This is a genomic window from Methanoregula sp., from assembly GCF_003170075.1.
GTDB lineage: Archaea > Halobacteriota > Methanomicrobia > Methanomicrobiales > Methanospirillaceae > Methanoregula.
The window spans coordinates 1-48,059 of sequence record NZ_PMZU01000013.1 but is presented as its reverse complement, the minus strand read 5'-3'; the positions used below and the strand labels follow the sequence as shown (position 1 = coordinate 48,059).

Here is a 48,059-nt window from a genome sequence, read left to right as displayed (position 1 = left end):
GTATACCGGTCAGGCCCTCGATCGGACCGGAAAAAAAGTCACGTTCACTTATTCGGCCCGGTTCGGGCTAGTTTTTACATAACGCAGATTGATTTATTTTTTTTTAATAAATTAAAATCAACAGATTAATGGTGGAATCCGCACTACGGGCATATCGTAAGGTGTATGGTAAATGTTGAACTTACTACGGGATCGTTGGATTCCCGTACGATGCCTGGATGGTTCCCGGAAAGTCATCACTCCCGCGGAGATCACCTTAGATTATGGCTCAAATCCTGTTATTTGTCTGGATGAACCCCGCCCGGACTTTAATGGAGCGATGATCCAGTTTCTTATCGGAATTATCCAGACGACTGCCCCTCCAAAATCAGAACGGGAGTGGCTGAGTATGGTGAAGGATCCCCCGACAGTTTCTATTCTTGCAGAAGCCCTCAAGTCGTTTATCCCTGCCTTTGATCTTGATGGGCGCGGACCGCGCTTCATGCAGGATCTCGAATTGCAGGATGGAAACGCAACTTCCATCGACAAACTGTTACTTGAGACGCCGGGGGAGAATACCGTCAAACTGAACCGTGATCTGTTCATCAAACGGGATACGGTCAAAGCGATGTGTCCATCCTGCGCTGCGACGGCGCTGTATACCCTGCAGACCTATGCTCCGGGTAAGGGATCGGGCCACCGAAAGTGTCTCCGTGGTGGCGGGCCGATTACAACCATCGTAACCGGGCGTACTCTCTGGGAACAGGTCTGGTTCAACGTGTTGTCAGAACGTGAGTTTTTAAGGCCAGGTTACCTCGCGAGTTCGAACAATGCCGATAAATTTCCGTGGCTTGCTCCGACACATACGAGCGAGGGGGACACCCCAATCGGTCCTAACGACGTCCATGCATCCCAGGTGTATTTTGGAATGCCGGAAAGGATCCGCCTCGACCCCGATACGATAAAAACCACATCGTGCGATATCTGTGCAGCGCAGAATGTTTCTTGCTACACTTCGTTTTTCCTCAAAAAGCATGGCGTGAATTACCAAGGGGATGTTCCCTGGGGGCATCCCCTTACTCCCTATCGTACAAACGAGAAGGAGCACAAGACCTTTGCAGTCCACACGGACTCTGACGGGATTCTCTATCGCCACTGGCTGGGGATAATGCAGGGCATTTCCTCTAACGATATGCACGTAGAACCCGCCAGAGTTGTCCAAGTCTTCCGTGACCGCAAGATGCTTCACGAATCTGATCTCCCTGAGGGTGATGTGCGTATCTGGTCGTTCGGGTACAAAGTAGATAATTCAAAGGCTGAGTGCTGGTATGAAGCTGAAATGCCGTTTATTCTGGTTTCCGCGGCTATACGGGAACTATATGAGATGCAGATCGCCCAGCTGATCCAGACTGCTGACTATGCTCAAATCCAACTGAAAAAATTTGGTAAAATGGGGATGTACCGCAGACCTGAAAATGTTAAGGGGGATTTCGGATTCTTCGGGACACTGTTCTGGCAGGAGACCGAGGCTGCTTTCTATACGGCGCTCTCCGAACTGGCAAAAAACCTATCAGAATCAGCTGACACACAGGCCGTCAAATTATCTTGGCTTAGAAGTCTGACCCGAGCGTCTCTTGCTATTTATGACCAGTATGCCCAATCGGACACTATTGCAGAGGGCGATCCTAAACGGATCGTAGTAAACCGCAGGAAACTGGAGTATGCGTTGTCCCCGAGAAAGGATGCAGTGCGGAAACTCCTCCAACTCCCCGAGATTAACGAGGACGATATGGCGGTTGTTGCACAACCCGGAGTGATTTCTCCCAGATGAGGTGACACATAATGGATCCACAAAAGACAGTTCCAAATTTTGGCAAGAAAGAAACCAGTATTATCACGGCGTGGTGGGAATCCCTTGCTGCGATCCCGGGTGATCGCGCACGTTTGAGACGGTGCAGGACTCCGGCCCAGGTATGTTTTGAACCGGCGTTCCACCGCCTTATCACGGCTCTTGGACCCGTGGGGGAGAAATCCCCCGACCGGATTGCAGTGATCGCCGGAGTATTGTCGCATGTGAGGACGGATATTCCCTCAAAGAAATTTGCTGCGTTGATGGGATCGACAACCGAGAAGTTGAAAAAAGCCCGTGTCAGTGGACTCCGGTTCCGAAGACTCATCCAGTACCCAGATCGCGAGGGCCTTTATCTGCCCCTGATACGGATGGTTCATCTTGTCGATGACAGTGCCAATGTGGCAGACCTTGCCGGTAGTATTTACTGGTGGAACGAACGGACGAAGAAGGACTGGGCATTTGCCTATTATTCGACTGCACCGAATGACGAAGTGTGACCTGTATTGAAAGAATGAGGAAGTGAAAGAAATGACCGATTTTATCCAACTACATATGCTTGTATCGTATCCCCCGTCGAACCTGAACCGTGACGACTTAGGAAGGCCAAAGACCGCGGTTATGGGCGGTAAGAACCGGCTCCGAATCTCGTCACAGAGCCTGAAACGGGCATGGCGTACATCGGATCTCTTCGAATCCGCTCTTAAAGGGAATCTCGGAGTGAGAACAAAAAGACTGGGAACGGAGATCTTCGAAGCGCTGAAGAAGGGAACCCTCCTCTCAGACAGACTTGCCGGAAAAGATGCCCCGGATGCCCGGATGAAACCCGTTGCAGAAAAGAACGCTCTGAAGATTGCGCAATCGATTGCAGCGGTCTTTGGTAAGGTGAAAAAGGGCGACGAAAGCCTTGAGATCGAGCAGCTCATGCATTTCAGCCCCGATGAGATCAAAGCAATTGACGACCTCCTCGTTAAACTCAGCCAGACGGGCAAGGAACCATCGGAAGACGAGAAAGAACTCCTGATGAAAAAACATTCTGCCGTCGATATTGCCATGTTTGGCAGAATGCTGGCTGACAAGCCCATGTATAATGTGGAAGCGGCTGCCCAGGTGGCGCATGCAATTACGGTCCATGAAGTCGCTGTCGAGGATGATTACTTCACCGCGGTGGATGATCTCAATCGCGGCGATGTAGACCAGGGTGCGGGTCATATCGGAGAGACGGAATTTGCGGCCGGGCTGTTTTACATGTATCTCTGTATCAACCGCGACTTGTGCGTCGAGAATCTTAAGGGAGACGCAGCGCTCACCAAACGGGGCATCCAGGCACTTATTGAAACTGCGGCAAAGGTAGGTCCTGCCGGCAAACAGGCAACATTTGCATCCCGGGCTTATGCTTCTTACATTCTTGCCGAACGGGGAAGCCAGCAGCCCCGTTCCCTATCGGTTGCATTCCTCAAGCCAGCAGGTAATGGAGATATGCTTGATGGGGCAATCACAGCCATCAACGACACCCGCACCAAGATGGATGCTGTCTATGGGAAGACGTCAGACGGGATCTATGAAGTCAATGCTCTGGCTGGCAAGGGAACGCTTACCGATCTGATCAAATTTGCTACGAAAGACCATGTCTAATTTCCTTGTTATTCCCCTCTACACCGGGCTTGCAGCATGGGGGGACATAGCGGTGGGAGAGGTCCGCCCCTCTTATGACCGCCCGTCAAAATCCGCGATCATGGGTCTTGTTGCGGCTGCTCTGGGTATCCGCCGTGACGAGGAGGAGCGACTGCTGGAACTGGCAAAGGGCTATGACATCGCGGTTGTAGTTGAATCCGCCGGGGAACCATTACGGGATTTCCATACCGTGCAGGTACCGAAAACCACGAGCGGGCGTGAACGATTTCTCACCCGCAGGGAAGAACTTGGGGATGATCTATCGAGTCTCAATACCATCGTCACTACCCGGGATTACCGCTGCGATGCGTATTATTTTGTTCTTCTGTCCCCGAGATCGCCCACTCCTCCCTATCCCCTCACCGAGATTGCCGAACGGCTCAGGCAGCCCACGTTTGTTCTCTATCTTGGAAGAAAGTCGTGTCCGATCTGCCACCCCCTTGGATCTATTATTATCACCGCAGACTCGGTCTCTTCAGCAGTCCGTCAGGCACTTACTGCCCTGCGACCCCCGTTCTTCCCCCCTTTGAAGAAAGGTTCTCGTGTGCGGGTGTATTCTGAACGTGCACCTTCACCCGGAGAGAGAGTCGACCAGCGTATTTCCCGCCGCGATGATCTCTCAAGTCGTAAAAGATGGCAGTACTCTGTCCGGCCTGAATATCTCATGAACCTGGAGGTCTGACGGATGTACTTTTCAAGGCTCACCCTGCAGGAGGAGGCGACGAAAAACCCCAAATTCTGGCAGTCCTTTGGAACCAGCTATGCTGTCCACCAGTCTATCTGGAGGGTATTTGATAGTCCTGAAGCGGGCAAGCGGGATTTTATCTATCGTATTGACTCCGTGAAAGGGACACCTGCCATTTACACAATATCCACACGCCAGCCTGTAAATACGGATGGGATTTGGTCAATTGGGTCAAAGCCATACTCCCCGAAACTCTCCAAGGGTCAACGTCTTGGGTTTACTGCACGTATCAACCCGGTTGTCACAAAACAGGATCCAGACGGAAAACGACACCGGCATGATGTAGTCATGGAAGCAAAAACCCTGTTGAAACGCGAGGGGAAAGATTACCGGGAAACCGAACGGCTCTATGATCTCATCCGCCAGGAAGGAACCCGGTGGATGAAAAACCGGGCGGAAAAATACGGGTTTGTTGTTGACGAACCGACGTTGTTCATTGACGCATATCAGCAACACCGGTTCACCAAGGAAAAAGGCAAGCACGACATCAGCATCAGCACGCTTGACTATTCGGGCGTCCTTACCGTTACCGATCCTGACCTCATGCTCAATACCCTCTTCACAGGGATAGGGCACGCCAAAGGGTTTGGATACGGCCTTGTTATGGTCCGACCGTTGTAATTTATGCTACCCCCACTCAAGCCAATTACATTGAAAGAACGATTATCTCTCCTTTTTTTGGAAAAAGGCGAACTGGATGTAATTGATGGGGCATTCGTTCTTGTTGATAAAAACGGGATTAGGACCCAGATCCCAGTGGGCGGTGTCGCATGTTTGATGCTGGAACCTGGAACAAGAGTATCGCATGCTGCAGTTGTTCTTGCTGCACGGGTTGGATGCCTACTGGTTTGGGTTGGTGAGGCCGGAGTCCGGTTTTATTCAAGTGGTCATCCGGGAGGGGCTCGCTCGGATCGTCTTTTGTATCAGGCACAACTGGCACTTGATAACAATGCCAGACTAAAAGTTGCCAGAAAAATGTTTGAGTTCAGATTCCGTGAACCTTTAAAAGAGGATTTATCGGTAGAACAACTTCGTGGCATGGAGGGGGTTCGAGTCAGACAATTATACGAGCAATTCGCTGAAAAGTATCAGGTCCCTTGGACCGGTAGAAGATATAACCCAAAAGAGTGGGGTGGTGGCGATGTTGCCAACCGATGCCTCTCATCTGCGACGGCATGTCTCTATGGAGTAACCGAATCAGCCATTCTTGCTGCAGGATATGCCCCAGCCATTGGATTTGTTCATAGTGGAAGCCCCTTATCGTTCGTCTACGATATTGCCGACCTGTTTAAGACTGATACCATAATTCCTATCGCTTTCGATACTGCATCGAAAAATCCATTACAGCCAGAACGGGAGGTCAGATTATCCTGCAGGGATATGTTCCGGCAGACAAAGATCCTTGAGCGACTCATTCCAACCATTGAGGTGATGCTTTCTGCTGGAGGTCTCTCTCAACCAGAAGACCCCGACTGGACCGTCCCCCCTGCGATTCCAGTCGAGAAGGATGCCGAATGATGGTTATTGTTATTGAAAATGCTCCACCTGCGTTATATGGGCGGCTTTCACTCTGGCTTCTTGAAATTCGCAGGGGTGTTTTCATCGGAGATTATTCAGTAAAAGTCCGAACTATGATATGGGAGACGGTAACCACCGGAATCAATGCTGGTAATGCAATAATGGCCTGGCACGAACCAAACGAGGCCGGATATGACTTCATTACACTTGGCCGCCAGAGAAGAATCCCCTGTAACCTTGACGGTGCGAAACTCATATCTTTTTACCCGGAGAATGACAATTATCGGAACGAGGTCTCCGATGATGCCCCAAGCCCTTATCGTAATTATCCTAATCGCAAAAAAAAACGAAGCGCCTCTAAACTGATGCAGTATGGTGGAGAGTAGATTCTTTCTGCCGTAAATAATTTGAAGAGTGTTCCCCGCGTTTGCGGGGATGGACCGAGAAACCACCGGTAACAACACCCGCAGCAGCAGTGTTCCCCGCGTTTGCGGGGATGGACCGTCCCTTGCCAGGATCCTCCAGGGCCCGGTACTGTGTTCCCCGCGTTTGCGGGGATGGACCGATTGCAGACGGGGTTGCAAAATTCGCGATTAGGTGTTCCCCGCGTTTGCGGGGATGGACCGAGACAGGGAAAATGTCGTACATTTGCACTCAAGTGTTCCCCGCGTTTGCGGGGATGGACCGAAGACCACCTCGCCTGCCGCCAGCGCATGGTCGTGTTCCCCGCGTTTGCGGGGATGGACCGCAGCCGGCCCGCATCTGAAAACCAGTTCTGCAGTGTTCCCCGCGTTTGCGGGGATGGACCGAACGGACCCCTTTATACCCATGCGAATCTTGTGTGTTCCCCGCGTTTGCGGGGATGGACCGAACCCGAGAGATGGCCCGCATACGACCTCTACGTGTTCCCCGCGTTTGCGGGGATGGACCGGAAAAGCTGCTGAAGAGTATGTCAGGATCGTTGTGTTCCCCGCGTTTGCGGGGATGGACCGTAAATGCGTTGAGACTGAGATCAACGTGTGTTGTGTTCCCCGCGTTTGCGGGGATGGACCGAACCATGCATAACTCGCTGGCAGGCCGGTTGAGTGTTCCCCGCGTTTGCGGGGATGGACCGGGCACGATTTCCCTTCAGGGGATATCTGGCAAGTGTTCCCCGCGTTTGCGGGGATGGACCGGTCGTGAAAGACGGGGCAGATGTTCCCCTCAGGTGTTCCCCGCGTTTGCGGGGATGGACCGATTGCGCGGAGCACCGATTACGGCGCCACGTGGTGTTCCCCGCGTTTGCGGGGATGGACCGTACCCGACCCCGCCGAGGCCGACGGCTGTTCCGTGTTCCCCGCGTTTGCGGGGATGGACCGCCGCAGCGGAGGCACGGGAACAGGTGCTGGATGTGTTCCCCGCGTTTGCGGGGATGACCCGATGGTGATCCTCCAAAACTGGTATTCCCATCTGTGTTCCCCGCGTTTGCGGGGATGGACCTGGTACAGTTTCTACGATATACAACAGCTAACCAGTGTTCCCCGCGTTGGTGGGGATAAACCGTATGCGTTTCAGTTCGTTACGGATTTCCCCGCGTGTTCCCCGCGTTTGCGGGGATGACCCGGACTTTCCCTGTGCGGCTGCAACTGGCGTTGTGCGTTCCCCGCGTTTGCGGGGATGGACCGGCATGGGGCGGCGCTCGCGGCTTTGGCGGTCAGTGTTCCCCGCGATTGTGGGGATGAACCGCTCGCGATCTCAAGAGTTTGCCGGGATTGTCAGTGTTCCCCGCGTTTGCGGGGATGGACCGTATCCTTATCTCATCTCATACATGAACAAAAAGTGTTCCCCGCGTTTGCGGGGATGAACCGCATCAGAACTGGACAAGCCTCTGGCATGTGAACGTGTTCCCAGTGCATACGGGGATGAACCGGTGCAGTAGGTTACCATCGTGTCGGCAGCGGACCCACAGCAAATGATAATCAACCACCAGATCAGCCGGCGCACGTACGCCCAATGGTGCATCGAAGGCGCGGCGGTGCAGGCGTACCGTGATCATGGGATCGGAATTGCGCTCGGTATGAAGATCCTGTACGTCGTGACCGATGCTCGGCAGTACCGGGTGGAACCGGCGTGGTGTGCGGTATCGTTTGATCATGGGTATTACCGAGGGCTGATCGATAAGGCATACGATGAGATCACGTTTGCATTCACTTGAGACAGGCTCCATGTCAATTGAGTGCCATTAATAGCGAGACCCGCCATGCGGTTCTATGGGCGTTTCTCATGCCCGATAGGTATTCGTATGGGTCAAATGATAAGAAGACCCGTCTAAAGGGTTCTTGACGTGAGACCAACCCTTTTAAATTTTCCCCGTTAACTAATGATCAGAATGTTAGCACGATCCCGAATAGATGGGTGGAAAATTAACAAAGAATCAGAGGTCATGCCCTGATGCACGAATACAGTATTGCCTATGATCTGTACGCAACTGCAAAAAAAGCAGCGCTTGATCACCGTGCAACGCGGGTAAAAAAGATCAGTGTCGATGTGGGGAAGATGGCAATGGTGAATCCCGAGCAGGTCATCTTTTTGTTTGATACGATAAAAGAGGACGACCCTCTCTTTACAGCGGCCGTCCTTAATTGCACTGAGGTGGAACCCGAGACGAAATGCCCCTGCGGGTATGCGGGAAATGAGATCTATGTATGTCCCCGCTGCGGCGCGCTGCCGGAAGTGGTCCGGGGCCGGGAGATTGTCGTAACCAATGTCGAGATCGAGGTGGCGGATTAGATGAAAGTCAATATGATGCATGGCGCCGGGGGTGAAGTGATGGGCGAACTGCTCCAGACGCTCACGAAATTTACCCACAACAATGCCGGCGGGATCGGCCTTGAATCGCTCGATGACGGGGCCGTAATCCCCATCAACGGCACCAATATTGTTTTTACCACGGATTCCCACGTGGTGCGCCCGATCTTTTTCCCGGGGGGGGATATCGGCAGAATCGCGGTAAGCGGAACGGTCAACGATCTGACGATGATGGGCGGGCGCCCGGTCGCTCTTTCGTGCGGGATGATCCTCGAAGAGGGATTCGATGTCGCAGATCTCGAAAAAATTGTCCGCTCAATGGACGAGGCGCTCGGGGAGGCCGGAGCATGCCTTGTCACGGGGGACACGAAAGTTGTTGAGAAAGGGGCGCTTGACGGGATCGCGATCAATACGGCTGGGATCGGTATCGCAAAGACCATCGTTCGGGACAATGGCCTTGTGCCTGGTGATGTGATAATCGTCTCGGGAACCCTTGGCGATCACGGCATTGCGATCATGGCCCACCGCGAGGGCTTCGATCTCGGTGAGCAGATCCTGTCTGATGTCGCCCCACTCTGGGGGATGATGGAGCATGTCCTTGACGTGGGTACCATCCATGCGATGAAAGATCCGACCCGAGGTGGGTTTGCGAGCGCAATAAACGAGATGGCAAAGAAGAGCGGCGTTCAGGTCAGGATCGAGGAGGAACGCATCCCGGTCCGCAGGAACGTAAAAAGTGCAGCCGGGATGCTCGGCATCGACCCGCTCGAAGTGGCAAATGAGGGCAAAGTGGTGATGGGCGTGCCGGCCGCGGATGCTGATGCAATCCTTGCGGCGCTCCGCTCGCACAATTACGGCAGGGATGCTGCGATCGTCGGAAGAGTTGTTGCCGGTTCCCATGTGATCATGGAGACGGCGATCGGCGGCGAACGGTTCATCGAGCCGCCTATGGGCGACCCGGTGCCCCGGGTGTGCTGACGGTTTTTGTTTTTATTCACGGGAAAAACCCTGTTTTCCTGAATTGTTATCTTTTGTAACTGCGGTTTACCTTCCCCGAATAGTATGCCATTTGCAATTCTCGTTTTTTTATGTTTAAAAAAAGTTCCCTGGGGCCCGGATTTCCTTATCCGCTCACTCCCCGACATATCTCATCAGCAGCTCAAGTGCCTCAATCTCCTTTTTCCCGCCGCATTTCTGCACGATATCCGCGTGGTAATCGATCAGGTGCCGGAGTTTTGTCTCATGGTTCACCCGGTACCGGGTCGCGTGCACGGTTGCATCGATAATGCTGTTGAACCCCCGGTTCACCGGATGCACTGCCACCTCTTCGATGATTTCTTTTTCCTGCGTGAGCCGGACCATCATTGCTTCATGTGTCTTACGCTCCACTGCTGCGGTAAATGCGACCCAGGCCTCGGCACCGGCAAGCCGGTACATCATCCGTCCCGATACCGGCTCTTCTGCAAACGCATCTCGAGGGAGATCCTCAAACGCGGTCCGCACGTACAGCACGGGATCGTGGATGATGTTTGCAACCACCCATCTGTCCCGCTCAATGTTTTCTGCGGTGTGGCTGCCGGAGAAAAGTATCATGCTTGCCTTTTTGTCCCGAAAATGGATACCGATCGGCGCCGCGTTGAATGCAGTAGTGGCGATCACTTCGTTGATGCCACCTTTTATGAGTCCCATTCCCATCCCTCTCCAAGAGCGATAAAGATCGCCGCAATCGTGATATCTGCGATCGAGCCCGGGTTGATGCCGGCCTCAATGCATTCCGTATCGAAGGTTTCCAGCACCCGCCGGCCGTCAAGCACCTCACGGGCTTTGGCCAAGGTCTGTTCAGCGACCGCCCGGCCGTGCTTTTTGATGATGAACGTGTCGGGCTCGGTCGCAAGCAGCGTTAGAAACATCTCCACGATCGCCTCCCGGCCCGGCCCGATCTGGTGGAGGATATCGGCACCGCGCCTAGTCAGCACAAAACCGTTGTTCCATTCACGGGCGACCATGTCGTTTGCGGAAGAGTGATGCATCACATCAAGCAGGGTCATATTACGCTCGCGGAGTTCGTCTAGTACCTTTGGATCGTTTACGTCCAGCTCGTCCTTTGCGTTCATCCGGACGCAGGTGAGACGAAACGCCTTGTAGAATGCGACCGCATCGGAGACATCGGTTGTTGCGATCGCCTTTACGGCACCCTCGATACCGCCGCCATACACAAGCGGGATAAGGAGGATAAATGCACCAAAATGTGTGTTACCCCCGGTGTGCACGTTTGTCTGCCGGACTGCGTGCCCGATAATCTCGCCGATCCTCCCTTTACCGGATGCAGCCTCTTCCAGTGCCGGCCGGGCAAAGATCGTGGATGCAAGGAAATGTTCGAGTCTCGTGTCAGGGTAATCGTGGCACCGGTCCACGTTCCCTGGCTTGGGGAAGGCACAGACCTCAAGCATCATCGCAAGCTGTGCCCGTTCAGCAGCACTCATCAGGTGGGACGTCATGGAACACACGGCTCATTACGATATCTGAGAGCTCGTGTTTCCGGCGCATATACTCTTTCTTTGGGATGCCGGCCTGTGCAAGCGTCATATCCCGGAACATACAGGGAGAGGAGGTCTTGCAGCACCACGCAAGGCTGCCAAAGCATGTGTGGGGGCCTCCTTCAAGTGGCGTTCCTTTCACTGCACCCAGTTTTAACCGGACATACTCTTCCTTAGAAAGCCCGATCCGCGAGAGCGCCGGAATGAGCGGGCACTCCTTAATCGGCATACAGCAGAACGTGAGCGCCCTGAGATCGCCGCCCCGGCAGAGCTGCTTTGGGGAGTTATACCATCCCTCCTCATCGGCGTACCGCGTGATTGCTGCGTCAAGGCCGGCGAGCGTGTGCTCATCGGACTGCCGCGCGAGCGAGACGATATCGGCGCCGTGGGAGAGCATATCCCGCATTTTATCGAATGTCGTAATGGAGTTGTTTGCGATGATAAGGAGTGGACAGCTGTTCCGGATCTGCCGGAGTTTTGCAATGCCGGTATCCATGAGATCGACATGCAGGATATCGGCACCGGCCCCCCATAGCATCCGTACGAGCGCCCGGTCGTTTGCGGCGACCCCGGCGCGCATCTTCACCGAAACCGTGACTTCCTTTGCCTTGAGGGCCTTTACGACAGCGACAAGGGCCCCGGGATTTTTAAGATAATATTCCCCGGCGCCTGCAGCGACCATGGGCGCCTGCCGGCAGTGGGCATCAATCTCGTAGACTACGTCATCCCCAAGTGAATCCGCGATGGCAGCAAAAGAGGTCGGGGAACTGCCCCGGAGGTTGATGCCGGTGACCACATCGCAGGTTTTGAGCTGATCGATCTCTGCACGGAGCGCGGCCACCGGATTGTCATAGAGAAATTCTTTGCGCTCCCCGTCGGCCGCTATCGCCCGCGCCGCATCCATGGTGGGTACATCGATCGCGTATCCGCCAATGAACGCAACTCCTGTATGTGCTTTCCGGTCGAGCACGTACCTGGCATCCACGATACCCGCCATGGATGCAATCGCTACTGGTGTCCTGACCACGTGGTCATTGATTATAAGGCCGAACCGTTCGAATGCATCCATCATAAGTTCATATCTGTTGCAGGTCGCACCAGAAATGTCTTTGGATCCGACCTGCCTGGATCCTCGTAGGAACTCTCCTATTTCATGAAGAATTGTGATTTTTTAGGTGAAATACGGCAGGGAGTCACGTAAATACTCAGCCCATCCCAGACAAAAAACAACATACAATACGATTTTTTTGATTGTTCTAACTGTGGGGGGGTATAAAACGATGTTGGAACTAAAAAAAAAGGTTATTTTCGTTTGGCAGATACGATTGCCAGCACCGCAATGACAGAAGCAACGACGGAGACTGCCGCTGGCATGGGTGCCTGGGTAGTCATCGGAATCGTGGTGGCCACAACAGTTGCCGCTGTTGTCGGAGCAGCGGTAACGCTTACTGTTGTCGGGGCAGCGGTAATCGTGGGCGCGGAAATGCCGGATTTGTATGACGTGTCACTGCCATACTGGTTTGTTACTGTCAGGCTGACGTTATACGAACCTTCGGCTTGGTAGATGTGGCGGGGATTCTGTTCAGTGGATGTAGCCGAGTCGCCAAAGTTCCATTTCCATGAGGTCGGGTTGTTGCTTGACATATCCGTGAACTGGACGAGGAATGGTGCATTGCCAATACGCCGGTCCGCCGAGAAAGCGGCAACCGGTGCAAGTGTGGTTATGATGTAATTGACTTTGGTTGTTGAATCCTGTCCGTTCACATTTGAGGCAGTCAGGGTCACGGTGTACGAGCCAAGGGTGGTATAAGTATGGCTGGGGTTCTGGTCAGTAGAAGTTGCACCGTCACCGAAATCCCATTTCCAGGAGGTTGGTCCATTGGAGGACTTGTCCGTGAACGTCACATTCATTGGTGCACCGCCACGGATCTTGTCTGCAACAAAGTCTGCACGTGGGATATTGAGGACCGTAATATATTGCTTTTTAGTAACGCTGTCGGTGAAATAGGGGCTTGATGCAGTCAGAGAGACGTCATAGACCCCAATAGTATGATAGACGTGATCAGGTTTCGGGCCGAGACCTGTGGTCCCATCTCCGAAGTCCCAGCTCCATTGCGTGGGCGCGAAGGTGGAGAGATCCGTGAATGACACGATCCAGCCAACCCCGACCGTAGTCGCGCTGGCAGAAAAGTCAGCACCTCCGCCGTTACCAACAGAGATGAGGCCTTTTTTGACCATGGTGTCAGAACCAAAGGTATTCTTAACTGTCAGGGTGACCGTGTAGATCCCCTTAGTCTGGTAGACGTGTGACGGATTCTGGTCAGCAGATGTTGATCCGTCGCCGAAGTTCCAGTTCCAGGAAGAAGGGAGACCGGTAGACTTATCGATGAAGTTAACCGACATCGGTACCTTCCCTATCACGTACGGGGCGATAACCGGAATGAAATCCGCTGTGGGTGGAATTCCGACATTGATGTAACCTTTCTTTGTCTCCGTACCTATCCCATTGGTATTCTGTGCTGAGAGGGTAACCGTATAAATACCCTTTACCTGGTATGAGTGGCTGGGATTCTGGTTGGTGGATGTTGCCGTGTCGCCAAAGTTCCAGGCCCAGCTGGCGGGCGAGTTCAATGAGGTATCCGTGAACTGGACCATGTCACCGGTACTAACTGATCTGGGATTGCCTGCGAAATCCACCTGGGGTACGCCGCCAACATTCAGGGTTTGGATCGAAGAATCTGTGTCAGTACCGCGGGTAACTGTCAGCGTAACCTTGTACAATCCAGCAGTGTTAAACGTATGGCTTGGGTTCTGCACGGTGGATGTCGTATTGTCGGCAAAATCCCAGTTCCATGTGGTCGGGGTACCGAGAGATAGATCAGTAAACGTGACAGTCAGCGGAGCTTTGCCGGTTGCCGGGTTGGCGGAAAATTTCGATACTAGGTTACCGACAATCGTGATATACTGGTTTTTCGTGCTATACGAACTGCCGTAATCATTGGAGACTGTCAGGGTTACGGTGTAGACACCTGCAGTCCAGTAGGTGTGGGACGGGTTCTGTTCTGTTGAACCTGTTCCATCACCGAAATTCCAATTCCAGGTGGTTGCAATGCCCGTGGACTTGTCGGTGAATGCGATGTTCATTGGAACATTGCCACTTGTCGGGTTTGCAACGAAATCAGCTTTTGGGGCCATGCCAATAGAGATGCAATCTTTCTTGATCGCGGTGTCGGTCCCATATGCGTTCTTCACGGTAAGGGTCACAGTATAGGTTCCACGCTGGATGTAGGAGTGCGTGGGATTCTGGTTTGTGGATGTAGACCCGTCGCCGAAGTCCCATTGGTATGTCATCGGGGTTGACCCGAGAGAGGTATCAGTAAATGAGACTAATGTCGGAACGACAGAGTATGCAGCATAGTGTGCATCGAATTGTGCGACCGGCATTAATCCAACAGTGATATAGCCCGGCTGCGTGCTATCCGATGCGGCAGCCCCGGGTATTGCCAAGACTGCGAGAAGGATAATCAATCCTACGAACAGGGAGTACTTTTTCAATCTCATCATAACGATCACTGCATCATATCCATCGATAAGGTATTTAATTTATTCATTTTACAATTTCCTGTCAATCCATCCTCCNNAAATAGTTCCTGACTTCACTGTCTGTTTTTTAAAAACCACGAAAACCGCAAATTTTCGGTGTTCACGTCGAAAGACACGACAACACACCAGAACCGGGATGAATAACTTCCGTTCGTTTTTCGCGCAAGCTGTACTCATTCTGCGCAAACCGGATATATGAGATGGTGAAGGATTCGGAAAACTTCAATACTGCTTTTTGTACCCTGCACAGGGTTGGTGTGTCCATGAAGTGAAAGTGGTGGGTGTATTCAAATACGCAGAGTCCGAAAATATGATGGAGAATGCCTCTATACCCCCTTCACCATCGCATCTTACCCTGTGTTTCTGCTCCCGGTTCTCGTGACTGATGGGTGGATGTAACGGATCAAATGAAAAGAAGACTTGTTTTAAGTACTGAAGATCAATGACTGGTAACACGAATATAAAGATCAAAACGATAAAAATTATTACGATAATGCTCAATTTGTCATACATTACGTATTCGTTGTTCTAAACCAATAGTGAACCATCTGAAAAAAAACATAACATTGAGGTTATCTACATGGTTACGAAGGGAATGTTACTTGTAGGCCATGGCAGCACAATGCCCTACAACAAGGAACTCATTGAGTCTACCGGAAAACTGATCGCGGCTCAGACCTCCGAGTTTGTGGTCAAATGCGGTTTTATGAACATCAATAAACCTTCCATCAGGGATGCACTTACCGAGTTCAAAAAAGAAAATATCGACGTGCTTGTGGTCGTACCGCTCTTTCTTGCAAAAGGGGTCCACATCGAAAAAGACATTCCCTCTGAAATAGGCCTTCCCGAAGGAACAAAGAAAGGTACGTTTGTACTCAACGGAAAATCCATACCCCTCGTCTATGCCGATCCCATCGGAATCGATCCGCTGCTAGCAGAGCTGATGGTCAAAAACGCACGCAAAGCGCTCACGCTTATCTGACACGGAATATGCGGATCCTGGTACTTGATACGATCCATGGCGGCTGCGAGATTGGTACAGCGTTTGCCCGTGCCGGTCACGCTGTTGACATGGTGGACGTATACCGGGGTACGACACCGGATGCGGCAGAACGGGCTGCACAAGAGACATACGATCTCATTGTTGCCCCGGTCCACCTTGACCCTGCACACCCGCTGCTTGCCGGACGTACCGTATCGGCATTGGTCATATCACATCACGAAGCAGTGCGACAACTGCTCGAAGGCCATCTGCCCAATCCAATGATCGAGATCACCGGGGCGCAGGGAAAAACGACTACGGCGCATGCACTTGCGCACCTGCTGCCCGGCCCCGGCGTCCTGCATACATCGGCCGGGACGTATGCGATGCCCGGGCGAAGGTGGCTTTTTAAAAAAAGTATCACGCCGGCCTCGGTGCTTGCGGCCGCAGAAAATGCGACATCCCTTCACGGCTGGCTTGTCGCTGAAGAGTCTCTCGGGGTGACCGGCGCCGGTGACCTGACCATCATCACGTCGCCGTCAGATTACCGGTGCGCAGCCAAGAAAAAAAGTGCGCTCGCAGAAAAGATTGCATCGGCCGGAAAAAGCCGGCATCTCCTGCTCGCCCCCGGTATCCCGGCCGTTGCACATGCGGATGCAGTGCAGCTGGACAATGTTGCCAGCGTCTCCGGCACGACCTGCACCATCACGTCGGGTGTCCAAACTGCAGCGTTTACGAATCCCCTGCTAGCCCTGCAAGGGTACCGGGTCCCACTTGCCCTTGCCGCAACGGCCGCGGTGATGCTCGGGTACGATCCCGCACCGCTTTCCACCTTTTCCGGGGTGGCGGGTCGCATGTCGGTACGAAAACACAAAAACGTTCTTGTCATCGACAATGCAAACAGCGGCACAACGGTTGAAACAACGGTCGAGGCCGCCCGATACGCCCGTGCCTGTGCAGGATCTCCTGGGATCACGCTGGTGATCGGGACGGTTAAAGGAGACGGTGCCGTCTGTGAAGGGTTCCCTTATGAGCAGATCGTATCGGCAATCGAAACGATCCGGCCCCGCTCGGTCATCTGGGTGGGGGATCCCCCGGAACATAAAGAAAAATCCGGGTCTTCTGTCCCGTGGAGAATCGACGCAGTCTGTCCGACCCTTGAGGAGGCCGAGCGCTGTGCTCTTGAAAAAACAACGACCGGTGCTATTGTGCTAGCGGTCAAGACATGGAGGTAACTGGTATGCCAGCACGATTCATGCACCCCCGTCCGAGTTCGATTGTGGCCGCACTCTATACCGCACGCGACCTCAAGGTGGATGTGGCGATCCTGCACGGCCCATCGGGCTGCTCGTTTAAGCACGCCCGGCTTCTCGAAGAGGACGGGATGCGGGTACTTACGACCGCACTTGCGGACAACGAGTTTATCTTTGGCGGCCAGAAGCCACTCGAAGAGATACTGCGATACGCAGAAAATACGTTTTCCCCAAAAAGGATGGCCGTGATTGGAACCTGCGTCTCGATGATCATCGGCGAGGATCTCACATCGGCCATTGACAGCGCGGGGATCACGATACCGACAATTGCCGTGGACATCCATGCAGGATTTCCCGAGAATATTTCCGGCGTGCTTGCGACCCTTGATGCGGCAAAGGAAGCCGGGTGGATCACCGAAGACGAACTCGCACGCCAGTACCGGCTCATGGGAAAAGCAAACGAGGTCGAAAAAATCCGGGGCGCCGCGTCGCAGGCATACATCGAACCCTCACGGGGAGACTTAAAGCACGTAGCCGCACAGCGCCTTATCGAATGCGCGAAAAGCGGGGCAAAGGGAGTCGCGATCTTAAATGCCAAAAAAGAGACGGCTTATATGTTTGCCGACGAACTAATCGCACTTCACGATGCCTGCCCCGACGCGAATATTACGTACATCGCAAATCTCGACAACCGGGGCCTGCCCAAGGTGCGGGCGGATGCACAGCGGATCCGGGACGAGATGGCAAAGCGCGGCGTGCCGCTGGAGATAAACGGGGCGCTGGACGAGTATGGGGCAAACGGTGACATACTCGGGGCCCGTCTCCGGGAACTTGCCCCGCAGTTTGCCATTATTGCCGGCGTCCCGCACGCGATTCCCCCAGAGTACACGAACGGAATCGAGTGCTTCTCGGTGACAAACGGTCCCCGTCAGGTCGCGCCGCTTCATGCAATCGGGCACCAGCATGTGCTCGTTGAGATCGACCTCCACCCAAAGACGCTGGGCGTGCGGGAGATCGTGGAGAGCGAGTTTGGTGCGGTGCTCCGGAGCCTTGTATGAAAGCGCTGCTCATTACCGGCGACCGGTCCGGTAGCGGGAAAACGAGCATTACGCTCGCGCTTGCAGCTCTCCTGAAAAAACGGGGCATTGTCCAGACCTTCAAGGTTGGGATGGACTATATTGATCCTTCGTACCTTTCCGCGGTCTCAGGCCGCCCCTGCCGGAACCTCGACAATTTTGCGCTCGGCGACCGCCAGGTCCGGGATATCTTCTCGTTCGGGTGCCGGGGCGCCGACTTTGCACTGGTCGAAGGGGTGCGGGGCCTTTATGAAGGGGCTGAGGCGCTGGATGATACCGGCAGTACGGCCGCAATTGCAAAGACGCTCGACCTGCCGGTGGTGCTCGTGGTCTCGGCGCAGAGCATCACCCGGAGTGCCGCTGCGATCGTGAAGGGATTCCAGGCATTTGATCCCGATGTCAGGATCGCCGGCGTCATTCTAAACCAGGTCAAAGGCGGCTCGCACAAGGAAAAAGCGACGCGGGCGATCGAATATTACTGTGGTGTGCCGGTCATCGGCGCGATCCCCCGGATGGACGAGATGCAGCTTGCCATGCGTCATCTCGGCCTTGTCCCGTACCGCGAGGGAGCGGGCCGGGGGGATTTTGACGAGCGGATCCGGACGATCACCGACATTATCGGAAGATACGTGGATCTCGACCGGCTCCTTGCGCTTGCAAAAGGGATCCCGTCATGTCAAAAAGCCTCGCTGCTCAATCCCTCTCCGGAGCAGGATATGCGCATCGGGGTCGCTTACGACGAGGCGTTCAACTTCTACTATGCTGATCTCTTTGATGTTCTCCCATCGCTTGGGGCAAGCGTCGTGCAGTTCAGCCCTGTTCACGACCGGCTGCCGGATGCGGATGGGTTCATTATCGGCGGGGGATACCCGGAGCTCTTCGTGCCGGAACTGGAGGCGAACGACCGGATACGGGAAGCAATTCGTGATGTCTCAAAGAACGGTACACCCATCTATGCAGAGTGTGGCGGGCTCATGTATCTCACGAACCGGATGGTACTTAATAAAGGCTGGCAGGGTCGGGAGACTGAACTCTCCGGAGCGATGTGTGGGGTGTTCCCGGGCGATACCCGGATGCCGGCCCGGCGCGTGGTCAGCTACGTAGAGGGTGTCAGTAATGCCCAGTGCCCAATGGGTGCAGCCCGGTTCCGGGGCCATGAGTTTCATTACTCGGAAGTGGCACTCGATCCATCGACAAAATTTGCCTACAAACTTTCGCGGGGGATCGGGATCAGGGAGATGCTGGACGGTGCGGTAATAAAGAACACGCTTGGGAGTTACACGCACCTGCACCCGGTGGGAAGCCGGGAGATGTTCCGGAACTTTGTCGATGGTTGCCGGAGCCGGAAGTGATAAGTGGCTCATTAGGTGCGAGAACTGGGTGCTGTTTTTTATTCGTATTTTTACTTTGAGTGATCGAAAGGGCTGCATTAGAGAAGGATGAGGAAAAAGACCGGGCATCACCGGTCAGCAGAGACCCTAGTAAATAATAGGAGGGTTCCCCGCCTCAGGGCCTCTCCAAGGCACACGATGGGGCGAGTGCGGTTTTACCCGTCCTGATCCGCCGCGGGAGCGTCCCTTCGGGGGCGGCGGCACACATCGTAATTACAGAGATCTGCAACGATCCCCTCATTATTGAGGAATGATTTGCCTGATGCCCACATCATCACCCGCACCGGATCAAAGAAAAAATACAAGACGATCGACATCCCATAACACAATATGATCATTTACATTGACGGGAAATACCTCCCCGAAGGCCTTGCAAAGGTCTCCGTGTTCGATCACGGCCTGTTATACGGGGATGGTGTTTTTGAAGGGATCCGCGCTTACAACGGCAGGATATTTCGGTTAAAGGAACATCTCGACCGGCTCTACGATTCGGCAAAGACGGTCGATATCCAGCCTCCGATCTCAAAAGAAGCGATGACCGAGGCGATCTGCGAGACGCTGCGCCGGAACAAGCTCAAAGATGCCTACATCCGGCCGATCATCACCCGGGGCGTCGGCGACCTCGGCCTTGACCCCCGCAAGTGCGAGAAAGCCTCGGTTATTGTCATTGCCGTGACCTGGGGCGCGATGTACGGCGACCTGTACGAGAAGGGCCTCAAAGCGATCACTGTCTCGGTCCGGAGAAACGCCGCAGAGTCCCTCCCACCCAACGTGAAGAGTCTCAATTACCTCAACAATATCCTCGCGAAGATCGAGGCGAACTACAAGGGTGGCGACGAGGCGATCTTCTTTGACACGAACGGGTACGTGGCAGAGGGTTCGGGCGACAACCTGTATATCGTCAAGAACGGCGAGATCATTACCCCGCACACGCTCAACAACCTCCGGGGCATCACCCGGATGGTCGTAAAAGAGATCGCAGAGTCGCTCGGGATCACCTTCCGGGAGCAGAACCTCGGGTACTTCGATCTCTACACCGCGGACGAACTCATCTGCACCGGCACAGCCGCTGAAATTGGCCCCATCACGTGGGTTGATGGCAGGGTCATTGGCTCGGGCAAGGTCGGCCCCATTACCCGCCAGCTGATGGCAGCGTTCCATGCCGTAACTGCAAAGGAAGGATACCCCATCGCAAAGAAAGTTACAGGCACAAAAAAGACCGTTATGAAAAAAGTCGCGATCAAAAAGACGGCAGCAAAGAAGAGTGTGGCAAAGAACGCTGCACCAAAGAAGAGATAAATTTTTTTTGGTAAAGTGCCAATCTAGCCCCTAACCTCTGGTTCTGACAATCGTCCGCTCCCCCCTTGCGCCAGCCCTGCCCCCATGGGGGGGCGAGGGCGCATGCGATTCTTCTGTATTACCAAAAATTTCGGTCCATGTAATACCACACTATCGCAACCGGGGCGCCATAGCGGCGGGGCGAAGCCCCTGAAGCGTCAGTGTTTTCCGGTCATTGACAGATGTACTTTTTCACCATACATTTTAGGTTCGCAGATTTTCTTATTTTTTCCATCGTAAATCCCTCCTGGATTTAGGGACTGAAATAGTACATTACCCTTTTTTTTAACGATAATTGGCGGGAAGACTCCGTTACTCTCCTGTGCCTGTTTCCATAACCTATTTATCAGGTAGAGTAAAACTAGTTAGAGCAATACGCTGCTATAGTGTAGACCGGCCAATCATGCGGGCCTTTCACGCCCGCGACTGGGGTTCAAATCCCCATAGCAGCACTCTTATACTGATGGTTAAATTCTCTAACTTCATTTTTCAAAGAGCACGAGTTAGAGATTCTCCAAAGCAGGGTTTTGTTAACTTGTTGAGGTATAGTATATTTTTTCAGGCATAGAAAAATTGATTATCTCCCAACATGTTAACAGAGCCCCCGACCGTTTTTACGCACCAGAACGCGGACGGCGGAACGCAAAAAGCAGGAATGCCACGGTGCAGGCACCGATCGTTACTGGAACCGGGACAAGAGCTGAAAAGCCCGGGAAAATTGTGGCATTTTTTTTCAGTTCAATCGTACTCGTCACCGTCTGGTTGGCAATCACATATGCCTGCACTTCGACAGGGACATACCCCTCAAGCGTTGCATTGATCGTGTGGTTGCCAGCGGTAAGGTTCGTGCTCGTGAACGGCGCTGTCCCCCCATTGTTCCCGTCAAGAAGGATATGTGCACCGGCAGGGGTTGTGTTGATAACAAGGGCCCCGGTCTTTGGCTGGAGCGTTGCGTTCACTTCAGTTACCGCTCCCGCTTCAATCGTTGCCGGTGTTGTGAATTTCTCATAATTAAACCGGGAGAACGTGATTGTGTATGTGCCGGGATCGAGACCGGACACGTTCAGCGGTGTGCTGCCTTTATAGTTCCCATTTATTACCACCGAGGCATTATCCGGTACCGAGCGGAGGTCAAAGCTGCCGGGAATGCCGGGGGTTGCGGTGACGACACTGATGCTTGGGTTGCCCAGGGAAACGGAAATCGTACTGTATCTCGCCTCATCCAGATTGGAGCGATCATTGGGGCTGTCAACCACATATATAGTATATATTCCGGCATCAAGGCCTCCACCGAGGGAACTTGTGCCCCAGTCATATTCCCAGTGATCGTGATCGTCAACGCTGACCTCGGTAAACCCGCCCTGGTCCGCCCGACGGTTGATGTTATCCAGCGCAACGCCGTTCGCCGGAAGGTTTGGCCCGGTCAGGAAGAGGTAGACGGTCGAACTGGTATAACAGTATCCCGAGAGTTTAACGATGTTACCCAGATACGACTGTGTCGAACCGGATGCAGCTGCCGCACCCGCGAGCATAAAGAGCAGGAGAATTCCTGCATACAGGTTCCGGTGTTTCAAGATACACCCCTCAACAAAAGTTTATTATTATTTTCTCTACCCTATACACATCGCACGGCCAGATAAAATAATAATTTTTAGTCCCGTCCATCATCACGCCGTGCTGTTCGCCGCGTTTACCGTTGTTGTCACATTGGACATAAGGGATTGTGTGGGGAGAGGTGTCGGGGTAGGTGTCGGAGTTGTAAGGGCAAACTGCAGGTCAATTCTGCCCTTGGGGGTGGTCGTTGACAATGTTTTTACCGCATTACCCTCCTTGTAGATGATAACTTTCAGCTCGTCACCAGAGCCATCTGTCTTCTGGAGATCTACGGCAACTGTACCGCCACTGGTGGGAATAATATAGAAGTGATCGCCGGTATCTGTTACTTCAACCTGTGAACCCGGGGTACCTATAAGACCGGTGTAGATCTTATCGTATGTGACTTTAGCCCAGACTCCTGTCGAAGGGACAAGCACCTGTGCGGTTGTCGGCACTGCCGTTGTAACGATTGTTGTCATGACCATCGTCGGTCTCAGTGTCGGCATGGTTGTGGACGTGGTGGGTATTGTTGTTGTCACCGGCATAATTTCGGTATTTTTCTGCATGTTATTCATGACCATAAATCCGCCGGCTGCTACAGCGATGATCACGATAAGGATTATGACCCCCGAAAGAATCATTGTCCGTTTTTTCCGGGGTGCTGCAGGAACCGGTGGCAATGGAGGAACCGGGGGTATGGGCGGTACTGCCGGTGCTGCGACCGGTTCCGCTCCCGGTACCGTCGTTTCTGCCGCGGCGGGAGTTGTTTCAGCTGTCGGTACTGCGGGTGCGTCGGCAGGAACAAAGAGTGCCTTTTCCGGTTCCGGGACTGCCGGGGCAGCTTCCGTGCGGGGCACCGAATCCTCAATCAGGGGTTCAATCGAGTGGATGATCTGCTCAATGGGCCGGCCTTTACGGTCACCCGATCCAGATGCAACCGCCGGGGCCGTGGCAATCTGCCCGGGGGTTGCGGAGGCTGCCGCCTCTTCTCCCGGGGTGGCAACCTTGGTCCCACACCGGTTGCAGAATGTCGATCCCTGGGGGATGCGGTTCCCGCACCGGCCGCAGAAAGATCCCTCGGGGAGCGACGTGGTCTCGACAGGTTTCGGAGGCAGGTGGCTGGTGTCCACCACAATCTTTTTTATGGGGCGGGAAATCTCGATCCCCTTTTTTACACCGGGAGTACCGGTATGTTCCTGATGGGTTTCCCCGGAAATCTGCGCATCCGGCACCATCTCAACCGGGTATGATATCGCTTCGGAAATCTGTTTCTTGAGGGCTTTTACCCATTCGCCCGCCTCGCGTTTGCGCTCGCCGGCAGTCTGCAGGGCAAAGGTAAGCGCGAGCTCCCTTGTATCCGCCGTATCGGTCAGGATGGTCAGCGTGATAACCGGGTCGCGGATTGCATTTTCCCCGGTTGCTACGTTCCGTATCGTTATCAGCGGGATCTGCTGAGTAGGGACAACGTTCTTCTCGCTGTCGATGATGATAAGGCGCCGGTTGGTGAGCACCAGTTCGAACGGCACAGACTTCACCTTGACATGCTGTGCTGTCAGAATAATGGACTCGTCACTTTTCAAATCGGGATAGCCCATAGTACCACGTTCCCTGGTATACTCTTGCATTACCTATGGCAAATAAGTATTTATCAGATGTTTTGCTTTTGATGATAAAAAAGGAGAGGTGAACGGGAAGTGGATTTTACAGGAACTCCCGGTCGTTCATGTACTGCCTGAGGACTTCCGGAATCGTCACCGATCCATCCTTGTTCTGGCAATTCTCTAAAATGCACCGCAGCGCCCTTGACGTGGCAATCGCGGTCGAGTTGAGGGTGTGGACATACCGTTTTGACTCGAAATTCTCTTTGTCCCGTACCCTGATGTTGAGGCTTGCTGCCTGGTACGCGGTGCAGTTGGAGCAGGAGACAACCTCCTTGTAGGCGTTCTCGCGCGGCATCCAGGCCTCGATATCGTATTTCTTTGCGGCTACCGTGCCGATATCGCCGGTACAGATGTTGACCACATGATAGGGGAGTTCCAGTTTTTTGAAAATCTCTTCAGCATTTCCCAGCAATTCTTCGTGGATTTGCCAGGAGTCCTCGGGTCTGCAGAAGACGAACTGCTCGATCTTTGTAAACTGGTGGACGCGGAAGAGCCCTTTTGTGTCAATCCCGTGTGCCCCGATCTCCCGGCGGAAGCAGGGGGAGAGGCCTGCAAGGCGCAGCGGCAGGTCTTTTTCTTCGAAGATCTCGTCCTGGTACATCGCAGCGATCGGGTGCTCGCTTGTCGCGATCAGGTACACATCATCGCCGTTGATCTTGTACATGACTTTCTCGAAATCGTCGAGATCGGTGACTCCCTCATACGAACTGCGGTTGATCATGAACGGCGGGACAACCGGTGTAAATCCTTTCTTTTCGAGCAGGTCAAGAGCAAAGCGCTGGAGCGCGAGATCCAAGAGGACAAGGTTCCCTTTCAGGAAATAGAAGCCTGCGCCGGAGATCTTCGTCGCCCGTTCAAAGTCTGCCCAGCCCCGGTCGGCAGCAAGCTGCCCGTGGTTCCGGATCTCGAAGTCGAACGTGCGCGGGGTGCCAACGCGCCGGATCTCGATGTTTTCGGTATCGTCTTTTCCCTGCGGTACGCTCTCGTGCAGGGTGTTGGGGAGGCGCATGAGCCTGGTGCGGATAAGTGTTCTGATCTCTTCCTGTTCGGTGTCGTTGTCCTTGATCATTTTCGGGAGTTCGGCAGCTTCTGCCATCAAGGAGGCTGAATCTTTTCCCGCTTTGCGCGCTTCGTTGATCTCGCGTGCAATCGTGTTTCTCCGGCGCCGCAGTTCATCGGTCTGTACTTTGAGCTCGCGGGATCGTGCGTCTTTTGCAAGAATCTCATCTACCCATGCAATCTTTTCCGGGGCATTTCGTTTCAACAGATCGGCTTTTACGATCTCCGGGCTCGCCCGTACAAACCTGATATCTAACATTTCGCGCACCTCAAACGACATTCCCCCGATTCTGGTATAAGGGATCTTTTCTGGTTTTTACTATTTCAGTAATAGTGTATCTTGTTTTACCTTATTATGCTTCAATGCGCCCGCAACAGATACCTGCCGGCATACCCCTGCCCCGGTTTCCCAAAAAAAACGCAGCTGCTTCCGAAAATATTTTAAATCACCAAATCTGGGTTTTATCTGATTAAACTCAGCAGATTATTTCCTGTGCTGGCAAGGCGTGTTCATGAATGGGTTCAATTACCAAAAAAACACCGCTGAACGGGATAATTATATATGAATCCGGTATCTACCTGTTTGATGGTAGGAAACGGCCCCGTTATTTTTGGGAAACTTTTCTTCAACTGCCATTCAGATCGAATGGGATCGAATGGGGGGATGACAGAAACAATGCACTGAATGAAGGAAAGGAAGGGTACTATGGATTTTTTATCAAAATTCTATTTTAATTACAGCCGGATTATCAAGACTATCAAGATCTACCTGCTGCTTGCTGGTCCGGGCCTGATTGTGATGATCGCAGACAACGATGCCGGCGGGATCACCACCTATGCAGCAACCGGTGCCAAATTCGGGTACAACCTCATCTGGTTCCTCGTCCTTCTTGGCCCTGTCGCGTATTTCGTGCAGGAGATGACGGTCCGGCTGGGTGCCGTCACCAAGCACGGGCATGCAGAAGCGATCTTCAGTGCATTCGGCTCATTCTGGGGCTGGTTTTCCCTTCTTGATCTTAGTATCGTCAACTGGCTGACCATGGTCACCGAGTTTGTCGGTATGACCGCAGCGCTCAGCATTTTCGGTGTCTCCCCCATAATCACCGTTGTCATCGTCATATTTGTCATGCTCGGAATCGTCATGTCGGGACGGTACTGGACGTGGGAGAAGATCACCATGGCATTCTGCCTCGTCAACCTGATCTATATCCCGGCAGCAATTATCATCCACCCCTCGGTCTCCGATATTCTCAGGGCGGGTATTATCCCCAATTTCCCGGGAGGATTTAACGGGGAACTGTTCTTCTTCTTGATGGCAAATATCGGCACGACCATCGCACCATGGATGATCTTCTTCCAGCAGAGCGCAGTTGTCGATAAGCAGATGAAGGAGAAGGATATTCCGTGGGGCAAATTTGACACATTTATCGGTGCGATCTTTACCGTAATCGTTGCGATCTTCGTGATTGTCGTGACCGGCACGCTCCTTTACGGGATGAATATCGAGAGTGCCGCACAAGCCGCACAGGTTATCATGGGGGTACACCCCCTGGTAGGGACGCTTGTCGCCATCGGTCTCTTCGATGCCGGTTTCCTCGGCGCGATCTGCATAGCGCTCACAAACTCATGGGCATTCGGTGAGGTCTTCGGGTGGGCGCACTCGCTGAACTATAAGGTAAAAGAGGCGTTCTGGTTCTATGTGTATTACTTCATAGGACTGATCACCGCCGGGGCGGTGGTTCTCATACCAAACGCTCCGCTGATATTGATCACTCTCTTTGTGCAGGTCGTTGCGGTGACCCTCCTGCCGGCGGCACTGATATTTTTAATCATCCTCCTGAACAGCGAGGAGATCATGGGGAAATATAAAAATACCCTGTTTGATAATATTGCAAACATATCGATCGTCGTGTGCATTATCATCGTGTCTACATTGTTCGGTATCAGTACGCTGTTCCCGAACCTATTCGGATAATGAAGGGAGAGAAATGGTAGCAATTGAAAGCATCTTCGGGGAACGGATCGGAAGTACCATCCATGAATTGACCGGGACGATTACGAGGATCAACAAGAGATATGCAACGCCCAAGATTAAACTTTCAAAAGGAGCAGAATTTGCCCTTCTCTTCCTCAGGCTGTATCTCATCTTTCTCGTGATCCTGCTCGGGTACAAATTCTGGACGATCGTCCATGGGGGTGCATGATGGCGCAGCCGGATACTGCAAATACACCGGTAACGGCGGGGGACCTCGGGATCCTTCTTTCCGATATCCTGAATGTCCCTATCCTGCGTTCAGGGAAGAAAATAGGATCGCTTGCAGACCTCGTGATTGCGGAGACCGCAAAGATCCCGGAGGTGCGGTCATTGTACGTCTCCCGGTCTTTTGGCAACCCCAGTCTCCTTATCCCGTGGGAGAATGTCCACACCCTCACAGGCCGGGGAATCGAGGTCACCATCGGAGATCTAACCCCATATGAGATCGAACCGACCGATGATGTCATTCTCCTCCGTGATTATATCCTTGACAAGAAAGTGATCGACCTTGAAGAGAATGAGGTCGAGATAGTCTACGATATCCGGCTTGTCCTCCGAAACAAGAAACTGTACGTGACCGATGTTGATACCGGAAAGGCAGCCCGTCTCCGGAGGCTGGGCCTCGGAATACTTGCAAAGATTCTCTACACTAACGCCGACTCCGAAGCAGAGCAGATGATCTCATGGAAATACATTCAGCCGCTCCCGACAAATATCGGGAGATTCAAGGGTAATATCAAGCTGAATGTCTTAAAAGACAAACTTTCTGAGATCCATCCTGTCGATCTTGCGGATATTCTCGAAGAGATGGATCACGATCAGCGGGTCATGCTCTTCTCCACACTCGAACACGAGCATGCGAGTGATACGCTCGAAGAGATCGAACCCCAGGTGCAGCGCGATATCATCTCTTCGCTCTCAACGGATAAGGTCGTCCTGCTCATCAACGATATGACCCCGGGACAGGCAGCCGACGTCCTATCAGTCATCCCGCATGCAGATGCCGAGGATATTCTTGCGGCGCTCAATCCTGATACTGCGAGGAACCTGCGGGCGATCATGGAAAAACAGGAGGAGAAGGTGATCCATTATACAACCCAGAAGATCCTCACGTTCTCCCCGGATACCCTTGTCGAGTATGTACAGAACGATTATCCCCGGCATGCACGGGGAAAAGATGTCGTTATGTATGTCTACGTGGTAGATGGCGAGAACCGGCTGCTGGGTGTAATCGATTTAAAGGAACTATTGAGTGCGGATGACAAGGCGCCGCTCTCCGCGATCATGACCGAGAATGTGATCGCGTTAAATGCTGATAGTACCCTGAAAGAGGCATCGGCGGAATTCGAACGGTACAATTTCCGGGCCCTGCCGGTCACGGATGACGATGATCGCCTTGTCGGGGTCATCAAGTACCGGGATGTCATGAACCTGACGCATCACTTTCTCGAATAGGTATATGATCCGGAAGACTAAAGGTCATCTTCCATGACACATCCTGCATCCCGGGATCGTGCAATCGAGCCTGGTAAAGGTGCAGGTACATGAACGGGGATCGCAATGCGGACTGCTGGGAAAACGATTACTCCCGGCGGGGACGGGTCTGGGGCGGGGCGGTCCACCAGATTCCACCTTTTCGCGCCGGCCAGCGCGTGCTCGAACTCGGGTGCGGGAACGGGAAGACCTTTTCTGCAGTGCTGGAAAAAAAGTGCGAAGTCGTCGGCATCGACTTTTCTATCTCCGCTGCGATCCTGTGCAGGTCTCTTGCCCCAAAGACCGGACAGGGGGAGATTGCCCTTGCCGATGTACGCCACCTGCCGTTTGCCGATGCCTCGTTCGACGTGGCGATCGCGTTCCACGTGATCGGGCACCTGCCTGAGGCCGGACGCGTCCGCTGTGTTGACGAATCGTCACGGGTGCTCAGGGCAGGGGGAACCCTGTTTTTTTCCGGTTTTTCGGTCGGGGATTTCCGGGCCGGCACCGGCCATGAGACTGAACCGGGCACGTTCGAACGGAAAAACGGGATCTCAACCCATTACTTCACCGAAGGTGAGGTACGGGCGTTGTTCCGCTCAATGCAGCCCCGCGAATGTGTCACCCGACGCTGGACGATGACGGTGCGCGGGCGACCGCTCCCCCGCGCCGAGATCGCCGCCACGTTTAAAAAAATCTCCTGAACCAGAGGGCGTTTTACCATTGTCCGTCGGATCAAGAAGGAATTATTAAATGGACATGCGACGTTCTTCTCTTTCGCACTTGGAAGTGATTGTGTGAAAAAATTATTCTTTTGAGATGTACCACCCAGTTTGGGTCTCGTCAAGGATCTTCTGGTCTGTTTTTTGTGTGAACATGCTGACAACAATCATGAGCACAATTGAGATGACAAACGGGAGGAACGAGAAGTGCACAGGAAGATTGGCAAAGTTGTAGCCGAGAAGGGTGATCTTGAAGTAGTTGAGAGTTCCGAAGATGACTGCGGAAAGAAGACCGACAGTCATGCTCGCAAGCGCTCCGTCTCGTGTTGCGCCCCGCCAGTAGAGACCGGCAAGGAGCGGGACGGCAAAAGTGGCAAGCATGACGCCGATACCCATCCAGATAAGGCTTGCAAGCGCATCAGGTGGGTTGATCGCAAGGATCATCGTGCCGATTGCGGAGAGCACCACAATCACTTTCGAGAGCAGAACGACGCTTTTGTCGCTCGCGTCCGGTTTTAGGACTTTCTTATAGAGGTCCCAGGAACACATCGCACCGATAGTCAGCATCAGCCGGTCGGTGGTCGACATGACAGCGGCAAGCACGATCACCGCAAAGACTGCCCAAAGTGCAATGATGGGGAGCGAGTACTGGATGCCGTAAAGAATGACAAAGTCGGATGCGTTCGAGACGGCCGGCAGGGTAAAGACACCTTCCTTTACCATGACAAGGCCGGCAAAACCGGCGAACTTTAAAAAGAACATTGCCACGCCGTAGATCAGCAGTGCAACCAGCGGGGCCCACTTAAAATACTTAACATCCTTTATCGCGAGCACGTTGTTGATCACGTGCGGTGCGCAGGCAAGTCCTACCATGAGCATGATCGCAAACGAGACAATGTATGCAGGAGCAAATGCGCCGGTCGGCATCCACGGCATCACAAGGTTCGGGTTAACGGTTGCAATGACTTCGTTAACATGCGTAAATCCGCCGGCATAGAAGATGACGATCGGGGCCATGACAAAGATCCCGGCAATAAGGATAATGGACTGGATAAGGGAAGCCCATGCGACCGCGTAGAGTCCGCCGATAGTCGTGTAGGCCATCGTGACCAGGGTTGCAATAAGAAGCGCAAGCCAGAGCGGGATTGCAAAGAGCCACATGAGGACAATGGCAATTGCGGTGTACTGCCCGACAAGATAGATGAGCGAAACAATAATTCCGGCAATGGCCGAGAGCGAGCGGAGTGCCGTCGGACTTTCGTACCGGTGTGCAAGGTAGTCCTGCACGGTGACATAGCCGGAGGTCTTTGCGACGTTATGGAGTTTTACGCCAAAGAAGATGACGCAGAACCCAATCGAAAGCGGGACAAAGATCTGTTCCCACATGGTCGGCCAGCCGGCACGATACCCGAGTCCGGAGACTCCGAGAAGTGACATCCCGGAGCAGACCGCGCCAATCATCAGGAGGACAAAGACCCAGAACCCAAGCGAGCGGCCGGCGACAAGGTAGTCTTCTGCGGTTTTGACTTTGCGCGATGCCCAGACCCCGATCCCGAGCAGGATCAGGAAGTAAAACGCAATGATCGCAACAGTCAGCACGTCTGCCATTTAGTCATGCCCCCCGAAGGTCAGGCCCCAATACAACAATGCTGCAATGGCGATGACAGTTAACCCGCCAAAAACAATGATGGTTATATCCGGTAATCCAAACATAATACCTCGTTAAGTTGTAACATGTTAACATATAACACAATCGAAATGTATCGGACTATCATCAGGTGGAATGGATGGAATCTCCCATGGGTGACCTGAGCTGATACCGGGTATTTCTGCCTCTATACGGGTTCCGATCCCCCTCATTTTTCAGCCGGGAGGCACCTATTCACCAAAAACAGGCACGAATTCAGGGTGCATGAGGTATTTTCACGTCATAGAAAAAAACACCTAATAGCACAGTTCCAGTGATCAGATTTTCCCGGAAGGTGCTGGCGGTTGTGGAAACGGTAAAACGGCAGTTTTACGGATCCTTCTCCACACAAGATAACCGGATCCCCTGTCACAACCCCCTCACCCGCTCGATCACCTTTTCATCATCCGCCCCCGGACTATTCACCCGCTTCGACACCGGGTATGCCTCAATCCCCTCCACAGGATACGGCTAAGGATCCGGTGCATCTCGTCAGCGGAAAGAACATCCCGGGACAGCCAGCGCATCTCGTCATCCTGCATGAGGATCACCGGCATCCGGTCGTGAATGGGCGCCATCAGGGATTTTGCGGCGGTCGTGATGATCGTATACGTCATAAAGGTTGTGCCCGCCGGGTTGCGCCAGATGTCGTAGAGGCCGGCAAAGGCAAAGACCGGATCGTCTCGTACGTGGAAGTAGAACGGGACTTTGCGCCCGCCTTCCAGTTTCCATTCAAAGAAACCGCTCGCAAGAACGATGCAGCGCTTCGTCCGCAGAAGATCGCGGAACATCGGCTTCTCCGCGAGACCTTCAGCCCGGGCATTGATCGGGCGGTACGTTGCCGTGATGTCCTTTGCCCAGTGCGGCACAAGACCCCACTGCATCATGACCGCTTCGGCGCGCTCGTGCAACCACCACGATCACCGGGTTCGTACTGCCTGGCGCGATGTTGAAGTGCGACCGGAAGCCGATCGCCGGGTCGATCACCCGGAATCTCCCGCAGAGATCGTCGATACAGGCAAGCGAGTACCGGCCGCACATGATAGCGGTTATTCTCATGCAGGGGCTCATCAATCTTGCGTCAGATACCGGTAAAAAATCACTTTCACACCACTCATGGCCGGCACTTTATCCCCCTCAGTGCAGGAGGGATCCGGTGCTATGCAAAAAACCCCAGTCCGCAAATACCAAGTGGTCGAAGAAGCAGAGATCGACCTTGTCCTCCAATGCAGAGATAGCCACGAATTTTATGAGAGATATCATACGGTGTTTCCCGATACAAAAAAAGGTCTCGTCAGTATCTCAAAGATCTGGAAGCGAAGGAGCGAATTTGCAAAGAAACGGCCGCTGTCCATTCCTGCAGCAGAATCTGGAACAAAATCCGCGTATGACCTCTCGTCCTTGATCTCCGAGCAGACAAAGATCATGGGAGAGATCTCCGCGCTTACTTGGGAAAACCTCGAAGTAAACCGGCAGATTCTTGCGGCACTTGCAAAGCAGAACCAGATCCTGACCGGGCACTCCGAGAACATCGTGCGGGAACCGCCAAAAGAATCTTCACATCAGACCTTCGCATTACTACATCCCGTGCAGAATACAGCGCCCGAGATGCAGACCCCGATCATGGTCGGTTCGTAAGAGCCATCAAATTTTATTGCGAAATCCGCACAAAGGAATTCTTATGCAGATGGCACCCTCCATCCACGCGCTCAGGCATTCGTTCAGGGTTCCGATAGCGCCTAGTATCGCACTCGACCGGTTCGTATACTCGTATCTCGTTTACGGTGAGACAATCACCCTCATCGACACGGGGGTAGCAGGATGTGAGGCGCAGATCTTTGACTCTATCCGGTCCACCGGCCGCAACCCGTCAGAGATTGCACTGATCATCCTTACCCATTCGCATCCAGATCATATCGGGGCATCACGGGCAATCCAACAGGCAACTAAGTGCAGTATAGCGGCGCATTCCTTGGAGCGGGCATGGATAGAGGACGTGGAACTCCAGAACCGCGAGCGGCCGGTGCCGGGGTTTGCCACGCTTGTTGGTGGATCGGTGCAGCTTGATCACGAACTTGAAGATGGGGAATCAATAGAGCCCGATGAGACCAGAGCCGGGGAAATGCAGGTATTCCACACACCGGGACACTCGCCCGGGTCTATCTCGCTTTTCATGCACAGTGAAGGGGCGCTTTTCTCAGGTGACGCGATACCGGTGACGGGAGATCTACCGGTCTATGATGATGCCCTCGCATCCGTGCAGTCGGTTAAACGGCTTCGGAGACTTACCGGCATCCGGGTTCTTCTCTCGGCATGGGAAGAACCGAGAAAAGGAGAGGAGGCATACCGACGGATGGACCAGGCAGTTGAGTACCTCCAGATGATACATGAAGCCGTGCTTGCTAATGCCGGTACAGATCCTCCTGACCTGATGGAATTTACCAGAAAAACCGCTAAAGCTATCGGCCTGCCTCCTCAGGCAGTTAATCCCCTGCTCGCCCGAACCTTTACAGCAAACCTGCGAGTACGGGACCGGAAAAGCCTCCTGGCAGATTTCACCCGATAGAGAGTTGAAGGATAAAGCCCTCAACCTTGCACCAGCCACCGGTGAGAAATCACTTTCACACCACCCATGGCCAGCCCTTTACCCCCCTCAGTGCAGCAGGGATCGGTGCTATGGATATTGCTGAGGAGATGGATTTCAAGGTGCTGCACGGGATCGTAGACTGCCTCTGGGTGGAGGGGTCACCAGTCGAGGCTCTCCGGGAACGGGTCGAGCGTAAAACCGGCCTGCCCCTTGAAGCAGAACACTTCGACTGGATCGTCTTTTTGCCGCTCGCGGACGGGTTTGGTGCCTACAACCGGTATTACGGCCGGCTCCCGGATGGCAGCATCAGGGTCCGGGGGGTTGCCGCCCGAAGGCACGATACGCCGGAGTACGTGCGGGAGATGCAGCGCCGGATGTTCGCGGTCATGGCGCGTGCAAAAAATAGTGCGGAACTCAAATCGACCGGTAAAGAGGTCGCGGATATTTTCCGGGAAACGGTAACCAGCCTGCCGGCAGCGGATCCCAGGCAGATGGTGATCAACCACCGGATCAGCCGGCTCACGTACTCCCACCGGTGCATCGAAGGCGCGGCGGTGCAGGCATACCGGGATCACGGGATCGGGATCGCGCCCGGCATGAAGATCCAGTATATCGTGACCGATGCCAGACGGTACCGGGTGGAACCGGCCTGGTGTGCGAAATCCTTCGATCTGTCGTTTTACCGCGGGCGGATCGACAGGGCATATGCCGAGATTGTGAGTGCGTATTCCCAAAGAAACCAGGTAAAAAAATTCCCTGTGATACATTCGGTATAGACACCTTTACGGAAACAGGGTAACCGGGAAAAAAGAGTGCCTTTTAAAAAAGTTCTAACTCCCCTCATCTCTCTTGTTTATTAAAAATTACTTGCTGCTCGTTACCGTTTTAGTCCCACGCAAAATCCCGATCCTTCCCGTCCGGATCAGTTCCTTGATCCCAAACTGGCGGAGCAGTTTCTCCATTGCGTTGATCTTGTCAGAATCCCCGACCACCTGGAGGATCACCGACTTTGCACCCACGTCGACGATCTGGGCGCGGAAGATGGTCGCGATCTGCATGATCTCCGCACGGGTCGTCCCCTGGTCGGCGGTCACCTTGAACATCACCAGCTCGCGTTCGACCCGTTCGTTGTCGGTCAGGTCCGAGACCTTGATCACATCGATGAGCTTGTTGAGCTGCTTCATCACCTGCTCGACCTGCGCGTCATCGCCGATCACGACAATGGTGATCCGGCTCATGTCCGGTTCCTCACAGGGACCGACCGCGAGGCTCTCGATGTTAAAGCCGCGCCGGGAGAAGAGACCCGTGACCCGGGAGAGGACACCGGCCTTGTTCTCTACAAGGATGGATAACGTGTGCGCCTTCATGATCGCGGATGCCCCCCGATCATTTCGTTGATCGCAGCCCCGGCCGGAACCATGGGAAAGACATTCTCCTCCCGCTCGATCCGGAAGTCCAGCACAAACGGCCCGTCGCAGTCCACTGCGGCCTTTAAGGACGGCATCACGTCATCGCAGGACTCCACCTTGATGCCGTCGATGCCGTACGCCTGTGCGATCTTCACAAACTCCACCGGCGGAAGCTCGGTGTACGAGTAGCGCCGGTCGTAGAAGAGTTCCTGCCACTGGCGCACCATCCCGAGATACATGTTGTTTAAGATCGCGATCTTCACCGGGATCTTGTACTGCGCCACGGTTCCCATCTCCTGGATGTTCATCTGGATGCTCCCGTCACCGGCCACATCAAAAACCGGCACATCGGGCCGGGCAAAGTGCGCCCCGATAGCAGCCGGGAAACCGTAGCCCATTGTGCCGAGGCCACCGGATGTGATCCAGGTGCGGGGCTGGCGGAAACAGAAGTACTGTGCAGTCCACATCTGGTTCTGGCCCACCTCCGACACGATCACCGCATCGCCTTTTAACAATTCACTCATCTGCTGGAGGATGAACTGCGGATGCAGACACCCGTTGTCCTTCCCGTACCGGAGCGGGTGGTGCTGCTTCCAGTGCTTGATCTTCTTCTGCCACGCGTCGCAGGTACCGATCTTCTTTAAGCCCGCGATCATGTCCGTGAGCACGGATTTCACATCGCCGACGATCGGCACGTCCACGCGCTTGTTTTTCCCGATCTCGGCCGGGTCGATATCGATATGGATGATCTTTGCATGCGGCGCGAAGGTGTCGATCTTGCCCGTGACCCGGTCGTCGAACCGGGCCCCGATCGCGATTAAAAGATCGCATTCGGTGACCGCGAAGTTCGCGTACTCGGTGCCGTGCATCCCGAGCATCCCGAGGTTGAGCGGGTGATCGCAGGGAATGCACCCGAGTCCCATCAGGGTTGTGGTGATCGGGATGCCGAGGTTTGTCGCAAATGTCACGAGTTCCGGCGACGCATTAGACGAGATCACGCCTCCGCCCGCGTAGATGAGTGGGCGTTCGGCCGCCACAATCAGTTCGATCGCCCTGTCGATCTGGCGCTTGTTCCCCTTGTATGTCGGGTTGTAGCCACGGAGTGCAACTTTTTCGGGCACAACCGGTTCCTTGACTGACCGGGTGTTGATATCCTTTGGCAGGTCAATAAGGACCGGTCCCTGCCGTCCCGTGCCCGCGATGTAGAATGCCTCCTGTACCACGCGGGGGATGTCTGATGTGTCCTTCACGAGGTAGTTGTGCTTGGTGATCGGCATCGTAATGCCCTGGATATCCGATTCCTGGAACGCATCGTTCCCGAGCATCGTGGTCGGAACCTGGCCGGTAATGGCGACAAGGGGAACCGAGTCCATGTAGGCCGTCGCAATCCCGGTGACAAGGTTGCAGGCACCGGGCCCCGAGGTGGCAAGGCATACTCCTACCCGGCCGCTCGCGCGGGCATACCCGTCCGCGGCATGAGCAGCTGCCTGTTCGTGCCGTACCAGGATATGCCGCAATGGTGAATCGTAGAGTTCATCATAGATCGGCAGCACCGAGCCGCCAGGGTAACCGAATATCGTATCGGTACCCTCGCGCTGCAGTGCTTCAATGAGGAGTTTTGCCCCGGTTTTCATGTTCGTTCCTCGAGTAGTCTGTTCATTCCGGCGATCATCGCCTCGACGCTCGCCATGATAATGTCGGTGCGGGCGCCTCGTGAAGTAATTATCTTCCCGTCTTTACTTAACCTTACTGTTACTTCGACAAGTGCATCCGTCCCGCCGCTGATCGCGTCGACATGGTACTCTTCAAGCCGGATATCTCCAACATCGGCGATCGATTTGCTGAGCACCTGCATCGCGGCATCGACCGGGCCGTCGCCGGTTGCTGCGCCGGTTATCTCCTTTCCCTTCACTTCGAGCGTGACCGAGGCGGTAGGGAGCATGCTGCTTCCCGAGACGACCGTGAACTGCCGCAGTTTGATCACGGGTTTGCACTCCATCGCAAGCACTGTATCGGCAACGGCCATGAGATCAGCATCGCTTACCCTTTTACCGGAGTCCCCGAGGTCCTTGATCCGTGCAACGATGGCCTTGAGCTGCTGCCCGTTTGGCGCGTACTTCATCTCGTGCAGCGCCGCTTCGACTGATGCAGTACCGGAATGTTTCCCGAGCACGATCCGGCGTTTCCTGCCGATCTGCTCGGGCTGGATCGACTCGTACGTTGTCGGCTCCCGGATCACGCCGTGGGCGTGGATTCCGCTCTCGTGGGTAAACGCCATCTCGCCAACGATTGCCTTGTTGACCGGTAGCGGGACGCCCGTGAGCCGCGAGACAAGGGTCGAGAGGGAATAGATCTCCTCTTTTTTGATCCCGGTCGGGTACCCGTAAAGCACCTCTAATGACATGACCAGTTCCTCAAACGGCGTGTTCCCTGCCCGCTCTCCAAGGCCGTTTACCGTGACGTGGGCACAGGTTGCGCCGGCTTTCAAGGCCGCGACCGTGTTTGCGAGCGCAAAGCCGAGGTCGTCATGGCAGTGGATTGAAAGCGGAGCGATCCCCGCAAGCGGCGGGATGAATGCCGTGATCTTCTCGGGCGTAAGCACGCCCACCGTGTCGCAGAAGCAGAGCCGGTCGGCCCCGCGTTCCACCCCCCCGGAAAAAACCTGCCTGAGGAATTCCTGGTTGGCCCGCGACGCGTCCTCGCCCGAGAGTTCGACAATGAGCCCCCGGCTCTTCGCGTACTCGACCGAACTCCACGCCATCTCCGCAACCTGCTCGCGGGTCTTGCGCATCTTCTTTTCGATGTGCAGGTCGCTGACAGGTATTACGAGATGAACCGAATCGGCGCCGTTGTCCGCGGCATAATCGATGTCGGCTTTCACGGCCCGGACAAACGTGCAGGTCTCGACCGGGAGCCCGGCGCCCGATATAAGCCGGATCGCGTCCTGCTCTCCTGTGGATGCCGCAGCAGAACCGGCTTCGACAACATCGACACCGATGTCTGCAAGCCTTGTCGCAATCTCTAACTTCTGGTCCGGGTTTAACGATACACCCGGGGTCTGTTCCCCGTCCCGTAACGTGGTATCAAAAAAACGCAGTTTACTGGCGAATAAAACACTCACTCATGGTAGACACCATGCTACAGAACTAGGAATGCAGACTATTAAAACGTTCGGACACCGGAATACCCGCACCGGAACCCTTACATGTCCCGGCCGGGTAAAATACCGTAAGGAAAATAATACCCTGGAGACTGTTCCCATGAATGCAGACACACCGTATAATCCGGAACAGGGTATGCCGGAACAGATCGCCGCTGCCATAAACCGGGACTGCACCCGGTTCAAGGCAATGCGGAGCCGGGGTGAACTCGGTGTTGCACTTGCCCGGGTCGTGCTTTTGTATTCGCCCCGCGACATCCGGCAGATGGAGCAGAATTTCGGGAACTCGATACGGGATCTTTCGCCGGATTACCGCAAAGACCTCGAAGAGGCGATCACCGGCCACCTTCTCGGGACATACCAGGCCATCCGGCTCATGGATCAGCAGGGAACGTTCAGGACAAAAAAAGAGCCGGTGACGGATGCGGAGAACACCTACTGGGATATGGTGATCGCACAGTGCCGTCCAGGCACCGGCGACCTCCGGCTCCGTTTCTTAAAATTCCTGCTTGCCGCTTCCTGCATGATCGTGCAGCAGGAGCCGGGCCACCCGGTGGGGATGCGGTTTCCCGGTGGCGACCGGGTCGAACTTATTGATGGAGTGTATTACTGCCCGGTCCGGGAAAAGGCAGGCGATGTTGATGCTGCCCTCTGCCCGTTCTGCCCGGCACAGCAGACGCCGGCAGTCGGGTACCTGAAGCCGCCGTTGAACGCGAGCGAGCACCGGAAACAGGAATTTATCGATAACTGCTACAGGTATCATAATTTCAACGGGTAATGGTGGGAATCGCTTTTAACCGGTATGCCCCGAATCCAACACGACCTCCCTTATGCCGGTTTCACATCCCTAATCCATTCCGTTCCCACCCGTTCGAGGAACCGTGAGCTCCGCTCCTTTGGCTCCGCATGGGTCTTATAATGATTAAGCAGGGCCCGGATAAGATCCCGTACCTCCTTTGAGGTGAGGCCGGTGGCGACCTGCTCTCCCTGCCGTGATTTAAAACCGCTGTGTCCGCCGAAGAATATCGTCCAGCCCTTGGCAGTTCCCATGATGCCGATATCCCGTACCCGGCTCTCCCCGCAGCACCGCGGGCAGCCGGAGACACCGATCTTGATCTTGGCCGGGAATTCTTTTCCCGCATATTCATCGGAGATCTCCCGGGCGAGGTGGATGGAATCCTGCGTGCCATTTTTACAGTACGCGATTCCCGGGCATGACTGGACATACCGTACACCGGGAGTGATGGAGGCCATCCCAAGATTGCCAAGTTCCCTGCGTACATCTGTGATATCCTGTTCCTGAACGCCGACAAGCAGGAAACGCTGGCCTGAAGTTATCTTTACAAGGGGAATATGGTATTTCTTTGCAACCTTCGCAATTGTTTCGAGATTTTCCGGTGTGACGACACCGGCCGGGATCCGGGTCTGGATCGCGTAGGTCTTGCCGTCACGCTGGAGTTTTGCACCATACGTTGCATCGGTCATGGTCTTTCACGGTACAGTTGACTGCACCGGATATGAAGCCTTGGAATGGGGAACGGAGTATTTACAGATAAAACGGGGGCATTCTGCACTATAATGAAATCCGGAAAAAAACTTGTGATGTAAGCAGGTATACAGACCAACAACTCTCACACCAAACGATACTCTTCAATAAAAATAAGACGAGGGCTCCCCGCATCAGGGCCCCTACGGGGCACGGCGGGGGAAGGGAGTTTTTTTTATATCATTTGTATTTTGCATTCTTTTTAGTCTCTGATCCGCCGCGGGGGTGCCCCTTCTGGGGCGGCGGCACTCCTCGCTTGTGGGGGTATGGGGGCATCAGCCCCCATCATCATGATCGCCCGTCCGGATCGTGAGTGATCCAATTCGGCCTGTGATTTATAAATGGCGTTGGGATCAGGGCCGGCAGTTTAAAAAAAGTCCGACAAGTTTAGTGAATACTGCAAAAAAGTTCAAATGAGTTTACGGTCTTTAAAAAAAATCCGGTAATGTTGACAAAGTAAAAAAAAATCCGGCCAATCTGCCGCTCTCATGCGACCGCGCTGCACGCGGCCTGACCGGCCGGGATTGCATATTTCTTCTCGATAAAATGTGCGGCAACTGTCGTTATCGTGACAAGTGCGAGATACACGATGCCGACGCAGAGGAACGTCTCGTTGTACTCGAAGTACTTGGTTGCGATCATCTTTGCCGCACCTGTGAGCTCGATCAATGTGATCATGTACGCGAGAGACGAGTACTTGACCAGGTAGATGAACTCGTTTGTTATCCCCGGGAACGCCTTCCGTAATGCCTGCGGGAGGATGATCCAGCGGATCGCCTGCCACTTTGACATCCCGAGCGCCTGTGCTGCCGTCATCTGCCCTTCTTTTATCGAGTGGATGGCCCCCCGGATATACTCGGAATTGTACGCCGAGTTGCAGCAGACAAAACCGATAACCGAGGCGACAAACGGCGTGAGCATGATCCCGACAGAAGGCATCCCAAAGTACAGGATAAAGAGGAGAAGGAGGAGCGGGCAGCCCTTGCAGAAGATCACAAAACCCCGTGAGATAAACCGGACCGGGGCACTCCCGTATGCCCTGCCCACCGCTACGGCACAGCCCAGCAGGTTGTTGAACGATTCGGCAATCTCATGGAGGCTCTCTATGTCTCCTGCCGGGTGCAGGCTTGATAAACCCGGCCTCCCTACCATCACTGTACACTATTAAGGCATCTGCATGAAGCCATTTCGTGCAGTGTCCGGTGATCGTATGACCGATTCCGCTCCCCCACTGGATTCCCCGTCGCTCTATATCAACCGCGAGCTGAGCTGGATCCGTTTCAACCACCATGTGCTGGAGGAAGCACAGGACGAGGGGCACCCGCTCCTGGAACGGGTGAAGTTCCTTTCCATCTTTGCAAACAACCTTGATGAATTCTTCATGATCCGCGTCTCGGGTCTTCAGCGGCAGGCTGCACAGGGTGTACTCAAGGCTCCCCCCGACGGGATGACGGCATCAGAGCAGCTCGTCGCGATAGAAAAAGCACTTCTCCCCGAACTTGCCCTTCAGTACGACTGCTGGACAAAGGAGATCCTTCCCCGGCTTTACAGCGCCGGGATCTTTATCCATCTCTACAAGGAGCTTGACGCGGAGCAGAAAAAAGCGCTCCGCACGTTCTTTATCGAGGAAGTATTCCCGGTGCTCACCCCACTCGCCTTCGATTCCGCTCACCCGTTTCCCTTCATCTCCAACCTTTCTCTCAACCTCGCCATCATCATCCGCGACCCGAAAGGAAAGGAACTCTTCGCACGGATCAAAGTACCAACCGGCCTTTTTCCCCGGCTTGTCAGGGTCCCGGAAACCGGCGCTGGCGGCCACCGTGACAATAAACAGGTGCACCTGGTGTACCTCGAAGACCTCGTGGCAGCGCACCTTGACCTGCTCTTCCCCGGCCTCGAAGTGGTGGGGGCGTCCCCCTTCCGTATCACACGTGATGCTGACCTCGACATCGAAGTTGATGAGGCGTCCGATCTCCTGACCACGGTCGAGGAGATCATGGAACAGCGTGCCCGGGGCACCCCGGTCAGGATCGAGGTCGACTCATCAATGCACGAAAGTACCTGCCACATGCTTGAAAAGAAACTGGGCATCGGGTCCCACATGCTGTACCGGATCGGCCACCCGGTGGGCATGGCCGACCTCATGGAACTTCTCTCGCTTGACCGGCCCGACTTGAAAGATCCCCCGTTCCAGCCATCGATCCCGCCGGAACTTGCCGAGGAAAAAGATATTTTTTCCGCCATCAGGAAAAAGGATATCCTCCTCTTCCACCCTTATGACAGTTTCTCCCCGGTGATCAATTTTATCCGGCAGGCGGCGCACGACCCGGACGTCCTTGCGATCAAGATCACCCTGTACCGGGTGGGTTCGAAATCACCGATTGTCCAGGCACTTTTGGAGGCCCGCGAGAATGGGAAGGCGGTGGCCGCGTTGATCGAACTCAAGGCCCGGTTCGACGAGGAAAACAATATCGGATGGGCCCGTGCGCTCGAGCGGGCCGGTGTCCACGTGGTCTACGGGGTCGTCGGCCTCAAGGTGCACGCGAAGCTCTGCATGGTTGTCCGGCGCGAGAAGGATGGGATCAGGCGATACATGCACCTCGGTACCGGCAATTACAATGCAACGACAAGCCGGGTCTACACGGATTTCGGGATGTTTACCTGCGACCGGGATATCGGATATGACGTAGCTAACCTCTTCAACTTCCTGACCGGCTATGCCCGTATTGACAAGTATCTGAAGCTTGCCGTGGCGCCGGTCACCCTCCGCACCGCCATTATCACGCGGATCGACCGGGAGATCGAAAACCACAGAGAGCACGGCGGTGGGCACCTCATTTTCAAGATGAACGCGCTTGTGGATCAGGAGTGCATTAACTCCTTGTACCGCGCTTCCCAGGCCGGGGTAACAATCGACCTCCAGATCCGGGGTATCTGCTGCCTCAGGCCGGGCCTTCCCGGTACAAGCGAGAAGATCACGGTCAGTGCGATCGTCGGCCGGTTCCTTGAACATGCGAGGATTTATTATTTCAGAAACGGTGGCGATGACGAAGTCTTTCTCGGGAGCGCCGATCTCATGCCCCGGAACCTTGACCGGCGGGTGGAGGTGCTCTTCCCGGTCACCGATCCCGCAATTAAAAAGGCGCTTCTCTCAATCATTCTCGATACCGAACTTAAGGACAACCAGCAGCTGCGGCTGATGTCAGGGGACGGGACATACATGCGGAAACATCCTGAATCGGGTGAGGCGCCGGTCGATTCGCAGTTATGGTTCCTCGAACACCCCGGGATATGGTACAATGCCGGCACCTGAACCGCGGGTGCCCGTGCCAGGCCCCTGCGTTTTCGGGGCGGGCCGGCTGCTGCCTCTCATTGATGTCACCTCAAAAGAGATCACCGGTGTACGGGATGATGACGATATTGAGCATATCCACCGCATGCGGGTGGCCTCCCGCCGGCTCCGTGCGGCGCTCCCGCTCTTCTCCTCCTGCTTCCCGGAGAAGGATTTCCGCCACTGGATGCATGAGATAAAATCTGTTACCCGCGCCCTTGGGGAAGCCCGGGATACGGATGTCCAGATTGCATTTTTGAAAAAGTACCTGAAGGCTCAAGCAGTCCCGGTGCCGGCAGGTATGACCGAACCGGCCCCTGCACAATCCTACGCCGGCGATCCCATTGCCGCACTTCTTTCGCGGCTCCAGAAACGACGCGGGCTCCTCCAGCAGCAGGTGATCTCGGCACTTGACGAGCTGGAGGAAACACTGGTGCTCTCCGGGATACAGGCGGCATGCCCCGTGCCTGCCGCAGCAGGACGGGGAAGGAGACGGGCGCGGTATTTCGGGGTGCTCCCGGTCGCCGCCGACCGGATTGGCAGACGGCTGGCCGGGCTGGACCGGTTTGAACCCTTTGTGCACAACCCGGACGCGGTGTTCGAGCACCATGCCATGAGGATCGCGGCAAAGAAACTCCGGTACACGCTGGAAACCTATGCCCCGCTCTACCGGCGTGAGCTCGGGAAACCAATCGCACGGATAAAGAGGCTCCAGGATCTCCTCGGCGACATCCATGATTGCGATGTCTGGATCGAGCAGATGACCCTTGCTATCATAAAACAGCGTGCCCACCGGTACCCTAGGGGGGACCTGCCCGGCGCCGCGGTATCTGCGGTGGCCCCCCTCCGAAGACTGCTGGTCAACCGGGAGCGGTGCCGGGCCCGGCTCTACCGGCAGTTTGTACGGTACTGGGACACCCTTGTCCGTACCGGGTTCTGGGACGAGCTGCGCTTAACGGTGCTGGAAGGACAGCGGACGGCAGTCTGCCACCGACCCTCTCATTCGGTTAAAGAGGAGCGTGCGGCGTTCGTTCAACTTGCCACTATGGCGCCCGAACACGCTGCCCATGGCCGCACGGTCGCGGCACTTTCCCTTCGGCTCTTTGATGAACTTGCTCCCCTTCACGGGCTTGGCTCCCGTGACCGTGCGCTGCTTGATTATGCTGCAACCATCCACGATATCGGCTGGTTGATGGGGCAGGTTGGGCACCAGAAAAAAAGCGCCGAATTGATCCTTTCCTGCGGCGACCTGACGGTACCGGTCCGCGAACAGGGTATCATCGCCCTCGTTACAGGCCTCCATGGCGGGAGCACACGGTCCCGGCCGACAGGTTTCTGGCTCCTCCTTTCACCAGCCGATCAGAAACGCGTCCGCATCCTTGCTGCGCTCCTCCGGGTTGCCGACGGCCTCGATTACCTCCACGCGGCAAGCGTGACCGATCTGCACTGCACGATCGGCGGGACTGAAGTGCAGTGCGTGATTACTTTCACAGGAGATGTGGCGACCGAGAAGGCCCGTGCCATAAAAAAGAGTGACCTGTTCGCGGACGTATTCGGAAGAACGCTGGTGATACCGTGAAATCCAGAAAGATCGGGGCTGCCGGCCGCATCGTGGCATTCATCGATATCGGGACAAACTCCGTACGGATGCTCGTCGTCCGGTTCAATCCCAACCACTCCTACAGTATCCTGACCCGGCAGAAACAGCAGGTGCGTCTCGGGGAAGGCGAGTTTGATGACGAGGAAATAACACCAGAGGCTATCGATCGCACCTGCCTCGTCTGCCGGAAGTTCGTCGATCTTGCACGCACGTTTTCCGCTGAGGAGTTTGTCGCGGTTGCAACCTCGGCGGCCCGTGAAGCCTCAAACCAGAACGAACTGCTTAACCGGTTGCGGCGCGATGCGCTGCTCGATGTCCGGGTGATTTCCGGACTTGAAGAGGCACGGCTGATATATCTCGGGGTCGCAAGCGGGATGCACCTTGGCGACCAACAGGCATTTTTTCTCGATATCGGCGGGGGGAGCACCGAGATCTCGGTCGGGGGCCAGCAGCAGTACCAGATACTCGAAAGTTTCCGGCTTGGCGCGATCCGGCTGACGAACCTGTTCTTCTCACGGAACCTGGCTGAGCCTGTGCGTTCCGACCAGTACAAGGTCGTCCAGCAGTACGTGAAAAACGCGATCATCCACACGGTCCAGAAGATAAAAAAACAGAAGATCGACCTCGCGGTGGGTAGCTCTGGCAGCATCATGAATCTTGCCGACATCGCGCAGAAAGCGCTTCACCCTGCCGGTACTTCCCCGTCCGGTGTGCTCACCTACCGGGACCTCAAAAAAGTGATCGACCTTCTCTGTGCACTCCCGCTTGAAGATCGCCGGAAAGTGCCGGGAGTCAATCCCGAGCGGGCCGACATCATCATCGCAGGGGCTGTGATTCTTGAGATCTTCATGAAAGAGCTCGCTCTTGAATCCGTGACCACAACCAGTCGGGGGCTCCAGGACGGCCTTCTCGTGGATTATCTTTCACGGATGGAGGATTTTCCCCTGTTCGGGACGCTTTCTCCCAGGGAGACGAGCGTGCTCCAGCTGGGCCGGTCCTGCGGGATCAATGAGGCACACGCACGGACCGTGACCCGGTTGGCGCTTGAGATCTTTGATTCCGCGAAAGAAATGAAACTGCACGATTACGGTGAATGGGAACAGGAGCTCCTTGAATATGCCGCCTTCCTGCACGACATCGGTTCGTTCATCTCCTTTACCAACCACCATGCCCACTCCTATTATATCATCAAGAATTCCGAACTGCTCGGGTTTGACTTAAAAGAGATCGATATTATGGCAAATATCGCACGGTTCCACCGCAAGAAGAAGCCGCGTAAAAAGCACCTTGATGTTCCCGATCTTGACGGTCACGAGCAGCGGATGGTGCTGGTGCTTGCAATGTTTGTCCGGCTGGGTGAGAGCCTGGACCGGAGCCACGCGGGGCTCGTGGAGCATACGAAGTTTATCCGGTCTGATAAAAACGAGGTCGTTCTCGATATCATCGCGCAGAGCGACTGCCAGCTTGAGATCTGGGGCGTGGAGGCCGAGCAGAGGGCATTTGAGAAAGTGTTCTCAAAACGGCTCATCATTAACGTAATTGCGTCCCGGACTGATGGGAACGGGAATGAGAAACGGGAGAACTAAAAAAGAACCCGGACCCGGTTTTTTAGTGCTGAAATTTTTCTACCATTTCGATCTTTTGTACTCGTCACGTTGAGGGGAAATTCCCGTTTGGTTATAGTGTCTCCTGTTTGTTGCGGTAACTTCGGTATCCCTTCGTGTCTTTACCGGCTTTTTGTGGTAACGATCACGGGGGAGATCCTGACACTCTTGATCATATCCTGCACTTCATCGAGATTTGCCGTGTATACATCATCCTTCGGGGACAGGTCCTTGCCCCGCATTTTAAGAATGGTTCATGAAAAAAAGAAAGGATTAATCGTTTACTGGGTCGGGGCGGAGCTCTTGATCATTGCCTTGACCGGTTCCGGCAGGTTCATCCCGTCAACAACGGAGGGAAGAATGCTCATAATGATCTGCTGGCCCTGTGGGGTCGCAGCAAAATTCTTGAGCAGGGTTGTCCCGTCAGGTGTTGCCAGGAAATTTTTTACTGCAGTCTGACCTTCAGGTGTAGCGATAAAACCGGCGACAGAGCCGCCGATTCCGCCGAGATTTCCAAAGTCCATAATAGTTCACTCCTTGTAATGTTTTCTCTACATTTTGGCGATATTTGTTCTTATACCTGTGGGCAGGGTGCTGTCGGAAGATGAACGTTTTAATGTTCGGGCCGATATTTTGGCCAATTCAGGTTTCCGTACAGTACACGAAAGACCTCCCCGCGACCGGACATGAATAATGGATTGGGCAGAGAATTGCCGGCCCGGAACATGGAAGGTACATTGCGGGAAGCCGGATTGAGAATCAGATACTTACCATGAACACTCCCGGGGGCTATCACTCCTGCCGCGTGGGTGACTCCAACTTTCAAAGAGTTGGATAAAAAAAATGTCTGCCTGTGGGGGGATCCCCATGGGCATTATAACTTCTTGAGGGCCTGCACGAGCTTCCCGACAGATTCCTGAGCATCGCCATACAGCATCCGCGTGTTGTCCCGGTAGAAGAGGTCGTTCTCGATCCCGGCGAAACCCTTTCCCTGGCCTCGTTTGAGGACGATCACATTCTTTGCCTGTTCGACATCGAGGATTGGCATGCCGAAGAGCGGGCTCCCCTGCCGGTGCGCCGCCGGGTTAACGGTGTCGTTTGCCCCAATAACAAGGACCACGTCGGTGCTCGGGAACTCCGGGTTTACCTCGTCCCGGTCAAAGAGGCGGTCGTAGGCAACCCCTGCCTCGGCCAGGAGGACATTCATGTGCCCGGGCATCCGTCCGGCGACCGGATGGATTGCAAATTTCACCTGAACGTTTTTGCTCTCGAGCAGGTCAGTCAGCTCTTTGACCTTCTGCTGGGCCTGGGCAACCGCCATTCCGTAGCCGGGAGCAATGATTACCTTATCCGCGTAGGCAAGCATGACTGCGACATCGTCGACTTCGATCGACTTCATGCTGCCTTGGATCTGCAGCCCCTTCTCCTCTGTTGCGCCGAACGCACCGAAGAAGACGTTCGAGATCGAGCGGTTCATCGCCTTTGCCATATTGAGCGTGAGCAGCGAACCCGCAGCGCCGACTATGATGCCAGCGATGACCATCGCGTAGTTGGGGGTAGCAAACGAGAACCCGTCGAGGGCGACGGCAAGGCCGGTGAAGGCGTTGTACATTGAGATCACGACAGGCATATCCGCCCCGCCGATCGGGAGCGTCATGAGAAGCCCAAAACCAAGTGAGAGGACAAAGAACAGCGGGAGGTATATGGCGACTGTGAGTGGGATCCATGTTGGCTGCAGGACGACGAGTACGCCGGACACGATAGCGAGGGCCAGAAACGCGGTGTTTACGATCTGCTGGCCCGGGAAGGTGATCGGCCGCGGCCGCATCCAGCCCTGGAGTTTCAGGAACGCGATGA

General features: G+C 54.6%; 43 protein-coding genes, 1 tRNA gene and 1 CRISPR repeat array. Of the genes, 27 read left to right on the top strand and 17 right to left on the bottom strand.

Annotated elements, in window-relative coordinates; translation table 11 throughout:
- Positions 1–172 precede the first annotated feature (172 nt).
- From casA to hypE, 10 genes are all read left to right on the top strand, one after another.
- Positions 173–1,810: a type I-E CRISPR-associated protein Cse1/CasA gene (casA, locus tag QZN75_RS01105; protein ID WP_292423646.1), complete on the top strand. Its 1,638-nt coding sequence runs from the start codon at positions 173–175 to the stop codon at positions 1,808–1,810.
- An 11-nt stretch (positions 1,811–1,821) separates the two neighbouring features.
- Entirely contained in the window at positions 1,822–2,328 is a 507-nt protein-coding gene (casB, locus tag QZN75_RS01100; protein ID WP_292423643.1) for a type I-E CRISPR-associated protein Cse2/CasB, read from the top strand.
- 31 nt (positions 2,329–2,359) lie between these two features.
- Positions 2,360–3,463, top strand: a complete 1,104-nt coding sequence (gene cas7e / locus QZN75_RS01095) for a type I-E CRISPR-associated protein Cas7/Cse4/CasC (protein ID WP_292423640.1) — start codon at positions 2,360–2,362, stop codon at positions 3,461–3,463.
- Positions 3,456–4,184 carry a type I-E CRISPR-associated protein Cas5/CasD gene (gene cas5e / locus QZN75_RS01090; protein WP_292423638.1) on the top strand — a complete coding sequence of 243 codons (729 nt, stop codon included), beginning with the start codon at positions 3,456–3,458 and terminating at the stop codon, positions 4,182–4,184. Before cas7e ends, cas5e begins: the two co-directional genes overlap by 8 nt.
- Positions 4,185–4,187: 3 nt before the next feature.
- Positions 4,188–4,868: a type I-E CRISPR-associated protein Cas6/Cse3/CasE gene (cas6e, locus tag QZN75_RS01085; RefSeq protein ID WP_292423636.1), complete on the top strand. Its 681-nt coding sequence runs from the start codon at positions 4,188–4,190 to the stop codon at positions 4,866–4,868.
- Between the two features lie 30 nt (positions 4,869–4,898).
- Positions 4,899–5,765, top strand: coding sequence for a type I-E CRISPR-associated endonuclease Cas1e (gene cas1e / locus QZN75_RS01080; RefSeq protein ID WP_292423634.1), 867 nt, complete (start codon positions 4,899–4,901; stop codon positions 5,763–5,765).
- The gene (cas2e, locus tag QZN75_RS01075; RefSeq protein WP_292423631.1) at positions 5,762–6,151 is read left to right on the top strand and encodes a type I-E CRISPR-associated endoribonuclease Cas2e; all 390 of its coding nucleotides are present in this window, start codon (positions 5,762–5,764) and stop codon (positions 6,149–6,151) included. The genes cas1e and cas2e overlap by 4 nt, the downstream gene beginning before the upstream one ends.
- Positions 6,152–6,179: 28 nt before the next feature.
- A CRISPR array of direct repeats spans positions 6,180–7,674; the repeat unit is 29 nt; unit sequence GTGTTCCCCGCGTTTGCGGGGATGGACCG.
- A 42-nt stretch (positions 7,675–7,716) separates the two neighbouring features.
- Positions 7,717–7,959 (top strand): hypothetical protein, encoded by a 243-nt coding sequence (locus QZN75_RS01070; protein ID WP_292423629.1) that lies wholly within the window; start codon positions 7,717–7,719, stop codon positions 7,957–7,959.
- Positions 7,960–8,195: 236 nt separating this feature from the next.
- Positions 8,196–8,534 (top strand): hydrogenase maturation nickel metallochaperone HypA, encoded by a 339-nt coding sequence (locus QZN75_RS01065; RefSeq protein ID WP_292423627.1) that lies wholly within the window; start codon positions 8,196–8,198, stop codon positions 8,532–8,534.
- Positions 8,535–9,530: a hydrogenase expression/formation protein HypE gene (gene hypE / locus QZN75_RS01060; protein ID WP_292423624.1), complete on the top strand. Its 996-nt coding sequence runs from the start codon at positions 8,535–8,537 to the stop codon at positions 9,528–9,530.
- Between the two features lie 153 nt (positions 9,531–9,683).
- Here the strand turns inward: hypE and QZN75_RS01055 are convergent, their stop codons facing one another.
- The 4 genes from QZN75_RS01055 to QZN75_RS01040 all read right to left on the bottom strand — a co-directional run bounded on the left by QZN75_RS01055 (position 9,684) and on the right by QZN75_RS01040 (position 14,653).
- Positions 9,684–10,241, bottom strand: a complete 558-nt coding sequence (locus QZN75_RS01055; RefSeq protein WP_292423621.1) for a DUF447 domain-containing protein — start codon at positions 10,239–10,241, stop codon at positions 9,684–9,686.
- Positions 10,229–11,035, bottom strand: a complete 807-nt coding sequence (locus QZN75_RS01050) for a triphosphoribosyl-dephospho-CoA synthase (RefSeq protein WP_292423618.1) — start codon at positions 11,033–11,035, stop codon at positions 10,229–10,231. Before QZN75_RS01050 ends, QZN75_RS01055 begins: the two co-directional genes overlap by 13 nt.
- Entirely contained in the window at positions 11,022–12,161 is a 1,140-nt protein-coding gene (locus tag QZN75_RS01045; RefSeq protein ID WP_292423615.1) for a methanogenesis marker 9 domain-containing protein, read from the bottom strand. Before QZN75_RS01045 ends, QZN75_RS01050 begins: the two co-directional genes overlap by 14 nt.
- Positions 12,162–12,391: 230 nt before the next feature.
- The gene (locus QZN75_RS01040) at positions 12,392–14,653 is read right to left on the bottom strand and encodes a PKD domain-containing protein (protein WP_292423612.1); all 2,262 of its coding nucleotides are present in this window, start codon (positions 14,651–14,653) and stop codon (positions 12,392–12,394) included.
- Between the two features lie 619 nt (positions 14,654–15,272).
- Between QZN75_RS01040 and cfbA the strand changes: the two genes are divergently transcribed.
- The 6 genes from cfbA to QZN75_RS01010 all read left to right on the top strand — a co-directional run bounded on the left by cfbA (position 15,273) and on the right by QZN75_RS01010 (position 21,184).
- Positions 15,273–15,674: a sirohydrochlorin nickelochelatase gene (gene cfbA / locus QZN75_RS01035; protein WP_292423609.1), complete on the top strand. Its 402-nt coding sequence runs from the start codon at positions 15,273–15,275 to the stop codon at positions 15,672–15,674.
- An 8-nt stretch (positions 15,675–15,682) separates the two neighbouring features.
- Positions 15,683–16,909 carry a coenzyme F430 synthase gene (gene cfbE, locus QZN75_RS01030; RefSeq protein ID WP_292423607.1) on the top strand — a complete coding sequence of 409 codons (1,227 nt, stop codon included), beginning with the start codon at positions 15,683–15,685 and terminating at the stop codon, positions 16,907–16,909.
- Between the two features lie 5 nt (positions 16,910–16,914).
- Positions 16,915–17,985 (top strand): Ni-sirohydrochlorin a,c-diamide reductive cyclase catalytic subunit, encoded by a 1,071-nt coding sequence (cfbD, locus tag QZN75_RS01025; RefSeq protein WP_292423604.1) that lies wholly within the window; start codon positions 16,915–16,917, stop codon positions 17,983–17,985.
- Entirely contained in the window at positions 17,982–19,355 is a 1,374-nt protein-coding gene (gene cfbB / locus QZN75_RS01020) for a Ni-sirohydrochlorin a,c-diamide synthase (RefSeq protein ID WP_292423600.1), read from the top strand. The genes cfbD and cfbB overlap by 4 nt, the downstream gene beginning before the upstream one ends.
- Before the next feature lie 369 nt (positions 19,356–19,724).
- Entirely contained in the window at positions 19,725–20,693 is a 969-nt protein-coding gene (gene ilvE, locus QZN75_RS01015) for a branched-chain-amino-acid transaminase (protein WP_292423597.1), read from the top strand.
- A 416-nt stretch (positions 20,694–21,109) separates the two neighbouring features.
- Positions 21,110–21,184, top strand: a tRNA-Glu gene (locus QZN75_RS01010).
- A 162-nt stretch (positions 21,185–21,346) separates the two neighbouring features.
- On the opposite strand, the gene QZN75_RS01005 is transcribed toward QZN75_RS01010, so the two are convergent.
- From QZN75_RS01005 to serS, 3 genes are all read right to left on the bottom strand, one after another.
- The gene (locus QZN75_RS01005) at positions 21,347–22,306 is read right to left on the bottom strand and encodes a PEGA domain-containing protein (RefSeq protein ID WP_292423595.1); all 960 of its coding nucleotides are present in this window, start codon (positions 22,304–22,306) and stop codon (positions 21,347–21,349) included.
- A 93-nt stretch (positions 22,307–22,399) separates the two neighbouring features.
- Positions 22,400–23,923 carry a zinc-ribbon domain-containing protein gene (locus QZN75_RS01000; RefSeq protein WP_292423592.1) on the bottom strand — a complete coding sequence of 508 codons (1,524 nt, stop codon included), beginning with the start codon at positions 23,921–23,923 and terminating at the stop codon, positions 22,400–22,402.
- A gap of 106 nt (positions 23,924–24,029) precedes the next feature.
- Complete coding sequence (serS, locus tag QZN75_RS00995) at positions 24,030–25,307, bottom strand: serine--tRNA ligase (protein WP_292423589.1); 1,278 nt, start codon at positions 25,305–25,307, stop codon at positions 24,030–24,032.
- 447 nt (positions 25,308–25,754) lie between these two features.
- Here serS and QZN75_RS00990 point away from each other — a divergent pair, with 447 nt between their 5' ends.
- The 4 genes from QZN75_RS00990 to QZN75_RS00975 all read left to right on the top strand — a co-directional run bounded on the left by QZN75_RS00990 (position 25,755) and on the right by QZN75_RS00975 (position 29,260).
- Positions 25,755–27,023: an NRAMP family divalent metal transporter gene (locus tag QZN75_RS00990; protein WP_292423586.1), complete on the top strand. Its 1,269-nt coding sequence runs from the start codon at positions 25,755–25,757 to the stop codon at positions 27,021–27,023.
- A 13-nt stretch (positions 27,024–27,036) separates the two neighbouring features.
- Positions 27,037–27,252: a hypothetical protein gene (locus tag QZN75_RS00985; RefSeq protein WP_292423583.1), complete on the top strand. Its 216-nt coding sequence runs from the start codon at positions 27,037–27,039 to the stop codon at positions 27,250–27,252.
- On the top strand, positions 27,249–28,538 hold the full coding sequence (locus QZN75_RS00980; RefSeq protein ID WP_292423580.1) for a magnesium transporter MgtE N-terminal domain-containing protein: 1,290 nt from the start codon (positions 27,249–27,251) through the stop codon (positions 28,536–28,538). The genes QZN75_RS00985 and QZN75_RS00980 overlap by 4 nt, the downstream gene beginning before the upstream one ends.
- Before the next feature lie 89 nt (positions 28,539–28,627).
- A complete protein-coding gene (locus QZN75_RS00975) occupies positions 28,628–29,260 on the top strand; it encodes a class I SAM-dependent methyltransferase (protein WP_292423577.1) in 633 nt (210 codons plus the stop codon).
- 102 nt (positions 29,261–29,362) lie between these two features.
- On the opposite strand, the gene QZN75_RS00970 is transcribed toward QZN75_RS00975, so the two are convergent.
- The 3 genes from QZN75_RS00970 to QZN75_RS00960 all read right to left on the bottom strand — a co-directional run bounded on the left by QZN75_RS00970 (position 29,363) and on the right by QZN75_RS00960 (position 32,024).
- Positions 29,363–30,886, bottom strand: coding sequence for a sodium:solute symporter (locus tag QZN75_RS00970; protein WP_292423574.1), 1,524 nt, complete (start codon positions 30,884–30,886; stop codon positions 29,363–29,365).
- Positions 30,887–31,387: 501 nt separating this feature from the next.
- Positions 31,388–31,852, bottom strand: coding sequence for an SOS response-associated peptidase (locus QZN75_RS00965; RefSeq protein WP_292423572.1), 465 nt, complete (start codon positions 31,850–31,852; stop codon positions 31,388–31,390).
- Positions 31,776–32,024 carry a hypothetical protein gene (locus tag QZN75_RS00960; protein ID WP_292423570.1) on the bottom strand — a complete coding sequence of 83 codons (249 nt, stop codon included), beginning with the start codon at positions 32,022–32,024 and terminating at the stop codon, positions 31,776–31,778. The genes QZN75_RS00965 and QZN75_RS00960 overlap by 77 nt, the downstream gene beginning before the upstream one ends.
- 102 nt (positions 32,025–32,126) lie before the next feature.
- On the opposite strand from QZN75_RS00960, the gene QZN75_RS00955 reads away from it, so the two are divergent.
- The 3 genes from QZN75_RS00955 to QZN75_RS00945 all read left to right on the top strand — a co-directional run bounded on the left by QZN75_RS00955 (position 32,127) and on the right by QZN75_RS00945 (position 34,328).
- Positions 32,127–32,603: a hypothetical protein gene (locus tag QZN75_RS00955; RefSeq protein WP_292423568.1), complete on the top strand. Its 477-nt coding sequence runs from the start codon at positions 32,127–32,129 to the stop codon at positions 32,601–32,603.
- 43 nt (positions 32,604–32,646) lie between these two features.
- Positions 32,647–33,531 carry an MBL fold metallo-hydrolase gene (locus QZN75_RS00950; RefSeq protein WP_292423566.1) on the top strand — a complete coding sequence of 295 codons (885 nt, stop codon included), beginning with the start codon at positions 32,647–32,649 and terminating at the stop codon, positions 33,529–33,531.
- A gap of 110 nt (positions 33,532–33,641) precedes the next feature.
- On the top strand, positions 33,642–34,328 hold the full coding sequence (locus QZN75_RS00945; protein ID WP_292423564.1) for a hypothetical protein: 687 nt from the start codon (positions 33,642–33,644) through the stop codon (positions 34,326–34,328).
- Positions 34,329–34,415: 87 nt separating this feature from the next.
- Here the strand turns inward: QZN75_RS00945 and ilvN are convergent, their stop codons facing one another.
- The 3 genes from ilvN to QZN75_RS00930 are packed head-to-tail and all read right to left on the bottom strand — an operon-like array spanning position 34,416 to position 38,082.
- The gene (ilvN, locus tag QZN75_RS00940; protein ID WP_292423562.1) at positions 34,416–34,919 is read right to left on the bottom strand and encodes an acetolactate synthase small subunit; all 504 of its coding nucleotides are present in this window, start codon (positions 34,917–34,919) and stop codon (positions 34,416–34,418) included.
- Positions 34,916–36,595 carry a biosynthetic-type acetolactate synthase large subunit gene (ilvB, locus tag QZN75_RS00935; RefSeq protein WP_292423560.1) on the bottom strand — a complete coding sequence of 560 codons (1,680 nt, stop codon included), beginning with the start codon at positions 36,593–36,595 and terminating at the stop codon, positions 34,916–34,918. The genes ilvN and ilvB overlap by 4 nt, the downstream gene beginning before the upstream one ends.
- Positions 36,592–38,082: a 2-isopropylmalate synthase gene (locus QZN75_RS00930; protein ID WP_292423558.1), complete on the bottom strand. Its 1,491-nt coding sequence runs from the start codon at positions 38,080–38,082 to the stop codon at positions 36,592–36,594. The genes ilvB and QZN75_RS00930 overlap by 4 nt, the downstream gene beginning before the upstream one ends.
- Before the next feature lie 139 nt (positions 38,083–38,221).
- Here QZN75_RS00930 and QZN75_RS00925 point away from each other — a divergent pair, with 139 nt between their 5' ends.
- A complete protein-coding gene (locus QZN75_RS00925) occupies positions 38,222–38,899 on the top strand; it encodes a DUF2115 domain-containing protein (RefSeq protein WP_292423555.1) in 678 nt (225 codons plus the stop codon).
- A gap of 50 nt (positions 38,900–38,949) precedes the next feature.
- On the opposite strand, the gene QZN75_RS00920 is transcribed toward QZN75_RS00925, so the two are convergent.
- Complete coding sequence (locus QZN75_RS00920) at positions 38,950–39,606, bottom strand: NAD(P)/FAD-dependent oxidoreductase (RefSeq protein WP_292423553.1); 657 nt, start codon at positions 39,604–39,606, stop codon at positions 38,950–38,952.
- Between the two features lie 547 nt (positions 39,607–40,153).
- Positions 40,154–40,819 (bottom strand): amino acid ABC transporter permease, encoded by a 666-nt coding sequence (locus tag QZN75_RS00915; protein ID WP_292423550.1) that lies wholly within the window; start codon positions 40,817–40,819, stop codon positions 40,154–40,156.
- Between the two features lie 58 nt (positions 40,820–40,877).
- Between QZN75_RS00915 and ppk1 the strand changes: the two genes are divergently transcribed.
- From ppk1 to QZN75_RS00900, 3 genes are read left to right on the top strand one after another with little or no spacing between them, the layout of a single operon-like run.
- Positions 40,878–42,980, top strand: a complete 2,103-nt coding sequence (gene ppk1 / locus QZN75_RS00910) for a polyphosphate kinase 1 (protein ID WP_292423547.1) — start codon at positions 40,878–40,880, stop codon at positions 42,978–42,980.
- Positions 42,967–44,577: a CHAD domain-containing protein gene (locus tag QZN75_RS00905; protein ID WP_292423544.1), complete on the top strand. Its 1,611-nt coding sequence runs from the start codon at positions 42,967–42,969 to the stop codon at positions 44,575–44,577. Before ppk1 ends, QZN75_RS00905 begins: the two co-directional genes overlap by 14 nt.
- Positions 44,574–46,184, top strand: coding sequence for a Ppx/GppA phosphatase family protein (locus QZN75_RS00900; protein ID WP_292423541.1), 1,611 nt, complete (start codon positions 44,574–44,576; stop codon positions 46,182–46,184). Before QZN75_RS00905 ends, QZN75_RS00900 begins: the two co-directional genes overlap by 4 nt.
- Before the next feature lie 299 nt (positions 46,185–46,483).
- Here the strand turns inward: QZN75_RS00900 and QZN75_RS00895 are convergent, their stop codons facing one another.
- Together QZN75_RS00895 and QZN75_RS00890 are read right to left on the bottom strand one after the other, a co-directional pair.
- Positions 46,484–46,726, bottom strand: coding sequence for a hypothetical protein (locus QZN75_RS00895; RefSeq protein ID WP_292423538.1), 243 nt, complete (start codon positions 46,724–46,726; stop codon positions 46,484–46,486).
- 350 nt (positions 46,727–47,076) lie between these two features.
- Positions 47,077–48,059, bottom strand: a 983-nt coding sequence (locus QZN75_RS00890) for an NAD(P)(+) transhydrogenase (Re/Si-specific) subunit beta (RefSeq protein WP_292423536.1), incomplete at its 5' end; no start/stop codon positions are given.

What these genes read in the sequence shown, in the direction of transcription:
- casA (WP_292423646.1), top strand. Translation starts at nt 173, where the DNA reads ATGTTGAACTTACTACGGGATCGTTGGATTCCCGTACGATGCCTGGAT.
- casB (WP_292423643.1), top strand. Translation starts at nt 1,822, where the DNA reads ATGGATCCACAAAAGACAGTTCCAAATTTTGGCAAGAAAGAAACCAGT.
- cas7e (WP_292423640.1), top strand. Translation starts at nt 2,360, where the DNA reads ATGACCGATTTTATCCAACTACATATGCTTGTATCGTATCCCCCGTCG.
- cas5e (WP_292423638.1), top strand. Translation starts at nt 3,456, where the DNA reads ATGTCTAATTTCCTTGTTATTCCCCTCTACACCGGGCTTGCAGCATGG.
- cas6e (WP_292423636.1), top strand. Translation starts at nt 4,188, where the DNA reads ATGTACTTTTCAAGGCTCACCCTGCAGGAGGAGGCGACGAAAAACCCC.
- cas2e (WP_292423631.1), top strand. Translation starts at nt 5,762, where the DNA reads ATGATGGTTATTGTTATTGAAAATGCTCCACCTGCGTTATATGGGCGG.
- QZN75_RS01070 (WP_292423629.1), top strand. Translation starts at nt 7,717, where the DNA reads ATGATAATCAACCACCAGATCAGCCGGCGCACGTACGCCCAATGGTGC.
- QZN75_RS01065 (WP_292423627.1), top strand. Translation starts at nt 8,196, where the DNA reads ATGCACGAATACAGTATTGCCTATGATCTGTACGCAACTGCAAAAAAA.
- hypE (WP_292423624.1), top strand. Translation starts at nt 8,535, where the DNA reads ATGAAAGTCAATATGATGCATGGCGCCGGGGGTGAAGTGATGGGCGAA.
- QZN75_RS01055 (WP_292423621.1), bottom strand. Translation starts at nt 10,241, where the DNA reads ATGGGACTCATAAAAGGTGGCATCAACGAAGTGATCGCCACTACTGCA.
- QZN75_RS01050 (WP_292423618.1), bottom strand. Translation starts at nt 11,035, where the DNA reads ATGAGTGCTGCTGAACGGGCACAGCTTGCGATGATGCTTGAGGTCTGT.
- QZN75_RS01045 (WP_292423615.1), bottom strand. Translation starts at nt 12,161, where the DNA reads ATGATGGATGCATTCGAACGGTTCGGCCTTATAATCAATGACCACGTG.
- QZN75_RS01040 (WP_292423612.1), bottom strand. Translation starts at nt 14,653, where the DNA reads ATGATGAGATTGAAAAAGTACTCCCTGTTCGTAGGATTGATTATCCTT.
- cfbA (WP_292423609.1), top strand. Translation starts at nt 15,273, where the DNA reads ATGGTTACGAAGGGAATGTTACTTGTAGGCCATGGCAGCACAATGCCC.
- cfbE (WP_292423607.1), top strand. Translation starts at nt 15,683, where the DNA reads ATGCGGATCCTGGTACTTGATACGATCCATGGCGGCTGCGAGATTGGT.
- cfbD (WP_292423604.1), top strand. Translation starts at nt 16,915, where the DNA reads ATGCCAGCACGATTCATGCACCCCCGTCCGAGTTCGATTGTGGCCGCA.
- cfbB (WP_292423600.1), top strand. Translation starts at nt 17,982, where the DNA reads ATGAAAGCGCTGCTCATTACCGGCGACCGGTCCGGTAGCGGGAAAACG.
- ilvE (WP_292423597.1), top strand. Translation starts at nt 19,725, where the DNA reads ATGATCATTTACATTGACGGGAAATACCTCCCCGAAGGCCTTGCAAAG.
- QZN75_RS01000 (WP_292423592.1), bottom strand. Translation starts at nt 23,923, where the DNA reads ATGGGCTATCCCGATTTGAAAAGTGACGAGTCCATTATTCTGACAGCA.
- serS (WP_292423589.1), bottom strand. Translation starts at nt 25,307, where the DNA reads ATGTTAGATATCAGGTTTGTACGGGCGAGCCCGGAGATCGTAAAAGCC.
- QZN75_RS00990 (WP_292423586.1), top strand. Translation starts at nt 25,755, where the DNA reads ATGGATTTTTTATCAAAATTCTATTTTAATTACAGCCGGATTATCAAG.
- QZN75_RS00985 (WP_292423583.1), top strand. Translation starts at nt 27,037, where the DNA reads ATGGTAGCAATTGAAAGCATCTTCGGGGAACGGATCGGAAGTACCATC.
- QZN75_RS00980 (WP_292423580.1), top strand. Translation starts at nt 27,249, where the DNA reads ATGATGGCGCAGCCGGATACTGCAAATACACCGGTAACGGCGGGGGAC.
- QZN75_RS00975 (WP_292423577.1), top strand. Translation starts at nt 28,628, where the DNA reads ATGAACGGGGATCGCAATGCGGACTGCTGGGAAAACGATTACTCCCGG.
- QZN75_RS00970 (WP_292423574.1), bottom strand. Translation starts at nt 30,886, where the DNA reads ATGGCAGACGTGCTGACTGTTGCGATCATTGCGTTTTACTTCCTGATC.
- QZN75_RS00965 (WP_292423572.1), bottom strand. Translation starts at nt 31,852, where the DNA reads ATGATGCAGTGGGGTCTTGTGCCGCACTGGGCAAAGGACATCACGGCA.
- QZN75_RS00960 (WP_292423570.1), bottom strand. Translation starts at nt 32,024, where the DNA reads ATGAGAATAACCGCTATCATGTGCGGCCGGTACTCGCTTGCCTGTATC.
- QZN75_RS00955 (WP_292423568.1), top strand. Translation starts at nt 32,127, where the DNA reads ATGCAAAAAACCCCAGTCCGCAAATACCAAGTGGTCGAAGAAGCAGAG.
- QZN75_RS00950 (WP_292423566.1), top strand. Translation starts at nt 32,647, where the DNA reads ATGCAGATGGCACCCTCCATCCACGCGCTCAGGCATTCGTTCAGGGTT.
- QZN75_RS00945 (WP_292423564.1), top strand. Translation starts at nt 33,642, where the DNA reads ATGGATATTGCTGAGGAGATGGATTTCAAGGTGCTGCACGGGATCGTA.
- ilvN (WP_292423562.1), bottom strand. Translation starts at nt 34,919, where the DNA reads ATGAAGGCGCACACGTTATCCATCCTTGTAGAGAACAAGGCCGGTGTC.
- ilvB (WP_292423560.1), bottom strand. Translation starts at nt 36,595, where the DNA reads ATGAAAACCGGGGCAAAACTCCTCATTGAAGCACTGCAGCGCGAGGGT.
- QZN75_RS00925 (WP_292423555.1), top strand. Translation starts at nt 38,222, where the DNA reads ATGAATGCAGACACACCGTATAATCCGGAACAGGGTATGCCGGAACAG.
- QZN75_RS00920 (WP_292423553.1), bottom strand. Translation starts at nt 39,606, where the DNA reads ATGACCGATGCAACGTATGGTGCAAAACTCCAGCGTGACGGCAAGACC.
- QZN75_RS00915 (WP_292423550.1), bottom strand. Translation starts at nt 40,819, where the DNA reads ATGGTAGGGAGGCCGGGTTTATCAAGCCTGCACCCGGCAGGAGACATA.
- ppk1 (WP_292423547.1), top strand. Translation starts at nt 40,878, where the DNA reads ATGACCGATTCCGCTCCCCCACTGGATTCCCCGTCGCTCTATATCAAC.
- QZN75_RS00905 (WP_292423544.1), top strand. Translation starts at nt 42,967, where the DNA reads ATGCCGGCACCTGAACCGCGGGTGCCCGTGCCAGGCCCCTGCGTTTTC.
- QZN75_RS00895 (WP_292423538.1), bottom strand. Translation starts at nt 46,726, where the DNA reads ATGGACTTTGGAAATCTCGGCGGAATCGGCGGCTCTGTCGCCGGTTTT.